Below are 57,671 nucleotides of genomic sequence, written 5' to 3' on the forward strand. Positions count from 1 at the left end.
GAGTAGGGAACTGCCAGGCATCAGATAAAGCGAAAGGCCATCCGTAAGGATGGCCTTTTTGCGCTGGTGCAGAAAAATGCCGGATGCGACGCTGGTGCGTCTGATCCGTCCTACTCAGGGTTACGGTAGGGGGCAACAGTGCATTATTCCCCCACATACGCCAGATTCAGCAACGGATACGGTTTCCCCAGATCGTCGACTTCCGAACGTCCTGTAACCTTAAACCCCATCTTCTTATAGAACCCAACCGCCTGCGTATTTTGCTCATTAACGTTGGTTGTCAGTTCTGGTGCCCTTGAGAGCGCATGTTTCACCAGCATTCGACCCACGCCAGCGCCACGCACATCAGGATCGATAAACAGCGCATCCATATGCTGTCCGCTTAGCAACATAAACCCAACCGGCCGATCCCGCTCATTAACCGCGACCCACAATGGCGCTTCCGGCAGAAACGAACGTACCAGCTCTTCCAGTTCAGCCCGATACTCTGCTGATAAAAAATCATGGGTGGCATCGACAGAACGACACCAAATTGCAACCAGCTCTTCCCCTTCCTCATGCCGTGAGCGGCGAATACTAATAACCATTTTCTCTCCTTTTATTGGTGCTTATATCCTAACGCAATCTTTTCCTTGAAACTTTCTCACCTTCGACATGCAGGCTCGACATTGGCAAATTTTCTGGTTATCTTTAGCTATCTGGATGTCTAAACGTATAAGCGTATGTAAAGAGGTAATCAGGTTATGCCGATTCGTGTGCCGGACGAGCTGCCCGCCGTCAATTTCTTGCGTGAAGAAAATGTCTTTGTGATGACAACTTCTCGCGCGTCTGGTCAGGAAATTCGTCCGCTAAAGGTGCTTATCCTTAACCTGATGCCGAAGAAGATCGAAACTGAAAATCAGTTTTTACGCCTGCTTTCAAACTCACCTTTGCAGGTCGATATTCAGCTGTTGCGCATCGATTCCCGTGAATCGCGCAACACGCCCGCAGAGCATCTGAATAATTTTTACTGCAACTTTGAAGATATTCAGGAACAGAACTTTGATGGTCTGATTGTAACTGGCGCGCCACTGGGTCTGGTGGAGTTTAATGACGTCGCTTACTGGCCGCAGATCAAACAGGTGCTGGAGTGGTCGAAAGATCACGTCACCTCGACGCTGTTCGTCTGCTGGGCGGTACAGGCCGCGCTCAATATCCTCTACGGCATTCCTAAGCAAACCCGCACCGACAAACTCTCTGGCGTTTACGAGCATCATATTCTCCATCCCCATGCGCTTCTGACGCGTGGCTTTGATGATTCATTTCTGGCGCCACATTCGCGTTATGCAGACTTTCCGGCAGCGTTGATTCGTGATTACACCGATCTGGAAATTCTGGCGGAGACAGAAGAAGGGGACGCATATCTGTTTGCCAGCAAAGATAAGCGCATTGCCTTTGTAACGGGGCATCCGGAATACGATGCGCAAACGCTGGCACAGGAATATTTCCGCGATGTGGAAGCCGGGCTAAATCCGGATGTTCCGTATAACTATTTCCCGCACAACGACCCGCAAAACAAACCGCGAGCGAGCTGGCGTAGCCACGGCAATTTGCTGTTTACCAACTGGCTCAACTATTACGTTTACCAGATCACGCCATACGATCTACGCCATATGAATCCTACGCTGGATTAATCTTCTGCTGAGCTCGATCGTTAAGCGATTCAGCACCTTACCTCAGGCACCTTCGGGTGCCTTTTTTATTTCCGAAACACACCGCAACAGGTGAATAAATTTTATTCTTATTGTTATCAGTAAGTTAAATACAATTTAAATTAAAAATGGAAATTGTTTTTGATTTTGCATTTTAAATGAGTAGTCTTAGTTGTGCTGAACGAAAAGCGCACAACGATCCTTCGTTCACAGTGGGGAAGTTTTCGGATCCATGACGAGGAGCTGCACGATGACTGAACAGGCAACAACAACCGATGAACTGGCTTTCACAAGGCCGTATGGCGAGCAGGAGAAGCAAATTCTTACTGCCGAAGCGGTAGAATTTCTGACTGAGCTGGTGACGCATTTTACGCCACAACGCAATAAACTTCTGGCAGCGCGCATTCAGCAGCAGCAAGATATTGATAACGGAACGTTGCCTGATTTTATTTCGGAAACAGCTTCCATTCGTGATGCTGGCTGGAAAATTCGCGGGATTCCTGCGGACTTAGAAGATCGTCGGGTAGAGATAACTGGCCCGGTAGAGCGCAAGATGGTGATCAACGCGCTCAACGCCAATGTGAAAGTCTTTATGGCCGATTTCGAAGATTCACTGGCACCAGACTGGAACAAAGTGATCGACGGGCAAATTAACCTGCGTGATGCGGTTAACGGCACCATCAGTTACACCAACGAATCCGGCAAAATTTATCAACTCAAACCCAATCCGGCTGTTTTAATTTGTCGGGTACGCGGTCTGCACTTGCCGGAAAAACATGTCACCTGGCGCGGCGAAGCGATCCCAGGCAGCCTGTTTGATTTTGCCCTCTATTTCTTCCACAACTACCAGGCGCTATTAGCAAAAGGCAGCGGTCCCTATTTCTATCTGCCGAAAACCCAGTCCTGGCAGGAAGCGGCCTGGTGGAGCGAAGTCTTTAGCTATGCCGAAGATCGCTTTAATCTGCCGCGCGGCACTATCAAGGCGACGTTGCTGATCGAAACGCTGCCTGCCGTGTTCCAGATGGATGAAATTCTCTATGCGTTGCGCGACCATATTGTTGGTCTGAATTGCGGTCGCTGGGATTACATCTTCAGCTATATCAAAACGTTGAAAAACTATTCCGATCGTGTCCTGCCAGACAGACAGGCTGTGACGATGGATAAACCGTTCCTTAATGCCTACTCACGCCTGTTAATCAAAACCTGCCATAAACGCGGCGCATTTGCGATGGGCGGCATGGCGGCGTTTATTCCGAGCAAAGATGAAGAGCGCAATAACCAGGTGCTCAACAAAGTGAAAGCGGATAAATCGCTGGAAGCGAATAACGGTCACGATGGCACATGGATCGCCCATCCAGGCCTTGCTGATACCGCAATGGAGGTTTTCAACGACATCCTCGGCTCCCGCAAAAATCAGCTTGAGGTGATGCGCGAACAAGACGCGCCGATTACCGCCGATCAACTGCTGGCACCTTGTGACGGTGAACGCACCGAAGAAGGTATGCGCGCCAATATTCGCGTAGCCGTCCAGTACATCGAGGCATGGATCTCCGGCAACGGTTGTGTGCCGATTTATGGCCTGATGGAAGATGCGGCGACGGCTGAAATCTCCCGTACTTCCATCTGGCAGTGGATCCATCATCAAAAAACCTTGAGTAATGGCAAACCGGTGACCAAAGCCCTGTTCCGCCAGATGCTGGGGGAAGAGATGAAGGTCATTGCCAGCGAACTGGGCGAAGAGCGTTTCTCCCAGGGGCGTTTTGACGACGCCGCACGCCTGATGGAACAGATCACCACTTCTGATGAGTTAATTGATTTCCTGACCCTGCCAGGCTACCGCCTGTTAGCGTAAACCACCACATAACTATGGAGCATCTGCACATGAAAACCCGTACACAACAAATTGAAGAATTACAGAAAGAGTGGACTCAACCGCGTTGGGAAGGCATTACCCGTCCGTACAGCGCGGAAGATGTGGTGAAATTACGCGGTTCGGTCAATCCGGAATGTACGCTGGCGCAACTGGGTGCGGCGAAAATGTGGCGTCTGCTGCACGGCGAGTCGAAAAAAGGCTACATCAACAGCCTCGGTGCACTGACTGGCGGTCAGGCGCTGCAACAGGCGAAAGCGGGTATCGAAGCGGTTTACCTGTCTGGCTGGCAGGTAGCGGCGGACGCTAACCTGGCGGCCAGCATGTATCCGGACCAGTCGCTCTACCCGGCAAACTCGGTGCCTGCAGTGGTGGAGCGGATCAACAACACCTTCCGTCGTGCGGATCAGATCCAGTGGTCTGCTGGCATTGAGCCGGGCGATCCGCGCTATGTCGATTACTTCCTGCCGATCGTTGCCGATGCGGAAGCCGGTTTTGGCGGTGTACTTAATGCCTTTGAACTGATGAAAGCGATGATTGAAGCCGGTGCAGCGGCAGTTCACTTCGAAGATCAGCTCGCTTCAGTGAAAAAATGTGGTCATATGGGCGGCAAAGTGCTGGTGCCGACTCAGGAAGCGATCCAGAAACTGGTCGCTGCGCGCCTGGCTGCCGATGTTACGGGAGTACCAACCCTGCTGGTTGCTCGTACCGATGCCGATGCGGCGGATCTGATCACCTCCGATTGCGACCCGTATGACAGCGAATTTATTACCGGCGAGCGTACCAGTGAAGGCTTCTTCCGTACTCATGCTGGCATTGAGCAAGCGATCAGCCGTGGTCTGGCGTATGCGCCGTATGCCGACCTGGTTTGGTGTGAAACTTCCACGCCAGACCTGGAACTGGCGCGTCGCTTTGCGGAAGCTATCCACGCGAAATATCCGGGCAAGCTGCTGGCTTATAACTGTTCGCCGTCGTTCAACTGGCAGAAAAACCTCGACGACAAAACTATTGCCAGCTTCCAGCAGCAGTTGTCGGATATGGGCTACAAATTCCAGTTCATCACCCTGGCCGGTATCCACAGCATGTGGTTCAACATGTTCGACCTGGCAAACACCTATGCGCAGGGTGAAGGTATGAAGCACTATGTTGAGAAAGTGCAGCAGCCGGAATTTGCTGCCGCGAAAGATGGCTATACCTTCGTTTCTCACCAGCAAGAAGTGGGTACGGGTTACTTCGATAAAGTGACGACCATTATTCAGGGCGGCACGTCGTCAGTTACCGCGCTGACCGGCTCCACCGAAGAATCGCAGTTCTAAGCAACCTACAAACGTTGCTGACTGTAGGCCGGATAAGGCGTTTACGCCGCATCCGGCAATCAGCGCCTGATGCGACGCTTGCGCGTCTTATCATGCCTACAAATGTTGCAGACGCGTAGGCCGGATAAGGCGTTTACGCCGCATCCGGCAATCAGCGCCTGATGCGACGCTGACGCGTCTTATCATGCCTACAAATGTTGCAGACGCGTAGGCCGGATAAGGCGTTCACGCCGCATCCGGCAATCAACGCCTGATGCGACGCTTGCGCGTCTTATCAGGCCTACAAATGTTGCTGACTGTAGGCCGGATAAGGCGTTCACGCCGCATCCGGCAATCGGCGCATGATGCCTGATGTGACGCTTGCGCGTCTTTTCCGGCAATTCTCTGCTCCCTGATGAGGGCGACAAATGCCGCGTGGCCTGGAATTACTGATTGCACAAACGATTTTGCAAGGTTTTGACGCCCAGTATGGTCGATTCCTCGAAGTGACTTCCGGGGCGCAGCAGCGTTTCGAACAAGCCGACTGGCACGCTGTCCAGCAGGCGATGAAAAACCGTATCCATCTTTATGATCATCACGTTGGTCTGGTGGTGGAGCAATTGCGCTGTATCACCAACGGGCAAAGCACGGACGCGGCATTTTTACTACACGTCAAAGAGCATTACACCCGGCTGTTGCCGGATTACCCGCGCTTCGAGATTGCGGAGAGCTTTTTTAACTCCGTGTACTGTCGGTTATTTGACCACCGCTCGCTTACTCCCGAGCGGCTTTTTATCTTTAGCTCCCAGCCAGAGCGCCGCTTTCGTACCATTCCACGCCCACTGGCGAAAGATTTCTACCCCGATCACGGCTGGGAATCTTTGCTGATGCGCGTTATCAGCGACCTGCCGTTGCGTCTGCGCTGGCAAAATAAAAGCCGTGACATTCATTACATCATTCGCCATCTGACGGAAACGCTGGGGACAGACAACCTCGCCGAAAGCCATCTACAGGTGGCGAACGAACTGTTTTATCGCAATAAAGCCGCCTGGCTGGTGGGCAAACTGATCACGCCTTCCGGCACGTTGCCATTTTTGCTGCCGATCCACCAGACGGACGACGGCGAGTTGTTTATTGATACCTGCCTGACGACGACCGCCGAAGCGAGCATCGTCTTTGGCTTCGCGCGTTCTTATTTTATGGTTTACGCGCCGCTGCCCGCTGCGCTGGTCGAGTGGTTACGGGAAATTCTACCGGGCAAAACGACCGCAGAATTGTATATGGCCATTGGCTGCCAAAAGCACGCTAAAACCGAAAGCTACCGCGAATATCTCGTTTATCTACAGGGCTGTAATGAGCAGTTCATTGAAGCGCCGGGTATTCGCGGAATGGTGATGTTGGTGTTTACGCTGCCGGGCTTTGACCGGGTATTCAAAGTCATCAAAGACAAGTTCGCGCCGCAGAAAGAGATGTCTGCTGCTCACGTCCGCGCCTGCTATCAACTGGTTAAGGAACACGATCGTGTTGGCCGAATGGCGGATACCCAGGAATTTGAAAACTTTGTACTAGAGAAGCGGCATATTTCCCCGGCATTAATGGAATTACTGCTCCAGGAAGCGCCGGAAAAAATCACCGATCTTGGAGAACAAATTGTGATTCGCCATCTCTATATCGAACGGCGGATGGTGCCGCTCAATATCTGGCTTGAGCAAGTTGAAGGGCAGCAACTGCGCGACGCTATTGAAGAGTATGGCAACGCCATTCGCCAGCTTGCCGCCGCCAATATCTTCCCAGGCGACATGCTATTTAAAAACTTTGGCGTCACTCGTCACGGTCGCGTGGTGTTTTATGATTACGACGAAATTTGCTACATGACGGAAGTTAATTTCCGTGACATCCCGCCGCCGCGCTACCCGGAAGACGAACTCGCCAGCGAACCGTGGTACAGCGTCTCGCCAGGCGATGTTTTCCCGGAAGAGTTCCGTCACTGGTTATGTGCCGATCCGCGCATTGGCTCGCTGTTTGAAGATATGCACGCTGACTTGTTCCGCGCCGATTATTGGCGCGCCTTACAAAAACGTATCCGTGAGGGGCATGTAGAAGATGTCTATGCTTATCGGCGCAGGCAGCGGTTTAGCGTGCGGTTTGTATAAATCGGAGGCGAAAAGTTACCGCATTCCACCATATGCCAGCGTCACTTCCTTCGCCGCTTTAATCACCATCGCGCCGAACTCGGTTACGCGGTCATCGGTAATACGTGAAATCGGCCCGGAAATCGAAATTGCGGCAAACGGTTCGCGGTGCTCATCGAAAATACACGCCGCGAGACAACGCAGTCCCAGCGCATGTTCCTCATCATCAAACGAATAACCTCGTTTGCGCGTTTGCGCGAGATCTTCTTTTAAATGCACAGGAGAAACCAGCGTTGCGTGGGTATAGGCATGTAAACCTTTGCGATGCAGCAGCTTCGTCACCTGGTCTTCGCTCAGTTGGGCTAAAAAGGCTTTACCGGCACCGGAAGCGTGCATCGGTAATTTACCGCCGATAGGGGCGGACATACGCATCAGATGCGTACACTGTACCTGGTCGATAATAATCGCTTCGTGATCGCTTTGATCGAGCACCGCCATATTGACCGTTTCGCCAGACTCTTCCATCAGATTACGCAGAATAGGATGGACAATAGCTAACAAATTACGGCTCTGGAGAAAGCTGCTGCCGACCATAAAAGCATGTGCGCCTATCGCCCAGTGACCCAGTTCGCCAACCTGACGGACAAAGCCTTGTTGCTGCATGGTTGTGAGCAATCGATGGGTAGTAGAGTTGGGTAATCCGGCTTGTTGCGCCAGTTCGGTTAACGCCACGCTGCCATTGGATTCGGCAATCCACTCCAGTAATTTCAGCCCACGCGTTAAAGACTGAACCTGTCCAGTCGCAGGTGTGGTGGCAACGGCGGGTTTTCTGCCGCGTTTTGCGGGAATGGGTGCGACCATGACAGCCTCCTTTTTCTGTATCGTGGAAATCATTTTCATTTTTATTGTTAGCTAATGCAATAGTTACTGAACTGATCCGATGAGTTAATGTTGAACAAATCTCATGTTGTGTGGTGGTCGCTTTTACCGCAGATGCGTTTATGCCAGTATGGTTTGTTGAATTTTTATTAAATCTGGGTTGAGCGTGTCGGGAGCAAGTGTGAGCAGCAAAGTGGAACAACTGCGTGCGCAGTTAAATGAACGTATTCTGGTGCTGGACGGCGGTATGGGCACCATGATCCAGAGCTATCGACTGAACGAAGCCGATTTTCGTGGTGAACGCTTTGCCGACTGGCCATGCGATCTCAAAGGCAACAACGACCTGCTGGTGCTCAGTAAACCGGACGTGATCGCCGCTATCCACAACGCTTACTTTGAAGCAGGCGCGGATATCATCGAAACCAACACCTTCAACTCCACGACCATTGCGATGGCGGATTACCAGATGGAATCCCTGTCGGCAGAGATCAACTTTGCTGCGGCGAAACTGGCGCGTGCCTGTGCCGACGAGTGGAGCGCCCGCACGCCGGATAAACCGCGCTATGTTGCCGGCGTTCTCGGCCCAACCAACCGCACAGCATCTATTTCTCCGGACGTAAACGATCCGGCATTCCGTAACATCACCTTTGATCAGCTGGTGGCAGCCTATCGCGAATCCACCAAAGCACTGGTGGAAGGCGGTGTAGACCTGATTCTGATTGAAACCGTCTTCGACACCCTCAACGCCAAAGCGGCGGTATTTGCGGTGAAAACGGAGTTTGAAGCCCTGGGCGTTGAACTGCCGATTATGATCTCCGGCACCATTACCGACGCCTCCGGGCGCACGCTCTCCGGGCAAACCACTGAAGCGTTTTACAACTCTCTGCGCCATGCCGAAGCCCTGACTTTCGGCCTCAACTGTGCACTGGGGCCAGACGAACTGCGCCAGTACGTTCAGGAGCTGTCGCGTATAGCAGAATGTTACGTCACTGCGCACCCGAACGCCGGGCTGCCTAACGCCTTTGGTGAATACGATCTCGACGCTGACACGATGGCAAAGCAGATTCGCGAATGGGCGGAAGCGGGCTTCCTGAATATCGTCGGCGGTTGCTGCGGCACTACTCCTCAACATATTGCGGCGATGAGCCGTGCAGTAGAAGGATTAGCGCCGCGCAAATTGCCGGAGATCCCCGTAGCCTGCCGTTTATCAGGCCTGGAGCCGCTGAACATTGGCGACGATAGCCTGTTTGTGAACGTGGGTGAACGCACCAACGTCACCGGTTCCGCTAAGTTCAAACGCCTGATCAAAGAAGAGAAATACAGCGAGGCGCTGGACGTGGCGCGTCAGCAGGTGGAAAACGGCGCACAGATTATCGATATCAATATGGATGAAGGGATGCTCGACGCCGAAGCGGCGATGGTGCGTTTCCTCAGCCTGATTGCGGGTGAACCAGATATTGCCCGCGTGCCGATTATGATCGACTCCTCAAAATGGGAGGTCATTGAAAAAGGTCTGAAGTGTATTCAGGGCAAAGGCATTGTTAACTCCATCTCAATGAAAGAGGGCGTTGATGCCTTTATCCATCACGCGAAACTGTTGCGTCGTTACGGTGCAGCAGTGGTGGTGATGGCCTTTGACGAACAGGGACAGGCCGATACCCGCGCGCGGAAAATAGAGATTTGCCGTCGGGCGTACAAAATCCTCACCGAAGAGGTTGGCTTTCCGCCGGAAGATATCATCTTTGACCCGAACATCTTCGCGGTCGCAACTGGCATTGAAGAGCATAACAACTACGCGCAGGATTTTATCGGCGCGTGTGAAGACATCAAACGCGAACTGCCGCACGCGCTGATTTCCGGCGGCGTTTCCAACGTTTCCTTCTCGTTCCGTGGTAACGATCCGGTACGCGAAGCTATTCACGCAGTGTTTCTCTACTACGCCATCCGTAACGGTATGGATATGGGGATCGTCAACGCCGGGCAACTGGCAATTTACGACGATCTACCCGCCGAGCTGCGCGACGCGGTGGAGGATGTGATCCTCAACCGACGCGACGATGGCACTGAGCGTTTACTGGAGCTTGCCGAGAAATATCGCGGCAGCAAAACCGACGACACCGCTAACGCCCAGCAGGCGGAGTGGCGCTCGTGGGAAGTGAATAAACGTCTGGAATACTCGCTGGTAAAAGGCATTACCGAGTTTATCGAGCAGGATACCGAAGAAGCCCGCCAGCAGGCTACGCGCCCGATTGAAGTGATTGAGGGCCCGTTGATGGACGGCATGAACGTGGTCGGCGATCTGTTCGGCGAAGGAAAAATGTTCCTGCCGCAGGTGGTCAAATCGGCGCGCGTAATGAAGCAAGCGGTGGCGTATCTCGAACCGTTTATCGAAGCCAGCAAAGAGCAGGGCAAAACCAACGGCAAGATGGTGATCGCCACCGTGAAGGGCGACGTCCACGATATCGGTAAAAATATCGTTGGCGTGGTGCTGCAATGTAATAACTACGAAATTGTCGATCTCGGCGTGATGGTGCCTGCGGAAAAAATTCTCCGCACTGCCAAAGAAGTGAATGCCGATTTGATTGGCCTTTCGGGGCTGATCACGCCGTCGCTGGACGAAATGGTTAACGTGGCGAAAGAGATGGAGCGTCAGGGCTTTACTATTCCACTATTGATTGGCGGTGCGACGACCTCAAAAGCGCACACGGCGGTGAAAATCGAGCAGAACTACAGCGGCCCGACGGTGTATGTGCAGAACGCTTCACGCACCGTTGGCGTCGTGGCGGCGCTGCTTTCCGATACTCAGCGTGATGACTTTGTCGCTCGTACCCGCAAAGAGTACGAAACCGTGCGTATTCAGCACGGGCGCAAGAAACCGCGCACGCCACCAGTCACGCTGGAAGCGGCGCGTGATAACGATTTCGCTTTTGACTGGCAGGCTTACACGCCGCCGGTGGCACACCGTCTCGGCGTGCAGGAAGTCGAAGCCAGCATCGAAACGCTGCGTAATTACATCGACTGGACGCCGTTCTTTATGACCTGGTCGCTGGCCGGGAAGTATCCGCGCATTCTGGAAGATGAAGTGGTAGGCGTTGAGGCGAAACGCCTGTTTAAAGACGCCAATGACATGCTGGATAAATTAAGCGCCGAAAAAACGCTGAATCCACGCGGCGTGGTTGGTCTGTTCCCGGCAAACCGTGTGGGCGACGACATTGAAATCTACCGCGACGAAACACGCACCCATGTGATCAACGTCAGCCACCATCTACGCCAACAGACGGAAAAAACCGGCTTCGCCAACTACTGCCTTGCGGATTTCGTGGCACCAAAGATTTCTGGTAAAGCGGATTACATTGGCGCATTTGCCGTGACTGGCGGGCTGGAAGAGGACGCGTTGGCAGAAGCGTTTGAAGCGCAGCACGATGATTACAACAAAATCATGGTGAAAGCCCTTGCCGACCGTCTGGCTGAAGCCTTTGCGGAGTATCTCCATGAGCGGGTACGTAAAGTTTACTGGGGTTATGCGCCGAACGAGAACCTCAGCAATGAAGAGCTGATCCGCGAAAACTATCAGGGAATCCGCCCGGCACCAGGCTACCCAGCCTGCCCGGAACACACGGAAAAAGCCACCATCTGGGAGCTGCTGGAAGTGGAAAAACACACCGGCATGAAACTCACGGAATCTTTCGCGATGTGGCCTGGTGCTTCGGTTTCGGGTTGGTATTTCAGCCACCCGGACAGCAAGTATTACGCCGTGGCGCAAATTCAGCGCGACCAGGTGGAAGACTATGCCCGCCGTAAAGGCATGAGCGTTGCTGATGTTGAACGCTGGCTGGCGCCGAATCTGGGGTATGACGCGGACTGATTCACAAATCTGTCACTTTTCCTTACAACAAACAGGGCGCTCAATGAGTGCCCTGTCTCTTTATTAATATGAAACACTTATACTGGTCTTATATCGAACCGGAAAAGCGCAGCTCGCCCCCTTCGGTATCTGTTTCAGGAGCATATAACGATAAGGAGAACCTGAACTCGTGTTAACACTGCTTCACCTGCTTTCTGCCGTCGCCCTGCTGGTCTGGGGGACACATATTGTTCGTACCGGCGTAATGCGCGTCTTCGGTGCGCGCCTGCGTACCGTCCTCAGCCGGAGCGTCGAAAAGAAGCCGCTCGCCTTTTGCGCGGGGATAGGCGTTACCGCACTGGTACAGAGCAGTAATGCCACCACCATGCTGGTGACGTCGTTTGTCGCTCAGGATCTGGTTGCCCTTGCACCCGCGTTGGTCATTGTGCTGGGGGCAGATGTCGGGACGGCGCTAATGGCGCGTATTCTTACCTTCGATTTATCCTGGCTGTCACCGTTACTTATTTTTATCGGCGTGATTTTTTTCCTCGGACGCAAACAGTCGCGCGCCGGGCAACTGGGGCGCGTCGGTATCGGTCTTGGGCTGATTTTGCTGGCACTGGAGTTGATTGTGCAGGCAGTAACACCGATCACCCAGGCTAACGGCGTTCAGGTGATCTTTGCCTCGCTGACTGGCGATATTTTACTGGATGCGCTGATTGGCGCGATGTTCGCCATTATCAGTTACTCCAGTCTTGCCGCCGTACTGCTGACCGCCACCCTGACCGCCGCAGGCATTATCTCCTTCCCGGTGGCGCTCTGCCTGGTCATCGGCGCTAACCTCGGCTCCGGCCTGCTGGCGATGCTCAACAACAGTGCCGCCAATGCCGCTGCACGTCGCGTGGCGCTGGGTAGCCTGCTGTTTAAGCTGGTGGGAAGCCTGATTATCCTGCCGTTTGTCCATGTTCTGGCTGAATCCATGGATAAACTGCCTTTGCCAAAAGCGGAACTGGTTATCTATTTCCACGTCTTCTACAACCTTGTGCGCTGTCTGGTAATGCTGCCATTTGTTGACCCGATGGCGCGGTTTTGCAAAACGATTATTCGCGATGAACCCGAACTGGACGCCCATCTGAAACCGAAACATCTGGACGTTAGCGCGCTGGATACGCCAACGCTCGCCCTGGCCAATGCGGCGCGCGAAACATTGCGCATCGGTGACGCAATGGAACAGATGATGGAAGGGCTGAATAAAGTGATGCACGGCGCACCTCGTGAAGAGAAAGAGCTGCGCAAGCTGGCGGATGATATCAACGTGTTGTATACCGCGATTAAACTTTACCTGGCACGGATGCCAAAAGAGGAACTGGCGGAGGAAGAGTCTCGTCGCTGGGCGGAAATCATAGAAATGGCGCTCAATCTGGAACAGGCTTCCGATATTGTCGAGCGTATGGGCAGCGAAATTGCTGACAAATCGCTGGCAGCGCGGCGGGCATTTTCGATTGATGGGTTGAAGGAACTGGATGCGCTCTATGAGCAATTGCTCAGCAATTTAAAGCTGGCTATGTCGGTTTTCTTCTCTGGCGATGTCACCAGCGCCCGTCGTTTACGCCGCAGTAAGCATCGTTTTCGCATTCTTAATCGCCGTTATTCCCACGCTCACGTCGATCGCTTGCATCAGCAAAACGTGCAGAGTATTGAAACCAGTTCGTTACATTTAGGCTTGCTGGGAGATATGCAGCGTCTGAACTCGCTGTTTTGTTCGGTGGCTTACAGCGTGCTGGAACAGCCAGATGAAGATGAGGGGCGGGACGAGTATTAATACAGGAACCCTGTAGGCCTGATAAGACGCGTCAAGCGTCGCATCAGGCATTGTGTACAAGATGCCGGATAATGCATCCGGCAATTTACTTAAAAACGGTGCCCGGCTTCCAGCGGTACTGCTTCCTCACCCGCTTTAAACACATAGGTGGTATTCGGGTCGCCCAGCGTAGCGTGACCTTTACTCACCGTGATCCAGTTACCTTCCGGCAGACCAATAATCGTCAACTCTGGCGCAACCACCAGCAGTTCGCGAATACGCTGCTCGCGTGTTTCACCTTTGTGGCCTTCCGGCAGCGCGTTGGTGAAGTGCGGGTTGATTTGCAGCGGGAACAGATTTAGCGCATCGAAACCTTGCGGATCGACAATCGGCATATCGTTGGTGGTGCGGATAGTTGGGCAAGCGAGGTTAGCGCCTGCGCTCCAGCCAATATACAGCGCGCCGCGTTTCACCACGTCAACAATTGGTGCCAGCAGACCGCGCACACGACATTCCTTCAGTAACTGGAAAGTGTTGCCACCGCCGACAATCACGATTTCCGCATTTTCAATCGCGGCAACAGGATCGGCAACACTATGAATACCGGTGACAGAAACACCCAGCGGAGCGAGAACCGCAGCCGTTTTGGTGGTGTAATCATCCCAGGTTTGCGTTACGCCAGCGAAAGGAATAAACACCGCTGAACGGCGACCCTGCAACTGTTCAGCAATCAGCGGCAGCGCATGTTCCAGCCAGGCTTTTCCCGGCAGCGTCGAGTTACTCAATAAAAGCAGTTCCATTACTTCTCCGGTTAGTAAGAAATCACGGGAGCCATGCTACCACCGCGAATTTCACCACTTACTGACATGGCTCACGATGTCGTGTATTGCTTCTGGAAAGCGCCTCGCAAGTTTGAATGATCAGGCGTGACAGGTATTCGCGACAGAGGTATTTTTCGACAAATTTCTAAGGGAACTGGAGGAAAAATGCTCGCTAATTACGCTACTTTTAGACAGAGTATGCGCATCATGATGGAGGGAATTATGCGCACAATGTCGAAGGTTAAAAAATCTGTCAATGTTTCGCTGCCACCAGAGATTTTGGAAGAGGCACGTAAACTCAAACTCAATCTCTCGGCGGTATTAACCGAAGCGTTACTGGAAAAAATACGTCAGAATCACAGAGAAACCTGGTTGCGAGAAAACAAAGAATCCGTCGACGCAGTTAATCAGTGGGTGGATGAGAACGGTTCATTTAGCGATTACCAAAGGTCATTCTAATGGAGCAATATTGTGCTTATGAAAACCTGGGGAGTGGGCGGCATGTTTATCCTTATCTCATCAATCTCCAACATCCTGTCGCCAATGTATTAAAGCATGCCATTGTTGCTCCGGCGATCCGACTTGATCAGCTACCTGGCGGTAAACCGCCGGTAAAAGTTTGTCCGGTGGTTTCAATTGCTGGCCTGGACCACATGGTGATGACTCATATGATGACAGGAATACCGCTAAAAGAGTTGGGAGAACGTATAGCTGATCTTAGTCAACAGCGAATCGTACTGCGTGATGCTATCGATTTTCTATTAAACGGCTATTAATGCTGGCACGTAACTTATCGTATCCCGCATAAATCCTGTTTTTCAGGAGGAGGAGGTACGGTATATTCCGCGTTTTACAGGAGAATTTATGCTGCCCGACTCATCAGTCCGTTTAAATAAATACATCAGCGAAAGCGGAATTTGCTCACGCCGCGAAGCGGATCGCTATATCGAGCAAGGCAATGTGTTCCTTAATGGCAAGCGTGCCACCATTGGCGATCAGGTGAAACCCGGTGACGTTGTAAAAGTAAACGGTCAACTGATTGAGCCACGGGAAGCCGAAGATTTAGTGCTTATCGCCCTGAATAAACCTGTTGGCATTGTCAGCACCACCGAAGATGGCGAGCGAGATAACATTGTCGATTTCGTTAATCACAGTAAACGCGTCTTCCCGATTGGTCGCCTGGATAAAGACTCTCAGGGACTGATTTTCCTCACCAATCACGGCGATCTGGTGAATAAGATCCTCCGTGCGGGTAATGACCATGAGAAAGAGTATCTGGTGACGGTGGATAAACCGATTACCGATGAATTTATTCGTGGCATGGGCGCAGGCGTGCCGATCCTCGGGACGGTGACCAAAAAATGCAAAGTCAAAAAAGAAGCGCCATTTGTCTTTCGCATTACCCTGGTGCAGGGGCTGAACCGACAGATTCGTCGCATGTGTGAGCACTTTGGCTACGAAGTGAAGAAGTTGGAACGCACACGCATCATGAACGTCAGCTTAAGCGGCATTCCACTGGGCGAGTGGCGCGATTTAACTGACGATGAACTCATCGATCTTTTTAAGCTCATCGAAAATTCCTCTTCCGAGGCAAAACCCAAAGCGAAGGCCAAACCGAAAACGGCGGGTATCAAGCGCCCGGTGGTGAAGATGGAAAAAACGGCGGAAAAAGGGAGTCGCCCGGCATCAAACGGTAAGCGTTTCACCTCGCCGGGGCGGAAGAAAAAAGGGCGTTAATCAGCGTCTGCCGCGCGTCGATGTATTTGCCGACCAACTGAATGACGCTTCAGGGTCCGGTTTGTAAGCCTGCATTTTCTTCAACTGGCGGGCTTTTTTCGCCTCAGCCTCACGCTCAACCATCAGCTTATCAATGTACTCTTTTTTAATGCTGTTGGTTTCGGCATTGGTCAACACACGACCATGCGCAATACGCGCCCGATCCAGTAGCGTCTTTAATTCGCGCTGTTCACGCTCGGTCATCTCTTTTTGTGTAATACGGGGGAGTGCCATGATGGTGCCCTCAGTGAGCCAGAATGTTCAGTGTACGGGAATTTACCCCAGAGCAGAATAGGAGAATGAGTCAGGATGTTTTTTTTGAAAAAATTATCCATTTGACTGTTTCTTTTAATTCGTGGCTTCAGATCTGGTTGTGATTTTAGGATAAACAGTAATATACCGGGCATACAGCCCGGTATTGTTTTTATCCATATCAGTAATATTTTTTTCAAAATAAAATTCGTCACTAAAGTTCTAATTAGAACAGTCAAACCAATTGCTAATTACAGTTTCAAACTTGTGAGTAACTTGCCACCATAAATAATTTTCTAGGACAAATTGTTTTCCGTGATGGGCAATACTAAGTAAATCAGGATTGTTAAGTGTTTTTTCTATATCCACAGCAATCGTTTCTGGTGTCATCGGCTCTTGCAGGTGATAGCCAGTATCTTTATCTTTTACAAATTCTATCATTCCACCTCGAGTACTCACCAGTACAGGTTTACCTGCGCTCATAGCTTCTATTGCCACCATACAAAATGGCTCCTGAAATTGAGATGGAATAACAACTAAATCAGCCAAAGAATAATAGCGATGCATTTCCTCAGGAGCGACACCTCCTAACATATGGCAGTGTGAACCTAGTTGTTTTGCTAATTCTCGAATTTTCTGTTGGTAAATTCCTTTTTCCCCCTTACTTTTGCTCGCATAATCCCCTATAACAACCAGTTCTATATCATCACGGGTTCTGATGAGTAGTTCAAACGCCTGTAAAAGTAACATCAATCCTTTTTCAGGAGATATTCTTCCCGCATAAAATACAATCTTCTTTTCAGGGGGTATGTTCAGTTCAGAACTGTTGATTTTTACATGGTGCTTATCCGTATTATATGGATCTGTTCCATTTGGGACTATAGCGATATCTGCATCAGGAAGAAACCCCTGATAATAGTCTTTTAAATAGTTACTGGGGACGAGCATTTTGACATTATCATCCATTCCTTTTGGCTCATAAGCGTTATGCATATGCATCACTATTTTTGCATGAGGTGAACGCTCACGAATCTGGCGATATAATTTCATGCTATTATGTACAACGATTACACTGTTATCCGTAATATTGAAATCGTTAGCGATATTCAAAATTCGTTGAGAATAAGGCAGGGGATCTATACGCGTCAATTTCTGAAATATGCGTTTATAAATTCGACTGAACCCGATGCGATGAATTGAGCATCGTTCACTGACAGTGGTGATATCAGAATAACCTTCTTCTTTTATACAAACAATTCTATTCGGTATTCTTGTCATCTTAGCAACCTGATAAATCCAGGTTTCTACAGCAGCTGCGCAACGTGGAGGAATGGAAAAAATTGGCGTAACAGTGAAAATTATTTTATCAACCATGACGTATTATCCTTTCTATTGTTATTTTGCGTTATTGAATTTTTATAAGCAAATGAGGAATCAGTGTATATGCATAGTATGTGAATGTTATCCTACTTAAGCCTCTATCTTTATGGTGTGCCAGCGGCAACGTGTTATCTGACTCATTTTTATTAGTGATAACCTTACTTTTCCAGAGGAGTGAGATAGTAAACACGCTGTTTCCTCGCATCGTCTATGAGGGTATCAAAAGGACAAACTATATTTGAAGTGATTTATAACGCAATATATTTATGTTTAAAAATCACTTTTTATTCTTCGCGTGAATGTTTTGTTTGGGACAATATTTTTTATAAATATGTTATAGTCTAATTCTATATAGCCAAGCGGAATAATTCTCCATTTTCGGTCAGACCTTTCGGGGTAAGGCGCAGAAGCCATTTTCTCTGTCTGACTGTGCTTGCACCGGGGAGGTGTCCGTATAGGCTATTTAGCGTATATAAGGAACCGGGCATTGTGCCCGGTGTGATTTAAGGATGGGATTGCCAGCTACTTACTAAGGCATACAAGTGATTTGGTGAGTATCGCCAGCTATCTTTTAATTGCAGGAATTCAGCACAAAATTCACTGCAAAACAGGCGATCGCACTGTTCTTTATTGCCGGTGATAATTCCTAAGGCTCCGCGCCAGTCGTATTTTTTGCCATCATGTTTATGGAAAAACGTTTCCACGTCCTGAAGGCAGGCCTGGAGCGGCAGCATATCCCACTTATCTGGCGGTAAAGGCATTATCTTTCCCCGAACGCCGCGATCGCGTAGTGATGCAGAGTAACAAAGGTAACTCTTTTCACCATGCTTAACGGCTAATTCACAGTGGGAATAACTACCACGTGTCACTTTACGGGTAAACCAGTCAGCCAGTCGGGCAATACCACGGTGCTCTGTTCGGCCCTTATAACAAGCGAGCCAGACAGTGGTTTTACTCATGGTTGCCAGCCTGTGGAGTAATCGTAGTCGAGCACCGCCTGAATATCGTCCAGTGCTTCCACCGCCGCGATATGGTGCTGAGCGTTGGCGAATAAGCGCATATCGTGATCCATTGTTACCGATTCAAACTGGGCGGCGATTTCGTTGGTTAACTCGATCAGACCGTTATTTTTAGTTTTCCACATTAAACCTGGTGGAATTTTTTTCTCCGCTCCCATTTTTGTGAGTGAGATCTGTTGAATTCGGCTGTTTGTATCACTGTGGAAGTGATGGTCGTTGATGATGATGTAGTTGGTTGTGATGGTATCGCGTTGATTTTTGATTGCAGAGTATTTCGCCTCTTTAGCATCGGTTATAGATGGTTGCCATTTTTCACCATCCCAACGTTCAAAAGAACCTGATGGGGCAATGATGGTGACAGTTTCAGGTAATTGACCCAATTCTTGAATAATAAGCTGGCTACCATCAACTTTGTTATAAACAGTTTGCCCGCGATGATCTTCAATGTGCTCCCATTTTTCATTCACCCAAACAGGAGTAAAACCTGAAACCTTTTCGGGTGGTGAATTTAATGTGCAATGATTTGGCAAACCTGTATTAGGTGCAATGTATGCATCAGACTCACCGATATATTCTTGGGTGTCTTGTGAAAAATTATAAACAGTCAGTATTTGAGCTTCATCGGAAAATGTAAAAGTATTCATGCTAGCCTCACAATATAATTGAATGCGATATTTTTAACGGTGTTTTCGGTATTGCCGGTATTATTAATGGTTATAGAGTGATTATGGGCCCCAAGTGGAATTGAATGTGAATGGGTACCAATTGAAAGTTCATGTGTATGGCTACCCAATGCGATAGTATGTGCATGGGTACCAATGGCTGTAGTATGAGAGTGATCACCTACTGCATCGGTATTAACAAAATCATAACGAGAGTCACCGATAGAATCAGCGGTTAGTGCATTGCCACCGTAATCAGCATCACCTTTACATGTTATTTGATGTGAATGGCCACCTGTGCTGGTCGACGATTTACTTCCGTGATTGAACGACGATGTTGTCTTAGAGCCAAGATCAGAGGCAGATACCGTTTTGTTTCCAAAATCAAAAGATGATGTTGCTTTTGTCCCTAAATCCGTACTAGAAATACTGCCCGTATGGTTGTGCGATTTAACCCCATCCAGTTCAGTAGATAATATATTACGCCCACTGCTGGTTTTCCCTTTAATTATCCATCCACGCATATCAGGGATGACGCCAGACGGATATGCAATTGCCAGTTTGGGATATGAGGCTTTATTAAATGTCTGACCTGTCATCAGGGCGTAGCCAGAAGGTACAGAATCAGACGGCCAAGGAATAGGCATCCCTACAGGGCAGCTTTCCGCAGCACTAGCCTTATCATACGCCGCCTTCACCGCACTCGGCGTAGCCGCCTCCGTCGTACTGTTGCTATCCGTCGCATTACTAAGCTTCACAATCCCTTTTTGTGTCAGGGTGCCGTCCGGAATACCCGTAATCTGCCCCCAGGGGTGTGTATGACTACCCGCAGCCTTACCGTTCGCCAGGTCATACGCCGCCTTCACCGCGCTCGGTGTCGCCGCCTCTGTCGTGCTGGTGCTATTGGTCGCATTATTAAGCTTCACAATCCCTTTTTGCGTCAGCGTACCATCCGGTATATCAGTAATCTGACTCCAGGTATGACGATGATTTCGAGCCTCAATCATTGCCGCTTTCACCGCTTTTGGCGTAGCCGCTTTGGTTTCGTCATCACTGTCAGTGGCGTTACTTAACTGCGTAAAGCCTTTTTGCGATAACGTAGCATCAGGGTGATTAGTCGAACGTTCATGTTCATCCAGTTGCGAATCAACATAATCCCGTGTTGCCAGCACAATACTGGGATCAACGGTGAGCGTTACCGCTGCCGTATTGGAAACTTCCATAATGAGACGAATGCAAACTTGCTTACCGCTGCCGCCGGGTAATAGCGGTTTATACGACTCCGGGAATTTACCGATAGCAATGAGTTCACCATCGGTATCAAAAACACCGACTTCACGTACATACCAGCCGCCGATATTTTCTGGCAGTACAAGTTCCGCAATTAACCAGTTAGGATTATTAGGCGCAACTGTTAATGTATTTAAATCACCGCGCCATACTTCATGGCGTAATTTAGTTTGGCTGACGGTGGGTTCATAATATTGCCCTCCGCTGTCGCCAACAGCCATTTTTTGTAGATGAAGCTGTTTTTTATCCGCCAGGGCATTGGCAATTTTTGCCATCCCTCTGTCAGTGAGTAGAGTATAAAACTCATTATCCATAATTACTCCGGGTAAATATATGTAATTTCAAGGCTCCATTGCCCTGCTCCGTAATAGATTGATGTGTTTTGCTGTACTTCCCGTATCTGGAAAGGTAAAACCGTCGTCAGTTCACCACCATAAAGCGCACAGCCAATAACAGGAATAGCACTTTGGTTAATGATCCAGACGATTAATGCTTCCAGTTTTGAACGTGTATTTTTATATTCATGAATGAGTTCTACCAGATTATTGAAAAGGTTTTCATCCATGCCTTTATCCACCAGCTCTATATCAACCTTAAAAAAATAAGCCTTTCCCTCATATTCAAACCATTCTGAAATAGTTCCTGGTAGAGAAAGTATTTCCAGTACCCGCCGTACCGCCCAAATCGTTCCTTTATATTTATGCAGCTCAATGGCTTGCTTAATTAACTCTCGCTTCTCCCGTTCATCAGTGGTAAATAACCAACCTTCCAGCCCCTGAACGTGAAATTGTTCTGCAAGGGCAGGTAATGCCGAAGCATCAACTAGGTCTACCAGATAAACCATCAACGCCGTCAGATCGAGTTGGGCAAAACGCTCGGCGGCGATATTTGCCAGAGTTGAAAAACGCTCATCGCTGGCAAGCGGCGGTGGCGGCAGCAATTTATCCATCGCTGACTCCGGCAATCGTGACGTCTATCGCGGTGCATTCCGCCCACTCATGCGCCTGCAAAATACGTTTTGTGGGCATGTTCAGCACAACGTCATAGACGCCATCGACCTGCAATACTTTGATTATCTGGTTTGGCACAATGTCCTGTCCCAGATGTGTCTGCCGCTGTTGCGTCCAGAGGCTAATCGCTTTACGCGCCGCAGCCAGCGTTGTCTCCTGATCGGCAGTGGTAAACAGTGTGAGCTGCGCACGGATCTCATACGGCACCCTAACGGCGCATTTCGCACTTACTTTGTCGGTCAGCGGACGTTTTTTCTCCTTACTAACCTCCAGTTCAATTTGCGCGAGCAGTTCCACGCCCGGCAGACCATTCAGCGTTAGCGGGTAGATCTCCACGCAGCCTTCTGGTAATCCTTCGTCCGGCCCCAGGACCGCAACGTCAATAATCGACTGGCTTACGGAAAGCGTATGAAAGCGGTAGGCACCATAGCTACCCGCATTACTGAAACTTTCCGGCGCCAGTTGGATCCGTTGGCGCAGTGCGTCATCACTCTCTTCACCGCAGCCGCCCGTTGAAGCAGTCAGGTTGGTTACGTTGATATCGTAATAACCAATCCTGTCAACAAGGGCGCTAATTTGTGCAGGCTGCCAGCCATTGCCCGCTTCGCCTGTTGTCAGACTGGTGGCGGGAACGGCGATATGCAAACTTCCCGCCGGAATCAGAACATCTTCATCGGTAGCAAACATCACGCTGTCAGAGGCGCTGGCTCGTGTTCCTTGGGGGATCAGGATGTTGCTTGTATACGCATTGACTACCGAAAACTGCAACGTCGTTTTTGCTGGCTGCGCAGGTAAGCGGTGAACGCCCACCAGTTCCCCTAAATAATCCAGCATTGGCGCGCGGGAATACGCGACCAGGTTCTGTTTCGCCGCTTCCTGAATGGCGATGCGTACAAGGTTTTCACGATAGGCAAAAAGGTCAATCAGCAACCGCTCGGCCTGTGCCGGGTAGAGCTTTTTGCCGCTGGCATCTTCGTACTGCGCAATCATCTCGCTGGTAATTTGCGCAGGATCGCGGTCAATAAAATTGGGTTCGGCTATCGCCATAACACCTCCGTTGAGTTGATTACGCCGTCAGCGGTGCGCCATTGCACACGTAACGTCAGATGTTCCCCGTCGATTACCGGTGTCACCTTCAGCAACCGGCAGCGCGCTTCCCACTGGCGAATGGCCTCTACCGACTCCCGTACCACATGCGGGATCGCCCGCTCGATGGGATAATCGATGTAGTGCCACAAGTTGCTACCAAACAGCGGTCTGTGGGGATCACTGCCGCGCGGTGTGCGCAGAATGATGTGTATTGCCTGGTGAATATCATCCAGTCCGCAGACGTATTCTTCAGGCCGCTGCAAGGCGGGTTGCCAGTGCAGCGTAGAGGGGCGTGTTTTCGTGTTCATGAGGGCATTTTCGCCCTGAACAGGCGGAGGAGATATTAAAGCGGTTTAGAAAACTGGTTGATTAAAAAGAGAAAACCCGCCATCAGGCGGGTTAAAAGTCAGTGTGAATGGTGGTTGGAGTTGCCACCGCTGTCCTGCAATGTGCCGCTGGCCTGCACGTTACCAATCACGTTGACATTGCCGGTTATCGTGGCGGCATTACCGATGCCTCCACTTCCTGCCATGCCACCCAGCCAGGTCAGTTTTTTCATCACCGTTACGTTGCCGGTAAAGGTACTGAGCGGTGCGTCTACCGTTACAGTCATCGCTTTAACATCCACCTTACTGGCTTCAATGCTGACATCGGTGGCTTTCACATCAACAGTGTCGGAAGTCACGGTGACGTGTTGGGCTTTAACCTCAACGTTGGGCGATGTCAGGCGGGTACGGTCGATAACCTCAATCACGATTTTTTCAATGCCGCCATTAATCGTAAGCTGGTGGGTGCTGCGGTCATATTCAAACGCTGCGCCATCGGAAAACTGGACATACCTTTTATCGCGCGATGCTACTGGCGCGGTATCTACCGTTGAATATACTGCGCCCAGCACTACTCCATCTTCACCGTTATCATCCAGCAGAACTTCCACCTGCTCTCCCATATCCGGTAGCCAGTAGTCTTTATTGTCCTGAGAATTGCGCTGCAGCACCGCAAGCCAGTTACTCTTCAGATTGTCACACTCTGGTAGCGTGACCCGCACCCGAACGCTGGTTTCGTCAATATCACTGATAATCCCCGTTTGCCGGGTTACTCCTTTCATATTGCCTCCTTACTGGCTGGTCGCTGGCCCGCGTGAAACGTCGATCTCAGTGGTATAGCCGCTGCGCACAAAACTGTGAGTAGATTTATCAATCAGCCACTGACCGGAAAGCACACCAAAATCGGTTAGCTCGATTTTATTGCCTGCCGTCAGTTCCGGGCAGCCCATCATCCTGAGCGTTCCGGTTTGTTGGTATTCGTTGTGGCTGTCGAGCGCGGCGTTGGCCTTTGCTTGTGCCGCGCCAACGTCCGGCGCCCGACTGTTCAGTTTTAGCGTGTCGGCACTGGTGCCGACTCCACGGGCAGACGGCTTTTGCTGGCTGTCGTGAGTGTAGATAACCAGTTCTTTTTTCTTACTATTTTGATGCTGTACGGTGGCGTTTTTGTAGATACGGTTAATGGTATCTTTGAAGGTGAAATGCGAAACGTCTTTGCGGTCGATCTTTTTCACCGGCGCCAGGCAGCGCAGCGTGGGTAAATGCGAAAAAATCAGCTCTTTGGTGGTCACCTTTAGCGCATAGCCATATTCGCTGGCCAGGCGCTTGATAAATCCAACATCGGTTTCGCCGTACTGTGTTACCCGGTCAATTGTCAGAGGCTCGATTTTGCCCACCAGCGTCAGGCCGTGAGTTTGCGCGATACGGCTGGCGATGGCTGAAAGCGTTGTCTCTTCAAAGCCCTGACTATTACGGGTGCGCAGCGCCTGATTGACGGAAGTGGCGATGCCATCAATATTTACCGTGGAAGGTGGTGCTGAAATATCAATTTTATCAATGATATATTGACCACAATCGAGCAGTTTTTCCCCCTGATAACCCATGTGCAGCGCCAGCGTATCGCCTTTGCCGGGATACCACTCTTTTATCCAGCGTCCATCGGTGTCATCCAGTGTAATCGCGATGGTATCCGACTCGTTTTTAATACTGTCGTGATAACTGATACTGGTGACATAGGGCGTGATGTCATAAGTGATATCTTTATGCCCATACCAGAGGGTAAAAATGGGCGCGAGCGTGGCAAAGACGCCGCCAGTTACGCTTATCTCAGCCATGGTGGGATCTCCGATACGGTTTTGTTGACGGAAATGACTGGAATAATGAGCTGAATACCGGAAGGCAGTACCGGATAAATGGCGACATGTGGATTGGCGGCGATAATGCGTTCGTAAGCCAGTGCATCACCGTAGTAATGCCATGCCAGATTATCCCAGCGTTCGCCGTCGGTGGTGATATGTTCAAGGTATCGCATTACCAGCTCCTCGTAATGGTCGCGGCAGCAAGCCGAGTCACTGCGGGAATGGTTTGCTGTACCGTTGTACGTGCCTGCTCAACCAACGTTGTGGCTTTATCGAAAGTTGCTTCGGCGATGTCGCTGGTAATGTCGTCAAAAAGCGCCTGTGCATGGTCAACCAGTGTCCCGGCGTCTTCGGCACAGTCGCGGATGCCCGGCATGTTACCTAGCAATGCTTTAATCTGCGCCGACAACGCTTTTGGTAATCCTGCCAGCGTTTGCAGATCCATCGGCTGTTTAAACAGGGTTTCGATGGCATCGATAGTCTTTTTCAACGACGTAATTATCTTTTCACACTTTTCTTTTAACGCTTTGGCCTCTTTAATCAGTGCTTTGATCTTTGCCACTGTTTTTTTAATATCTTCAATGGATTGCGCCAGTTCATCGAGCATCTCTTTGGCTTTGCGCATACCTTCTTCAATGGTGTTCAATATCTGATCCAACCAAGACTCCACCTTGTCCGGAAAATCGCTCGCCTTTTCGTCAATATTAGGCTCCTGGGTGGTAATCGCCGGGGGCAGGAGTGGGTTTTTCGGATCGCCGGTATACTCCTGGAGCGACATTGTTCCGCTTTGGGCAATGATATTGCCCCAGGGATCGGTGTGCTGGTGAGTGGCGGTTAACTCTGTAATTACAAACCAGCCGCGATAATCACCGTTGCCAAACACCAGCGCCATTGCTTTGTGGGCGAGCATGGCTTCACGCAGTCGATTCAGCTCTGTTGTGGGTTGGCAAAACTGGCTGTGCAGGGAAAATTCCAGCGCCAGCATGTCCAGCTTATCGCCAATAAACTGCACGCCAGGTTTGCCTTCAATACGGGCATGTGTGGCGTAATCCACGCCCATTGTGCTTTTAAAGCCATCCCAGAATGTGACAACTTTAAATTCAATCTCACCTAAAACGGCATACATCAGGCATACCCCCGGCGCTGTTGCTGCGCCATTACGTCGTTAATCATTCTTTCCAGTTCGCGTTTACTCATCGTCAACACGTTCTGAATGTCTTTAGTGGTGTTTTGTCCGTTACTCTGCACGGTAATTTGTGGCGAAAAATTCACCTGGACTTTTCCCAGGGAACGGGAGGGTAGCGTCGCCGGTTTGGTTACGGATTTACCAGGTAAAGAGGCCGACGCGGGTTTTGCCGCTGGCGCCGATGACGGCGTAGCCGTTTTGCTGGATGGCGCGAGTTGTTTGCCCACAGGCGGCGTTAAAAGCGCACCGGCAACGCCTGGAACAACGGTCGCGGGGGAGACTGATGCGGTATTAGTCGTGCCTGTAACAGCCGCAGCCGATGCTTCTGTGCTGATCCCCATTGTGGCTTTTAGCCAGTCTGGCATGGCGTTTTTGACCTGATCAATAATGCTTTTCAGAGCGGGGAAAGCATTCATTATGCCGTCGGCCAGACTACCCAGTATATTGCTGCCGAACTCGCTAAAACTCGCAGGCATCTCAACACCAAACCAATTCATCACATCGGAAAAGGCGCTGTAAAACAGCCCCAGTGGCGACCAGTCGAGAATCAACCGGCTAATACCAGCAATGCCGCCATCAAAGGCCGTGGTGATACGTTGCCAGATGGCGGAAAATAACCTGGATATAGGTGCCCAGTTGCGATAAATCAGATAAGCCGCGCCCGCAATCGCAGTGATGACCAGACCAATGGGATTCATCAGTAGCACCCGACCTAGCGAGAGAACGGTTCGACCAACCAGTTTCAATGCTCCGATCAGGCCACGACCAAGCAGTTGCGTTAGCCATTTTGCGCCGCCACCCAATGACTTAACCGCCGATAGCACCTTACTTGCCGTGCCTCCGAGCGCCAGACTTGCCCTCACTTTCAGGAAGATATCGACCAGACGAATAAACGGCGAGGCGATGAAGTTCGCGCCCAGCTTTAAAACATTCAGCGCACCGTTAAACAGCCAAATCGCCCCGACGATTTTCGCAATGTTTTGCACCAGCGCCGGATGTTCGCGTAGCCAGGCGCTGAACTGGCGAATAACCGGCGCAAGGCTTTGCGCCAGCTCGCCAATCGCCGGCATAAGTTGTAAGCCAATGCTGAGCCATAAATCATTTAACGCCAGTTGTAACGCTTTAGTCTGTTCAATGGGCGAGGCCATTTGCGCAGAAAAGTCAGCGTTAATCAGATTCTTGCTGGTGGCTTGCATGGCAGAGGCTTTTAGCTGGCGATATTCCTCCATATTCGCCAACATAGGAGCCAGAAATTCCACCGTTTGCGCATCGCCGAACATTTCGCCCAGATTAAATTGCGTCACCATCGATTGCAGCGCAGTGCTGCGGGCAGATAAATCTTCAATCTGCATGGTGCGTTTGAAGGTATCGAGGATCGCCGGATTCATCTTCTCAAGCTGCATTTGCACGATATGAGTCATAGCTTCGCTAACACCCATACCGTTTTGCTGATGCTCAAGCAGAGAACCTTGCAGATCGACCCCCTGGCTGGCGAACCAGCTATCGGTTTTTTTCGAAAAGGTGGTTTGCAGAAAATGAGCGAAATTTTCCGTCGCCGCACTGGCGCTGGCACCGTTTTTCATGGCGATCTGCATGGTGGCGGCCAGTTCAGCCATACCTTCCAGACCCTGAGCGCCGGTTTTACCTGCAAATTTCTCTATCCACTGCGTTTGTTCGGTAATGGCAGGCCCACCGCTTTTGGTAACGCTGTACATCATGTTTTGCGCAGCGTGGAAATTTTCTGGGGCAATATTCAGTCGATCATGAGTCGCGAGCGCGGCTTTCGCCCATGTTTCGGCGCTGTCGCGCGTGGCGGTGGCGGCTTTGGCGATCTCCGGCATATAGCGGTTGAGATCCTGCAAGGACGATATGTTGCCTTCAACTAAGGTCAGAGCGGCGGACTGTAACGTGGTCTGCTGCTGGTTAAAATCCATACTCCAGTCGCGCAGATTAAGGCTGAGCGTCTCGCGGGTGGCATCACTCATCCCGCCTTTGGTCGCCATATTGACCATATTGACCATATTGTCCTGAAACTCATACGGCAACTTCCAGTCGGGGGCTTCAACATTAAATACTTTGCTAAATTGCCCGGCAAATGTTTGGGTTTTCTCCATCAGATTAGCGCGGCTGCGGCTATTTTCCTCCAGGCGGAGAGCGGAATTGGCAAGCCGCTGCGTTAGTTTGATAACTGTCGCTTGCTGAGTAGAGAGAGTTAACAATGTTCTGGCGTTGAGTGAGCCGTAACGGGCTATTGCCTGCGTCAACGTCTCATTACGCGCCTGAAGCTGGGTAATAATATCGTTGGCCAAAATTGTTTCTCTTTAAATATTGATAATGGCCCGCTGGTTATTTTTCTAAAAAAAGGGGCAGGGAAGAAATAAACCTGACGGGCTTGGGAAACTCGCAGACATCAGGTCTGCGAGCCATATTCGATTTTTATTTGGGCGTTGGCTTCATCCAGCCAGTTGCTAAAGTCATCGACGGTAAGGGCGTCTATCTCACTGGGCGGAAAGCGAAACCATCTCGCCAGTAGCGCCATTGCCTGCCATAGCAGGGGAGGATTCTGTAACCACGCTAAGCATAGATTGAAATCGTTTCTGCAATGCCTGGTAATCCAGCAAATCCATTTCAGCTAAATCTTCTGGCACCAGTCCGGTCATTGCAGCCATTAGCGGTTCATCCCACTCTTCTGGTTTTTCGCTGATCCGGCGGGCGTTGCGCATATCTTTTACTTTCAGGCGACGTAATTGCAGAGTGTTAATTACGTCTCCCGCCGCTGAAGTAAACGGGAACTGTAAGATATAATGTTCTTTCATTTTGTATCCTTATTTATCATGCGGAAATCGGGGCCGTAGCCCCGAATAACTTAGCCACCGATGTTATTGCGATAGGTACTTAATTGATCCACGCCGTTAACGCGGAAAATATTCGCCAGGTAATCCAGCTCCAGCAGTGTTTCACCATCGACCACCTGTTTAATATAGGTACAACCAAAGGCGCTGCTGAATTCCGGGTTTTCATTTTGTTTAAATGTTCCCAGTGGATTCTTTTTAAACATAACAGTCAAATGAGTGACTAACGCTAATTGATTCGCTTTCCCCTGGGAGTTATAGCAATCAATACTGGAGCGGCACTGTAATGCTACCGCCTGCCACGGGTTTGCCGTTTTACGCATGACGTCCTGATAAAAGGAGTTCCATTTAATTTCCCCTTCCAGTTTATCGAAACCTGCCGGGAGCTCGATTTTACCGACCATGCCCAGTGCTTTATGCTCCTGCATAATTAAACTGACATCCGGTAATTTAATTTCGGTTGCACGACCTAACAGGTTATTACCATCGAGATAAATATTGGCATTGGTAATACGGTTAATTTGAATTTTTCCAGCCATTAGCTATTGCTCTCCAGAGAGACTAAATATTCAGAAGTAATTTCAGTTTCAAACGTCAGACGTTCCAGCGGCGGTGGCGGGGTGAATTTATAGCTCAGCAATAAATGCCCGGCGCTGAGTTCGGTCGGTGAATTTCGCGCCGGATCGTACCAGCACTCAAAGCCAAGCAGTGCGCCGTCGGCAATCAGCTTACGGCCCCAGGTATTTACCGACTCGGTCAGGGCATCAATTAGCGCCTGATTAATCGGCATATCGATATACTGCTGGCTGAAATAGCGGATCGACTCGTTAATCACATCGCCCGTGCGGCGAACGTTTTCAAAGTTACGCATATGGGTCACGGTAGGCCATGCCGCAGTGCGGTTGCCCCATAAACGCAGACCAGAGCCGTAACTATTGAAAACTGTGGTAATGCCGTTTTCGTTGAGCTGATTCACTTCACTTTGCGGGTCATCAACCATTGCGGAAAGTGAACGTTCGATACCGATAATGCCCTGAATTTCCTGGTTTGAGTTACTCCACCAGAAACCTTTCTCCAGGTCTACTTTGGCACGCAGTCCGGCAGCGCGTGAAGAGAGCGGTTCGAGAACTTCCTGGTTGGTTGAGCCGTCATAAACTTTGACGTGCGGATAGCATAAACGCGCACGGTCAGAACTGGTGTTGAAGTTGATTGCGCCTTTCGAGCCGCGACCAGCCAGCACCTGCTGGAATGTAGTACCGATTGGGGCGTCAATGTAGGCGATAGCACCGAGTTTGTCCGCCTGAGCAATCAGCTCTGTGGTGACCGATTTTTGCGTACAGAAAACCGGAGCAAGCAGGATTTTGGCGTAGAAACCATACAGATTATAGGTGTCCTGTAGCAGTTTCATCCCCGTGCGATCGCCTGCGGTATTAACGGCGCCAATAATATCGGCTGCGGTAACTTTTGTTGGATCGGCCCATGAGTAATAGGCGCAAACTTTCGCTCCGGCAGGGATCTCAGTTTCTGCACGAGTGATTATTCCTGTTTGTTCATCAACATGAAACGCTGTGCTGCTATACGTGGTGGCTGATGTTGAAGAGGGTTTCAGGACAACATTACGCACCGCACTATGAGCCAGTTTCGCCTGGTTGTTGGAATCAAAAGTGATACTCTCATTGCTGATGCTGGAGCCATGTTTTACCGGGTCCAGTACGTTAATCACCACCACCGTACCAGCGCCGTGGTCGTAAATCGCCTTCAGCGCCTGCGGGATCGTAAAGTTAGCCTGAGTCGAGCCAAACTGCGCGGCATCGCTTTCAGAAAGGCACAATGTTGGTTTGTTTACCGGACCGCATGGTGCACTACCGATTAAAGCGATTACAGCGGATTTTACCGCTTTAACCGGGCGCGGACCGGTTTCAATTTCAATGGTTTCGACACCGTGCAGGTAATTAGCTGCCATGTACAATTTCCTCTCCGGTATTTTGTTCTTCCTGAGTGATGACGGGAGTCAGATGATTGCGGGCAATCATGGTCATGACCCACTCGTTGTCTTCTGGCAGATCAATTTCACTGTTCGGCCACAATAAGATTTCTTGTCCGTCGGCAAGGGTGACGCCGCTTGCCGGGCCGTTGTAGATATATTTCATTCAGTTTCCTCGTAATTAACTTCAGTAAGCAGGGTAAGGTCCGCGCTTTCCCGTTTCGCGATAAACAGCGAGCTGGTCGCCATTTCCAGGATGTAGCGGCAGAAACCACCGCTCTCGCCTGCATTGATTTCTTTTTCAAGCCAAAGAAGACGCTCGCAATCAGGAAGCTGGATCCCTCCCAGTGCGCTGCGTATGCGATCCAGTGCGTTTAACGCGTCACAATTTTTGCCAACAATAACGGTGGCAGTTAAGCGGAGCGTTTGCTGTTGCACGAGAGCATCACTGCTTTCAGGCATGGCAAATAGAGAACCGCTATAATTAATAATTACTGTAACTTGCTGTGTCTGTGGAATATATTTCTGGGCATCGACCGATGAAATAAATACGTCCATTTCGGGATTCTGTTCACGTAATCTGGTCACAACAGAATTCATTACAGATAAAATTTCCATATAGGGTGTTCCTTAATTATTGCTGATTCGTTAACGCTTACTCCGTTATCGTTGAAATGTATTCTGACGTAGTGAAGGTGAAGGATCTTTTAATCTGCTTTAGAGAAAAAATTGAATTTAATAGCTGCCACGTTGTAATAGCTCTATTTTGCTATATAAGGCATCCAGCTTTGCTTCTAATACTGCCTGGCCACGAAGATAATCTTCTCTGCGGACATAATGCAGCGGAAGCTCGGCACGAAATTCGAGAAATTCTCTTTCCAGTTTCGACCAATTTGTTTCTGATTCCCGGCGTGCGTTTTCCAGAGATTCAAAACGCTCATTAAGTCTTTTTTCAATTTGTGCTAACAGCAATTTTCCGGCAGCAAACATTAATCCAACGAAGGAAAGCATAAGGGAGATCACTTCCCAAAAATCGATACTGAGTTTCATCGGCTCCTCTGTTTAGTGAAGACAGCTTGCCTGTCCCCAGAGTAAGTAGCGGGCGGCATGTTGATAGAGGATCATCTTCGGGTAGTGACGATTTTCTCGCCAGTTCGCGGCGCTACGCCCGGCGTTGACGTGTTCAACATGACCAAACCAGATAGTGGCATCTAACCCTTTGGATGCGGCCAGTTTTTTATCCCGGTTAACCCATCCCTGACCGCCGTTATAGGCGCTTAGGGTAAATGCCATACGCTGACAGTCATTTTTCGCAGAGATGTTTTTCCACAAATGCTGGTCATATTGCACCAGCGCGCGAATCGCCCAGGTTGGGTTATAGGGCTTATTTTCACGTAGCTGTGGATACAACTGGCTTATCCATGTCGCTGTGGCAGGCATAAATTGCGCCATACCTTGTGCGCCGACGGGGGAACGCGCCATTGGCTGCCAGGCGGATTCCTGGTGTAACTGCCCGGCGAAGTCCGCCACCGGGGCGTTCAGCCCCCAGACTTCTCGTGCAGTTCGAATCAGTTCGTTTCGCCATGCCAGAGATGCTCGCGGCGGTTCAGATGCGTTAAGCGGGAAGAACGCGAACAGAGTAATTAGCGCGAGAAATTTTACCTGCATCATTAAAGTCCTAACGCGACGGAAAGGCAGACGGCTGCAACGATGATAGCCCGACGAATCATTGCCGCCGCGCAGCATCGCGCCTCTTCCCAAGGGCAAAATGAGTCAGGCCGCGCCCAGGGAAACAGACTGCGATCGAGCCAGTATCCCAGCACAGCGGAGAGCGAAACCAGGCTTAGTTTATAAATGACTACCGGGATCTGTGCGGAAGATGTCCAGCCGATCACGACAAACAGCGCGACGGAAGCGACCAGCCAGCCGGAAAGCCGGGGAAAAGTGACTTTTTTCATACGATATCTCCTGATAAGTGAGCGTTTAGTGTCGCCAGATCCCTCCAGTGAAGAATGAAAAAAGCTTTAATAAATAACTTTAAAAAATAGATCCTCTATAAATGAACATGCTCGCTAATAAATCCACCCATTAATAAAAGAGCAAAAGGTGACCTGGCGAATAAGCGCGTCATTATGCAGGGAAAAGAGGATGGTGGATCGTAGGAGTAGTCAGTAGTTATTTGATTTTTAAAGTTTGTTTAAGAAAGTTAGCGACTGTGAGGGAAACGATCTTTTTATACTACAGGTAAAATAATACTGTATGTGTATACAGTATCGTGTAAAATGATACTCCAGTTGACAAGAAACGTAACGCAAACAATATATTTATTTTGTGAATTTATGGTGTTCATTAATATTAAAAATTTATATTTTTGGTGATTGTTTATTTGTTTGTTGAATGTATTGAGTAGCAGTAATGACAACTGCTTAGCGTATATCCGTGGTTTTACACGCATCGGGTCTTATACAGGATGCAAGATATATGGAGATGAAAAATGATACGAAAATCAAAAGAGATGGCCCGGACACCGGAGATCATTAACGACCTGGCGTTTCATGCATCGCAAGTTCTGATTGAGAGCATCAATCTCGACAGCTCATCGGCGGAAAATGTGGGCTTTGCCATTGCTGACCGAATGATGCGTAACTGGGGGGGGCAAAGCATTTATTTCCCGAAAGGGATCTCTGGACGGGCGTCGGAGCGTGACTACCAAATCTATAGCGAGTGCGATGGTCGCAACTACGCCGAATTAGCGAAGAAATATAATCTGACGCTGCAATGGATTTATAAGATAGTGAAACGCGTACATGCGGAAAAGCAACAGCGCCGTAGTAATTCGTAATTGATCCGGCATGGTGAATAGCGACGTGGGTCGCTATTCACCTGTACTGGTCGTTTACTCAAACAAATTTCTATGCAATGTCTGCACCACCTGTTCCGCATCAGCACCCGGCACCAGGAAGCACAGGTTATTGCTGGAAGCGCCGTAGCAAATCATGCGGATGTTGAACGGTTCCAGCACGCCAAATACTTCTTTGCCGACGCCGCAGGCTTTTGACAGGTCATTACCAATCAGCGCCACCAGTGCCAGGCCTTCTTCCACTTCCACGCGGCACAGCGCCGAAAGCTCCATCAGCAGTGATTGCGTCAACAATGTATCGCCAGTGGAAGTTGAACCAGTCGTATCAAGAGTTAATGCCACGCTCACTTCGGACGTAGTAATTAAATCCACCGAAATATTATGCCGCGCGAGGATACCGAAAACTTCCGCGAGGAAGCCACGGGAATGCAGCATATTCAGGCTGTGCAGGGTTAATAGCGTTTGTTTACGGCGCAGAGCCAGTGCACGGAACAGCGGTGGATTTTCGGTTTTATTACACACCAATGTACCGCCAGCACGTGGGTCTTTGCTGGAACCGACAAACACCGGAATATCGCTGCGCACTGCGGGCAGCAACGTCGCTGGATGCAGCACTTTCGCGCCAAAGGTCGCCATTTCAGCGGCCTCTTCAAAAGCGATTTTATCAATGCGTTTTGCTGCTGGCACCACGCGCGGATCGGTCGTGTAGATGCCAGGGACGTCAGTCCAGATATCAACGCGAGATGCGTGTAAGGCTTCCGCCAACAAGGCTGCCGTATAATCGCTGCCGCCACGTCCAAGTGTTGTAGTACGCCCTTTACTTTCGCTACCAATAAAGCCCTGGGTGATGACTAAACCTTCACTGAGCCGTGGAGTCAGATGCAACGCAGACAGTTCCGCCAGTGCAACAACATCTGGCTCCGCGCGACCAAACCGGTCGTTGGTGCGCATCACTTTACGCACATCAAACCACTGCGCCTGGACATCGCGTTCGCGCAGGATTTCAACAAATAGTAGAGTAGACATCAGTTCGCCGTGGCTAACCAGTTCATCCGTCAGAGCCGGAGATGTTGCCAGCGCCGCCGCTTCGGCCAGAACGGTAATGTTCTCCAACAAACGTTCAATCTCTTCACGGATGACGTTCGGGTAACGCAGGCGCTCCAGAATGGCGAACTGAATATTGCGAATAGCATCGAGTTTTTCGAAACGCTCAACCGGTTCCAGACCTTCAGCCAGTGCAACAAGTAGGTTAGTAATCCCCGCAGAAGCAGAAAGCACAACTAAACGAACATTCTCATCAGAAAGCACAATGTCGGCGCTGCGGTTCATGGCGTCGAAATCAGCCACGCTAGTACCACCAAATTTGGAGACAACAATATCGGGCATAACAACCTCGTGTCAGGGAATGAAAGAAGCGACCTTGGCACAAAGGCAAAATAGAAACCGGTGCAGGCGCAGACCGTATTTATAAATAAAAGGTGTAGGGGAGTGTGTCAACGCCGGGATTATGCGGATTATTCATGCAGCGGGCGTGGTCAGAAATTGTGCTTATAACGTCTATACTTTTTATCCTCTTCAGTAGTTAGCTGAGCTAACGGCACTAAAACCATCACATTTTTCTGTGACTGGCGCTACAATCTTCCACAGTCACAATTCTCAATATCAGAAGAGTATTGCTAATGAAAAACATCAATCCAACGCAGACCGCTGCCTGGCAGGCACTACAGAAACACTTCGATGAAATGAAAGACGTTACGATCGCCGATCTTTTTGCTAAAGATGGCGATCGTTTTTCTAAGTTCTCCGCAACCTTCGACGATCAGATGCTGGTGGATTACTCCAAAAACCGCATCACCGAAGAAACTCTGGCGAAATTGCAGGATCTGGCGAAAGAGTGCGATCTGGCTGGCGCGATTAAGTCGATGTTCTCTGGCGAGAAGATTAACCGCACCGAAAACCGTGCCGTGCTGCACGTGGCGCTGCGTAATCGTAGCAATACGCCGATTCTGGTTGATGGCAAAGACGTAATGCCGGAAGTCAACGCGGTGCTGGAGAAGATGAAAACCTTCTCGCAAGCGATTATTTCCGGTGAGTGGAAGGGTTATACCGGCAAAGCAATCACCGACGTGGTGAACATCGGTATCGGCGGTTCTGACCTCGGCCCGTACATGGTGACCGAAGCACTGCGTCCGTACAAAAATCACCTGAATATGCACTTCGTTTCTAACGTTGACGGAACTCACATCGCAGAAGTGCTGAAAAAAGTGAACCCTGAAACCACGCTGTTCCTGGTGGCGTCTAAAACCTTCACCACTCAGGAAACCATGACCAACGCCCATAGCGCGCGTGACTGGTTCCTGAAAGCGGCCGGTGATGAGAAGCACGTTGCGAAACACTTTGCGGCGCTCTCCACCAATGCGAAAGCCGTTGGCGAGTTTGGTATTGATACCGCCAACATGTTCGAGTTCTGGGACTGGGTCGGCGGCCGTTACTCTTTGTGGTCAGCGATTGGTCTGTCGATTGTTCTCTCCATCGGCTTTGATAACTTCGTTGAACTGCTTTCCGGCGCACACGCGATGGACAAGCATTTCTCCACCACGCCAGCCGAGAAAAACCTGCCTGTATTGCTGGCGCTGATCGGCATCTGGTACAACAATTTCTTTGGCGCGGAAACTGAAGCGATTCTGCCGTATGACCAGTATATGCACCGTTTCGCGGCGTACTTCCAGCAGGGCAATATGGAATCCAACGGTAAATACGTTGACCGTGACGGTAACGTAGTGGATTACCAGACTGGCCCGATTATCTGGGGTGAGCCGGGTACAAACGGGCAACATGCGTTTTACCAGCTGATCCACCAGGGAACCAAAATGGTGCCGTGCGATTTCATCGCGCCGGCTATCACCCATAACCCGCTCTCTGATCACCACCAGAAACTGCTGTCTAACTTCTTCGCTCAGACCGAAGCTCTGGCCTTTGGTAAATCCCGCGAAGTGGTAGAGCAGGAATATCGCGATCAGGGTAAAGATCCGGCGACGCTCGACTATGTAGTGCCGTTTAAAGTGTTCGAAGGTAACCGTCCGACCAATTCCATCCTGCTGCGCGAAATCACCCCGTTCAGCCTGGGGGCGTTGATTGCGCTGTATGAGCACAAAATCTTTACTCAGGGCGTGATCCTGAACATCTTCACCTTCGACCAGTGGGGCGTTGAGCTGGGTAAACAGCTGGCGAACCGTATTCTGCCGGAACTGAAAGATGACAAAGAAATCAGCAGCCACGATAGCTCGACCAATGGTCTGATTAACCGCTATAAGGCGTGGCGCGGTTAATCATCGTGCATGTCTGATGCCGCTACGTAGGCCGGATAAGGCGTTTATGCCGCATCCGGCAACCGGTGCCTGATGCGACGCGGTCGCGTCTTATCAGGCCTACAGGTCGATGCCGATATGTACATCGTATTCGGCAATTAATACATAGCACGATTGATTAAATAACCTTAATAACAATGCCGACTATAAGTCGGCATTGTTCTATCAGATAAATCCTCTTGTCTGTGATTTAACGAAAATCATACCGTGAGGTTAATCCTAAAATAGATTTTTAGTCTGTAATTATTTCGGAAAATACGCAGGTCAATCGCTTTTGTGTTTATTTTAACCTCATGATTAACATAATTATTTATATATAATAAAAAATATATAATTGATATTTATTCCAATTATCCTAAAACCCCACCACTAATTCCTCGCGCCGTAATTCACATGCTTTAGTTGTGTATACTCGATCCCGCCCGAAATGTTTTTGGGTAAATCTCCATTCATTCAATGAAGGGAAATTGTTATGAGAAAAGTTCTGTATGGCATTTTAGCCATATCTGCGCTTGCGGCGACTTCTGCGTGGGCTGCACCTGTACAGGTGGGCGAAGCGGCAGGGTCGGCAGCAACGTCGGTTTCGGCGGGCAGTTCCTCCGCGACCAGCGTCAGCACCGTAAGCTCGGCGGTGGGTGTCGCACTCGCGGCAACCGGTGGCGGTGATGGTTCTAATACCGGAACCACCACAACCACGACCACCAGTACCCAGTAATAACGTATGTATCCCCAAAATAATTCGAGTTGCAGGAAGGCGACAAGCGAGTGAGTCCCCGGGAGCATAGATAACTATGTGACCGGGGTGAACGAGTGCGGTCACCGCATCTGCAGCTTGAAGTATGACGGGGATTAACCATAACCACACTCCGGTGTGGTTATTCTGCCCCTCTGGAGAAGAGTCGTGAAGCGACCTGCACTCATTCTTATCTGCCTGCTATTACAGGCCTGTTCAGCCACGACTAAAGAGCTGGGCAATTCACTGTGGGACAGTCTGTTCGGCACGCCAGGCGTACAGCTGACGGACGATGATATTCAAAATATGCCCTACGCCAGCCAGTACATGCAGCTTAATGGCGGGCCGCAGTTATTTGTGGTGCTGGCCTTCGCTGAAGACGGACAACAAAAATGGGTCACTCAGGATCAGGCCACTCTCGTCACACAACATGGTCGTCTGGTGAAGACTTTGCTTGGCGGCGACAACCTGATTGAAGTAAATAACCTTGCCGCCGACCCGCTGATTAAACCCGCACAAATTGTTGATGGCGCAACCTGGACGCGCACGATGGGCTGGACCGAGTACCAGCAGGTACGCTACGCCACCGCACGCTCAGTCTTCAAATGGGATGGCACCGATACCGTCAACGTCGGCAGCGATGAAACTCCGGTTCGCGTGCTGGACGAAGAAGTCTCCACCGACCAGGCGCGCTGGCATAACCGCTATTGGATCGACAGCGAAGGACAAATTCGCCAGTCGGAACAGTATCTTGGCGCGGATTATTTCCCGGTGAAAACCACTCTCATCAAGGCAGCAAAACAATGATTAAACAAACTATTGTCGCGTTGATTTTGAGCGTGGGAGCGTCATCGGTCTTTGCGGCGGGCACCGTCAAGGTGTTCAGCAATGGCAGCAGTGAGGCCAAAACGCTGACGGGCGCAGAGCATTTAATCGATCTGGTGGGGCAACCGCGACTGGCGAATAGCTGGTGGCCCGGTGCGGTGATCAGCGAAGAGCTGGCAACGGCAGCAGCATTGCGGCAGCAGCAGGCGTTGCTGACACGGCTGGCAGAACTGGCCACAGATTCCAGCGCCGAGGATGCCGCTGCGATTAACGCCTTACGTCAGCAAATTCAGGCGTTGAAAGTGACGGGCAGGCAAAAAATCAAACTTGATCCCGATATCGTCCGCGTTGCGGAACGCGGCAACCCGCCGTTGCAGGGCAACTACACGCTGTGGGTGGGTTCCGCTCCGTCAACGGTCACGCTGTTCGGGCTTATCAGTCGTCCTGGCAAGCAGCCATTCACTCCAGGTCGCGACGTAGCGAGCTATCTCTCAGGGAAGAGCCTGCTTAGCGGTGCAGATCGCAGCTATGCGTGGGTGGTTTACCCGGACGGGCGAACGCAAAAAGCGCCGGTGGCTTACTGGAACAAGCGTCACGTAGAGCCGATGCCCGGCAGCATTATTTATGTTGGCCTGGCGGACTCCGTCTGGAGTAAGACGCCTGATGCCCTGAACGCCGACATTCTTCAGACTCTGACGCAGCGGATACCGCAATAATGAAAAAAAGACATCTGCTTAGCTTACTGGCACTGGGCATTAGCACGGCCTGCTATGGCGAAACGTATCCAGCGCCCATCGGGCCGTCGCAATCGGATTTCGGCGGCGTCGGTCTGTTACAAACGCCCACCGCGCGCATGGCGCGGGAAGGGGAATTAAGTTTGAACTATCGCGATAACGATCAGTACCGTTATTACTCTGCTTCAGTGCAACTCTTCCCGTGGCTGGAAACAACGCTGCGCTACACCGACGTGCGCACCCGGCAGTACAGCAGCGTCGAAGCGTTCTCTGGCGATCAAACGTATAAAGATAAAGCCTTCGATCTCAAACTGCGTTTGTGGGAAGAGAGTTATTGGCTGCCGCAAGTGGCGGTTGGTGCGCGGGATATCGGCGGTACGGGGCTGTTTGATGCGGAATATCTTGTTGCCAGCAAAGCCTGGGGGCCGTTCGATTTTACACTCGGCCTGGGCTGGGGATATCTGGGCACCAGCGGTAACGTGAAAAATCCGCTCTGTTCAGCCAGTGATAAATATTGCTATCGCGATAACAGCTACAAACAGGCGGGATCTATCGACGGTAGCCAGATGTTTCACGGTCCTGCCTCACTGTTTGGCGGTGTGGAATACCAGACATCCTGGCAGCCGCTGCGCCTGAAACTGGAGTATGAAGGCAATAATTATCAGCAGGATTTTGCCGGGAAGCTGGAGCAAAAAAGTAAGTTTAACGTCGGGGCGATTTATCGCGTTACCGATTGGGCCGACGTTAACCTTAGCTATGAACGTGGCAACACCTTTATGTTTGGCGTCACGCTGCGCACCAACTTTAACGATCTGCGCCCGTCTTACAACGATAACGCCCGCCCGCAATATCAACCGCAGCCGCAGGATGCCATTTTGCAGCATTCGGTGGTGGCGAATCAGTTAACGCTGTTGAAATACAATGCCGGACTTGCCGATCCGCAGATCCAGGCGAAAGGCGATACGCTGTATGTCACCGGCGAGCAGGTGAAATATCGTGATTCGCGCGAAGGGATCATCCGTGCTAATCGGATCGTGATGAACGATCTGCCGGATGGGATCAAAACGATCCGCATTACGGAAAATCGCCTTAACATGCCGCAGGTGACGACGGAAACCGATGTCGCCAGCCTGAAAAATCATCTCGCCGGAGAGCCGTTGGGCCACGAAACGACGCTGGCGCAAAAACGCGTCGAGCCAGTGGTTCCGCAGTCCACCGAGCAGGGCTGGTATATCGACAAATCACGCTTTGATTTCCATATCGATCCGGTGCTGAACCAGTCGGTCGGTGGCCCGGAAAACTTTTACATGTATCAGCTGGGCGTGATGGGAACGGCAGATTTGTGGCTGACGGACCATCTGCTGACCACCGGCAGCCTGTTTGCAAATCTTGCCAACAACTACGACAAGTTTAACTACACCAATCCGCCGCAGGACTCGCACTTACCGCGCGTTCGTACCCATGTGCGCGAGTATGTGCAGAACGATGTCTATGTGAATAACCTGCAAGCCAACTACTTCCAGCATCTGGGCAACGGCTTCTACGGTCAGGTCTATGGAGGTTATCTCGAAACCATGTTTGGCGGTGCGGGGGCAGAAGTGTTGTATCGCCCGCTGGACAGCAACTGGGCGTTTGGTCTGGATGCCAACTACGTTAAACAGCGCGACTGGCGTAGTGCAAAAGATATGATGAAATTCACCGACTACAGCGTGAAAACCGGACATCTGACCGCCTACTGGACGCCATCTTTCGCCCAGGACGTGTTGGTGAAAGCGAGCGTCGGGCAGTATCTGGCAGGGGATAAAGGCGGCACGCTGGAAATAGCCAAACGCTTTGATAGCGGCGTGGTGGTGGGTGGCTATGCCACGATCACGAATGTTTCGAAAGAAGAGTACGGAGAAGGGGACTTCACCAAAGGCGTGTATGTCTCTGTGCCGTTGGATCTCTTCTCGTCTGGCCCGACACGCAGCCGTGCGGCAATTGGCTGGACGCCGCTGACGCGTGACGGTGGTCAGCAACTTGGGCGTAAGTTCCAGTTGTATGACATGACCAGCGACCGAAGCGTGAATTTCCGCTAAGCCGTGGGAAAGGTGCCAGTTTTCGCAATCACTGGCACCCTCATTCTTAATGGCCTGTCGAGCCATCAGGGACGCAGTTCACCCCCGGTTTGCGATCTGGTGTGTAAAGGCGAAAACATTCTGTCTTCCTGTCCGTCGATATCGGTTGCAGGTCTGATTGCCTGAGCGACTGAGCCATCATTGGGCTGGAGACATTGCTTTGCGGAAGGTCGGCTTTATCAGCAGTACCGAGCGGACCGGCAAAAGCAGGAAGAACAGAGACTGATAACAACAAAGCAGCAAAATAAGGCTTCATTTTTACCACCTTTATCAGGTTACGTTTCATTTGTTCCAGAGGAACATTGTCGATTTTTCGCGCTTTGCTGGTGGCCGGGAATCACCTGAATGGGTGATTTTTTGAGGCTGTGTGTCTTGCCGGATGCGCCGCCAGACGCGGCTTATCCGGCCTACGGGTAGGACGGATAAGGCGTTCACGCCGCATCCGGCGCTGGCGGGAGGCACCATCTAACACCAGGTTGAACAAAACATACACAAAAAATATAGATCCCCGTCACATTTTTGCGTTATACAGGAAGCTCGCCACTGAGTTGGAGGGCTGTTATGACGTCGTTATCTCGTCCGCGCGTGGAGTTTATCTCCACCATTTTGCAGACCGTTCTCAATCTTGGCCTGCTGTGCCTCGGCCTGATTCTGGTCGTATTCCTCGGCAAAGAAACGGTGCATCTGGCTGATGTGCTGTTCGCGCCAGAACAAACCAGCAAATATGAGCTGGTGGAAGGGCTGGTGGTTTACTTTCTCTATTTCGAATTTATTGCCCTGATTGTGAAGTATTTTCAATCCGGCTTTCACTTTCCCTTACGTTACTTTGTCTATATCGGGATCACCGCCATTGTGCGCTTGATCATCGTCGATCATAAATCGCCACTGGATGTGTTGATCTACTCGGCAGCGATCCTGCTACTGGTGATCACCCTATGGCTATGTAATTCGAAACGGCTGAAGCGGGAGTAAAAAAAGGCGCTCCAGGGAGCGCCGAATAACAGTCACAAGTTGGGATAACGTAAGTTGAGGGTGCAGCGGCATAACATTGGCAGAACAACATCTTTAACCTTTCACACCACCTGCCGTCAGGCCGTTGACCAGCCAGCGTTGAGCCAGCAAGAAGACGATGGTGATCGGTAATGCAGACATCACGGCAGCGGCGGCAAAATCGCCCCACAGGTAGTTTTGCGGGTTGAGGTATTGCTGCATCCCCACGGCCAGGGTGTAGCTGTTCACGTCACGCAGTAACAACGACGCGACCGGAACTTCAGTAATGGCAGCGATAAACGACAGGATGAACACTACCGCCAGAATCGGTACTGACAGCGGCAGCAGTACGAGGCGGAAGGCTTGCCACGGTGTCGCACCGTCCAGCGCCGCCGCTTCTTCCAGCGAACTGTCGATGGTTTCGAAATAACCTTTAATCGTCCAGACGTGCAGCGCAATCCCGCCCAGGTAAGCAAAGATAACGCCGCCGTGGGTATTCAGTCCGATAAACGGAATGTACTCACCCAGACGGTCAAACAACGCATACAACGCCACCAGTGAGAGTACCGCCGGGAACATCTGGAAAATCAGCATTCCTTTCAGCAGCGTCGCTTTGCCTGGAAAGCGCATACGGGCAAAAGCGTAGGCGCAGGTGGTGGAGAGCGCCACAATGCCAATCGCGGAAATCCCGGCGATCTTTACTGAGTTCCACAGCCACAGCAATACCGGGAACGGCGGTGGCGTAATGCGACCATCGGCCTGTTCAACGCTAAAGCCTAACGCCAGTTTCCAGTGATCCCACGAGATTTGCTCCGGGATCAGGCTGCCGGTCGCGAAGTTCCCCTGGCGCAGCGAGATTGCGACGACCATCAGCAGCGGGAACATAATCGCCGCGATAAAAAGTAGCAGTAGCAGGTGAGTAATAAACAAACGTGCTTTTTGCGATTTCGGTTGGACCATTGCCATTTTTGTTATCTCCCTTAATCAAACTTCATTCGCGTGGCTTTCAGGTTCACTATCGCCAGCGCACCCACCAGCAGGAAAATCAGCGTGGCAATCGCTGCTGCCAGACCGAAGTCCTGACCTCCGCCACCTTCAAAGGCGATACGGTAGGTGTAGTTAACGAGCAGGTCGGTATAACCGGCTGGCGTGGTGGTGCCAAGACGATCCGGGCCACCGTTGGTCAACAGTTGAATCAGCACGAAGTTGTTAAAGTTAAAGGCGAAGCTGGCGATCATCAGCGGTGTCAGCGGCTTGATCAGCAGCGGCAGCGTGATTTTAAAGAAGTTCTGGAATGGACTTGCGCCATCCATCGCTGAGGCTTCATACAGGTCGTCAGGAATCGCTTTCAGCAAGCCCATGCAGAGGATCATCATGTACGGATAACCCAGCCACGTGTTGACGATAATCAGCATCGTCCGTGCGGTGGTTGGATCGCTAAACCAGGCGGGCTTCACGCCAAACAGCGCGCTCAACATCATGTTGATTTCACCGAAGCTCTGGTTAAACAACCCTTTGAAAATCAAGATTGAAATAAACGATGGCACCGCGTAGGGCAGAATCAGCAGTACGCGGTAGATAGCTTTGCCGCGCAACGCTTCCCATTGCACCAGACAGGCCAGCACCATGCCGACTGCAACCGTTAAAAAGACAGTGATCAGTGAGAACATCACGGTCCAGACGAAAATCGCGAGGAACGGTTTCTGAATGCCTTCGTCGGTGAAGACGCGGCTAAAGTTTTTCCAGCCGGTAGTCACGGTGTAACCGGGGCTGAGTTTGTCGTCGCCCCAGTTGCCATCGGCGGTGATGGACTGGTAAAAGCCGGTCTGGTCATTCGGGCGATATTTGACGCCACTCTGGTTATTGGTCAGCGTACCGTCATCGCCCAGTGTGTAGAGCGGTTGTGTCCCAGAGAACTGGCGCAGGGAGCTCATCATCACTTTGTTGTCATCCGGGAGGATGGCGGTAATGTTGCTCAGCGCCTGACGATTTTGGGTAATCACGCGCAGATTTGCGCGCTCGCCCTCAGGCTGTGTGGCACTTTCTTTCAGTTGCAGCTTTTGCTCGCCGCCAAATTTAAAGGCATCGGAGAGATAATGCTTACCAGTTTCGCCATCGGTGAGCGCCAGTTGCCACTCATCACCTGCCGGATAAAGCCCGAAGTTATAGGTTTTGCCCGCTTGCCAGGAACGATCTAACAGAACTTCCTGGGCGCGTTCAAAAGTTAGCTGGTTAGTGCTGCTGTAGTTGGTAAAAGCAATGGCGATGGTGCAGACCAGAGGGAAGAGCACGAACAGCCCCATTCCTGCCATTCCCGGATAAACATAGCGCCAGGCGTAGGCTTTCCGGTTGGCGAAAATATACAGCCCCGCAGAACTTAAAATCAGCGTGGTAATGGCGAACAGGTACTCCCCTTGTGCGTACATTAAAACAACAAGGTAACCCACCAGCAGGCCAAGCAGACCTAACACTGACCATTTCAGCGCGTCGCTTTGCCACCAATGTTTCTTTTTAATGACATCCATGGGGTTCTTCCTCATTCCTGGACGGATAAATGATTACACCGCATCCGGCAACAACCGCCTGATGCGGCGCTGGCGCGCCTTATCAGGCTTACGTACAGTTCGTTTTTCCTGGTCGGATGAAGCATTTACGTCGTATCCGACAACAACCGCCTGATGCGACGCTGACGCGTCTTATCAGGCCTACATATGCTTCGGTTTCGTAGGCCGGATAAGGCGTTCACGCCGCATCCGGCATTTCACAGCATTACTTGGTGATACGACCCTGCGCATCTTTCAGCGCGGCATCAACAGTTTGACGACCGCTGGCGGCGTTGATCACTGCGGTACGCACGGCATACCAGAAGGCCGACATCTGCGGGATATTCGGCATGATTTCACCGTTCTTGGCGTTATCCATGGTGGCGGCAATGCGTTGATCTTTCGCCAGCTGATCCTGGTAAGACTTCAGTGCCACGGCGCCCAGCGGTTTATCTTTATTTACCGCTTCCAGCCCTTCGTCAGTCAGCAGGTAGTTTTCGAGGAACTCTTTTGCCAGTTCTTTGTTCGGGCTGGCAGCGTTGATGCCTGCACTCAGAACGCCAACGAACGGTTTGGAAGGTTGTCCCTTGAAGGTCGGCAGCAGCGTCACACCGTAGTTCACTTTGCTGGTATCGATGTTGGACCATGCCCACGGACCGTTGATGGTCATCGCCGTTTCACCTTTGTTAAAGGCCGCCTCTGCGATGGAGTAATCAGTATCCGCATTCATGTGTTTGTTTTTAACCAGATCAACCAGGAAGGTCAGACCCGCTTTCGCGCCGGCGTTATCCACACCAACGTCTTTCACATTGTATTTGTCATTTTCATACTTGAACGCATAACCACCGTCGGCAGCAATCAGCGGCCAGGTGAAGTACGGTTCTTGCAGGTTGAACATCAGCGCGCTCTTACCTTTCGCTTTCAGTTCTTTATCCAGTGCCGGGATTTCTTCCCAGGTTTTTGGCGGATTCGGCAGCAGGTCTTTGTTATAAATCAGCGATAACGCTTCAACGGCAATCGGATAAGCAATCAGTTTGCCGTTATAACGTACAGCATCCCAGGTAAACGGATACAGCTTGTCCTGTAACGCTTTGTCTGGGGAGATTTCAGCCAACAGGCCAGATTGGGCATAGCCGCCAAAGCGGTCGTGCGCCCAGAAAATAATGTCCGGACCATCGCCAGTGGCCGCAACCTGGGGGAATTTCTCTTCCAGCTTATCTGGATGCTCAACGGTGACTTTAATTCCGGTATCTTTCTCGAATTTCTTACCCACTTCTGCGAGGCCGTTGTAGCCTTTATCGCCGTTGATCCAGATTACCAGTTTACCTTCTTCGATTTTGGCGAGAGCCGAGGCGGAAAACATCATCGTCGTCAAAACAGATAATGCGAGGATGCGTGCACCTGTTTTTATTTTCATAATCTCTGGTCCTTGTTGGTGAAGTGCTTGTGAAAACGCCTGAACGGACTCTAGTTTCTTTATACGGCAACCTCTTTCCATCCTCCTTGCCCCTACGCCCCACCTTCGTTTTATGTGATCTGCATCGCAGAAACGGCAGTATTGCGGTAAGGCGCACACAAAATTGCCATGTTTTTTGCAAGCAATATCACGAATTTCCTTACTTTCCCTCGGATTAGTATGCAGACCCCACCTTCTCATCCTCCCGCCTCCTCCCCCATAAAAAAGCCAGGGGGTGGAGGATTTAAGCCATCTTCCGATGACGCATAGTCACTGCATCATGAATGTTGCTGTCGATGACAGGTTGTAACGAAGGGAGAAGGGCATGGCGAGCGTACAGCTGCAAAATGTAACGAAGGCCTGGGGGGATGTGGTGGTATCGAAAGATATCAATCTCGACATCCACGAAGGTGAGTTCGTGGTGTTTGTCGGACCATCTGGCTGCGGTAAATCCACTTTACTGCGCATGATTGCCGGTCTTGAGACGATCACCAGCGGCGACCTGTTCATCGGTGATAAACGAATGAACGATACCCCGCCAGCAGAACGCGGCGTCGGCATGGTGTTCCAGTCCTATGCGCTCTATCCCCACTTGTCTGTGGCAGAAAATATGTCTTTTGGCCTGAAATTAGCAGGCGCAAAGAAAGAGGTCATCAACCAGCGTGTTAACCAGGTGGCGGAAGTGCTGCAACTGGCGCACTTGCTGGATCGCAAACCGAAGGCGCTCTCCGGCGGACAACGTCAACGTGTGGCGATTGGTCGTACGCTGGTGGCCGAGCCAAGCGTGTTTTTACTCGATGAACCTCTTTCCAACCTTGATGCCGCGCTACGTGTACAGATGCGTATCGAAATTTCCCGTCTGCATAAACGCCTGGGGCGCACGATGATTTACGTCACCCACGACCAGGTCGAAGCGATGACGTTGGCCGACAAAATCGTGGTGCTGGACGCCGGTCGCGTGGCGCAGGTCGGGAAGCCGCTTGAGTTGTATCACTATCCGGCCGACCGCTTTGTCGCCGGTTTTATCGGTTCACCGAAAATGAATTTCCTGCCGGTAAAAGTGACCGCCGTTGCAATCGATCAAGTCCAGGTTGAGCTGCCGATGCCAAACCTCCAGCAGGTCTGGCTGCCGGTTGAAAGCCACAACGTTCAGGTCGGCGCCAACATGTCGCTGGGCATTCGCCCGGAACATTTACTGCCAAGCGATATCGCCGACGTCATCCTTGAGGGGGAAGTTCAGGTGGTCGAGCAGCTCGGCAACGAAACGCAAATTCATATCCAGATCCCTTCCATTCGTCAAAACCTGGTGTACCGCCAGTCTGACGTGGTGTTGGTAGAAGAAGGTGCCACATTCGCTATCGGCCTGCCGCCAGAGCGTTGCCATCTGTTCCGTGAGGATGGCACTGCATGTCGTCGACTGCATCAGGAGCCGGGCGTTTAAGCACCCCTAAAAAAGACACAAAGCCTGTGACAGGCGATGTGAAAAAAGAAAAGCAATGACTCAGGAGATAGAATGATGATTACTCTGCGCAAACTTCCTCTGGCGGTTGCCGTCGCAGCAGGCGTAATGTCTGCTCAGGCAATGGCTGTGGATTTCCACGGTTACGCTCGTTCCGGGATCGGCTGGACAGGGAGCGGCGGTGAACAACAGTGTTTCCAGACCACTGGCGCTCAAAGTAAATACCGTCTTGGCAACGAATGTGAAACTTATGCTGAATTAAAATTGGGTCAGGAAGTGTGGAAAGAGGGCGATAAGAGCTTCTATTTCGACACTAACGTGGCCTATTCCGTAGCACAACAGAATGACTGGGAAGCCACCGATCCGGCCTTCCGTGAAGCGAACGTGCAGGGGAAAAACCTGATTGAATGGCTGCCAGGCGCCACTATTTGGGCCGGTAAGCGTTTCTATCAGCGTCATGACGTTCATATGATCGACTTCTACTACTGGGATATTTCTGGTCCTGGTGCCGGTCTGGAAAACATCGACGTTGGCTTCGGTAAACTTTCTCTGGCAGCAACGCGTTCTTCTGAAGCGGGCGGTTCTTCTTCTTTCGCCAGCAACAATATCTATGACTATACCAACGAGACTGCGAACGACGTCTTCGACGTGCGTTTAGCGCAGATGGAAATCAACCCGGGCGGCACCCTGGAACTGGGTGTTGACTACGGTCGCGCTAACCTGCGTGATAACTATCGTCTGGTTGATGGCGCATCGAAAGATGGCTGGATGTTCACTGCCGAGCATACCCAGAGCATCCTGAAAGGCTTCAACAAGTTTGTTGTTCAGTACGCAACAGACTCGATGACCTCGCAGGGTAAAGGTCTGTCGCAGGGTTCTGGCGTTGCGTTTGATAACGAAAAATTTGCCTACAATATCAACAATAACGGTCACCTGCTGCGTATCCTCGATCACGGTGCGATCTCCATGGGCGACAACTGGGACATGATGTACGTGGGTATGTACCAGGATATCAACTGGGATAACGATAACGGCACCAAGTGGTGGACCGTCGGTATTCGTCCAATGTACAAGTGGACGCCTATCATGAGTACCTTGCTGGAAGTGGGCTACGACAACGTCGAATCCCAGCGCACTGGCGACAAGAACAATCAGTACAAAATCACCCTCGCACAACAATGGCAGGCTGGCGACAGCATCTGGTCACGCCCGGCTATTCGTGTCTTCGCAACCTACGCCAAGTGGGATGAGAAATGGGGTTATGACTACAACGGTAGCTCCTCTTCCAACCCGAACTACGGCAAAGCTGTTCCGGCGAATTTCGAAGGCGGTAGCTTCGGTCGCGGTGATAGCGATGAGTGGACATTCGGTGCCCAGATGGAAATCTGGTGGTAATAGCAATATGTAGGCCGGATAAGGTGCTTGTACCGCATCCGGCAATCAACGCCTGATGCGACGCTGCCGCGTCTTATCAGGGCTACAACTGCTGCCGAATGTAGGTCGGATAAGGCGTTCACGCCGCATCCGGCAATCAACGCCTGATGCGACGCTGCCGCGTCTTATCAGGTCTACAACTGCTGCCGAATGTAGGTCGGATAAGGCGTTCACGCCGCATCCGGCAACCAGTGCCTGATGCGACGCTGCCGCGTCTTATCAGGTCTACAACTGCTGCCGAATGTAGGTCGGATAAGGCGTTCACGCCGCATCCGGCAACCAGTGCCTGATGCGACGCTGCCGCGTCTTATCAGGCCTACAACCGCTGCCGAATGTAGGTCGGATAAGGCGTTCACGCCGCATCCGGCATAAAACAGGTTGTCATTATCTATAAGGGGCATAAGCCCCTCTGATTATCGGGTTAAGCGCGCTATTGCCTGGCTACCGCTGAACTCCAGATTTTGAGGTGAAAACAATGAAAATGAATAAAAGTCTCATCGCCCTCTGTTTATCAGCAGGGTTGCTGGCAAGCGCGCCTGGAATCAGCCTTGCCGATGTTAACTACGTACCGCAAAACACCAGCGATGCGCCAGCCATTCCATCTGCCGCGCTGCAACAATTAACCTGGACACCAGTCGATCAATCTAAAACCCAGACCACCCGGTTAGCTACTGGCGGTCAACAACTGAACGTCCCTGGCATCAGCGGTTCGGTTGCCGCATACAGCGTCCCGGCAAACATTGGCGAGCTGACACTGACGCTGACCAGTGAAGTGAACAAACAAACCAGCGTATTTGCGCCGAACGTGCTGATTCTTGATCAGAACATGACACCATCGGCCTTCTTCCCCAGCAGTTATTTCACCTACCAGGAACCTGGCGTGATGAGTGCAGATCGTCTGGAAGGCGTTATGCGACTGACACCTGCATTAGGGCAGCAGAAACTTTATGTGCTGGTCTTTACCACTGAAAAAGATCTCCAGCAGACGACACAACTGCTCGATCCGGCAAAAGCCTATGCTAAAGGTGTTGGTAACTCGGTGCCGGATATTCCAGACCCGGTTGCCCGTCATACCACCGATGGTCTGCTGAAACTGAAAGTGAAAACCAACTCCAGCTCCAGCGTGTTGGTGGGGCCGTTGTTTGGTTCTTCTGCTCCAGCTCCGGTTACGGTAGGCAACACTGCGGCACCGGCGACCTACACGGCACCAGCCGCCGCCGCACCTGCTCCGGCACCGGCGAAGAAAAGTGAACCTATGCTCAACGACACGGAAAGTTATTTTAATACCGCGATTAAAAACGCTGTCGCGAAAGGTGATGTTGATAAGGCGTTAAAACTGCTTGATGAAGCTGAACGCCTGGGCTCGACATCTGCCCGTTCCACCTTTATCAGCAGTGTAAAAGGCAAGGGGTAATTACGCCCCACAGTGCTGATTTTGCAACAACTGGTGCGTCTTCGGGCGCACCTTTTTTTCTCTCTCTCCTGTGATTGTTGCGTTATTGTTGCGTATTAGATCACTTAATATGCTTTACATCTCCCGTTAACGCTTTTCTGCGATACAATGCCTTTACGTTATGTAACGGAGAGTTCGGCATGTCACACCCTGCGTTAACGCAACTGCGTGCGCTGCGCTATTTTGCAGAGATCCCTGCGCTGGAACCGCAACTGCTCGACTGGTTGTTGCTGGAAGATTCCATGACCAAACGTTTTGAACAGCAGGGAAAAACGGTGAGCGTGACGATGATCCGCGAAGGGTTTGTCGAACAGAATGAAATCCCCGAAGAATTACCGCTGCTGCCGAAAGAATCCCGTTACTGGTTACGTGAGATTTTGTTATGTGCAGATGGAGAACCGTGGCTTGCCGGTCGCACTGTCGTTCCTGTGTCAACGCTAAGCGGCCCCGAGCTGGCGTTACAAAATTTGGGTAAAACGCCGTTAGGACGCTATCTGTTTACATCATCGACATTAACTCGTGACTTTATTGAGATAGGCAGTGATGCCGGACTTTGGGGGCGACGTTCCCGCCTGCGATTAAGTGGTAAGCCGCTGCTGCTGACCGAACTGTTTTTACCGGCATCACCGTTGTACTAAGAGGAAAAAAATATGGAGTGGAGTCTGACGCAAAATAAGCTGCTGGCGTTTCACCGCTTAATGCGTACGGATAAGCCAATTGGTGCGTTACTGCTGCTCTGGCCAACTTTATGGGCGCTATGGGTGGCGACACCTGGTGTTCCCCAACTCTGGATCCTGGCGGTGTTTGTCGCTGGCGTCTGGCTGATGCGTGCCGCCGGTTGTGTAGTGAATGACTATGCTGATCGTAAGTTTGATGGTCATGTTAAGCGCACGGCAAACCGACCGCTTCCCAGTGGCGCGGTGACGGAGAAAGAGGCGCGAACGCTATTTGTGGTGCTGGTGCTAATTTCGTTCTTACTGGTATTGACGCTGAACACGATGACCATTCTGTTGTCGATTGCCGGACTGGCGTTGGCGTGGGTGTACCCGTTTATGAAGCGGTATACCCATTTACCGCAAGTAGTGCTGGGTGCGGCGTTTGGTTGGTCGATTCCAATGGCTTTTGCCGCTGTGAGTGAATCGGTGCCGTTAAGCTGCTGGTTAATGTTCCTCGCCAATATTCTGTGGGCGGTGGCTTACGACACGCAGTATGCGATGGTTGACCGTGATGACGACGTGAAGATTGGCATTAAGTCCACCGCGATCCTGTTTGGACAATACGATAAGTTGATTATCGGCATTTTGCAGATTGGCGTGCTGGTGCTGATGGCGATTATCGGCGAGTTAAATGACTTAGGCTGGGGATATTACTGGTCAATACTGATCGCGGGCGCACTGTTTGTTTATCAACAAAAACTGATTGCCAACCGCGAGCGTGAAGCCTGTTTTAAAGCGTTTATGAATAATAACTATGTTGGCCTGGTACTGTTTTTAGGGCTGGCAATGAGTTACTGGCATTTCTGATGATGTAAAAAAGCCGGATGATCATGGTCATCCGGCTTTTTTTCTGTGAAATGCTGCCTGATGCGCTGCGCTTATCAGGCCTACATAACACATCGCAATTTATTGAATTTGCAGGTCATAGTAGGCCGGGTAAGGCGTTTTCGCCGCATCCGGCAACGCTCATCAGTTACCCTTCGCCCTGCGTCGCACTCTCAATCGTTAAGCGTACATCGGACGTAATCAACTCCGCCAGCAACTGATAAACCTTCATCGTTTCTGCCGGTTCGGCGTCGCCGCTGTCGCTGATATATCCTTCATCACGCAGCGTCAGCACCAGAGAACTGAACACCGCTTTGTCGAAGAACTCCGGTGCGTTGATGCCGTGCAGCACGGAAAGACGTTGTGCCACAGTGCGGCTCTCTTTCTCCAGCGTACCGCGATTGATCGACGGGTTGGCGCTCAACAGCCAGAAGGTAATCGCATAACGTTGCAGCGTTTCACGCGCGCCTGCGGCAAGCAACTGAAGCGTGCGGGAGTGCGCCGGATTGATATGTAACTCATCATCTTGCAGCGTAATCAGCCCCTGGCGTTGCATCTCATTCGCCAGCGCATCAATAACACCCGGCAACTCGTCACGCTCCCAGCGCAGGAACAGCTCCGCTTTTAGCATTGGGTAAAGCACATTGACGTGCTCCATCAACACTTCGCGGGAGATGTGCCGATGCTGCGTCACAATCGCTGCCATCAGCGAAGGCAGAACCAACATATGCGCAATGTTGTTGCGATAGTAGGTCATCAGCACCGCTTGCTCACGCGGCAGGATAATAATGTCGCCGATGGTGTCTTTCTCAACTTCAAACTTGTTCATTTGCAGCGCGTGATCAATCAGCTCACCGGCGCTGGCTGAAGGAACGGTAGAGTCCGTGGAGTAAGGCACGTTGCGCATCAAATCGAGATAACAATTCAGCTGCTCAGTCAATTGCTCGCGAGTGAGTGAACGCTGACGTGACGCCAGCAGCGCAGTACAGCACAGGTTCATGGCGTTAGCCGCGCCTGCGTTGTTAATGCGCACCATCAGATCGGCAGCAATGTTATTGACTGTCGGCGTTAACCAGGCCGGGCGTACAGCTTCGATAGGATCAATAGATTCACGCCAGTCTGGCACGTGCTGGTTGAGATAGGTCATCAACGGCATCGGTTCACCGAAGTTGACATACCCCTGACCGAGATTACGCAGCTTGCTTAAACCGCGCAGCATCTGCGGCAGGCTCTCTTTCTCTTTCGTCGCGCCGCGCAGTTCTTTGGCGTAAGTACCCACTTCCATGACGTGCTCATAACCGATGTAGATCGGAATCAACGTAATAGGACGCGTACCGCCACGCAGCATCGCCTGAATGGTCATCGACAGTGTGCCGGTTTTCGGATCAAGCAAACGTCCTGTACGCGAACGACCGCCTTCCACAAAGTACTCAACGGAATAACCACGGCTGAACAGTTCGCCGAGATATTCACGGAAAACGGTGGAGTAGAGTTTATTGCCTTTAAAAGTACGGCGAATAAAGAACGCCCCCAGACGGCGGAAAATCGGCCCGGCAGGCCAGAAGTTCAGGTTGATCCCGGCGGCGATATGCGGCGGCACCAGCCCCTGGTGATACAGCACGTAAGAGAGCAGCAGGTAGTCCATGTGGCTACGGTGGCATGGCACATACACCAGCTCATGACCGTCGTGAGCCAGCTGGCGAACGCGTTCGGCATTATGGACGTTGATTCCCTGATAGAGCCGGTTCCAGGTGAAGCCCAGAATACGGTCAGTCAGGCGGATCATCTCGTAAGAGAAGTTCGCCGCAATCTCTTCCATCAGCGCAATAGCGTTCTGCTGCGCTTTTTCATGGGAGATTTTTTTGCTGCGCGCTTCATCTTCTACCGCTTTGGCAATTGCACGCGAGGCGAGCAGCTTATTGAACAAATCCTGACGAGCAGGCAAGCGTGGACCCACGGCAGCCAGACGTTGACGGGCAAAGTGCATACGCGCCACGCGCGCCAGTTTTTGGGCGATAGTTTTATCTGTGCCGTGTTCATCAGCCATGCGGCGTAGCGAAACTGACGGCGAGAAACGCACAAAGCTATCGCGACCAAGCCACAGTACGGCGAAAAATTTCTGCACGCCGTTGAGCATACGTAGTGGCGGGTTTACTTCGCCTTTTTCACGTCCTGGCGCACGACCAAACATCACCGATACCGGCACCATCTGCACATCCAGATTTGGGTTGCTACGGTGCAGATCGAGATAGTCGTGGAACAGCTTAATAGACTCTTCTTTCGGCGTGTAATAGGTGAAAACACGCGGCCCGCCATGAATAAACACATAGCGCGGCAGTAGCGTGCCGTCTACCTCCAGCGGCTCTAATGGATCAGGCAGATCATGCGCCAGGCACTGGGCGCGCAACGTCAGCAAATCCGCTTTTGAGTTGTACGGTAAAACGTACATAATTGGACGAGAGGTATCGAGCCCCAATTCCGGGGCAGGATCTGCCGGAATAGACTTGCTTTTTACCAGGATGCTTAATGGTAAATTCAGTAATTTGTAGTAAATTCGTGGCCAGCCGGACATAAACGATGTAAAGCCTCTGGTTAATAATGCAAATGCGCGGGAAGGATAGCAGAAAGTCATGGGAAATTCTGTGGTATCCGCTCATGTTTCGCGCGGCGCTACGCTACCGGAATCATCGGATTCAACGGTACACTGATATTGACGCTCATAATGTAAAAAGGTTCTTTCAATGGCCAATAATACCACTGGATTCACTCGAATTATCAAAGCCGCTGGCTATTCCTGGAAAGGTTTACGCGCTGCATGGATCAACGAAGCGGCATTCCGTCAGGAAGGCGTGGCGGTATTGTTGGCGGTGGTCATTGCTTGCTGGCTGGATGTGGACGCGATAACCCGCGTACTGCTTATTAGCTCCGTCATGTTGGTGATGATTGTGGAAATTCTCAATAGCGCCATCGAAGCGGTGGTTGATCGTATTGGCTCTGAATACCACGAACTTTCCGGGCGGGCGAAAGATATGGGGTCCGCAGCGGTGCTGATCGCGATTATCGTCGCTGTGGCAACCTGGGTCATTCTGTTATGGTCGCATTTTGGATAACCCTTCCAGAATTCGATAAATCTCTGGTTTATTGTGTAGTTTATGGTTCCAAAATCGCCTTTTGCTGTATATACTCACAGCATAACTGTATATACACCCAGGGGGCGGAATGAAAGCGTTAACGGCCAGGCAACAAGAGGTGTTTGATCTCATTCGTGATCACATCAGCCAGACAGGTATGCCGCCGACGCGTGCGGAAATCGCGCAGCGTTTGGGGTTCCGTTCCCCAAACGCGGCAGAAGAACATCTGAAAGCGTTGGCACGCAAAGGCGTAATTGAAATTGTTTCCGGCGCATCGCGTGGGATTCGTTTGTTGCAGGAAGAGGAAGAAGGGTTGCCATTGGTAGGTCGTGTGGCTGCCGGTGAACCGCTTCTGGCGCAGCAGCATATTGAAGGTCATTATCAGGTCGATCCTTCCTTGTTCAAGCCGAATGCCGATTTCCTGCTGCGCGTCAGCGGAATGTCGATGAAAGATATCGGTATTATGGATGGCGACTTGCTGGCAGTGCATAAAACTCAGGATGTACGTAATGGTCAGGTCGTTGTCGCACGTATTGATGACGAAGTTACCGTTAAGCGTCTGAAAAAACAGGGCAATAAAGTCGAATTATTGCCAGAAAACAGCGAGTTTAAACCGATTGTCGTTGACCTTCGTCAGCAGAGCTTCACCATTGAAGGGCTGGCCGTTGGGGTTATTCGCAACGGCGACTGGCTGTAACAGATCTCTGATACCGCGATGCCGCCTGGCGTCGCGGTTTGTTTTTCATCTCTCTTCATCAGGCTTGTCTGCATGGCATTCCTCACTTCATCTGATAAAGCTCTCTGGCATCTCGCCTTACCTATGATTTTCTCCAATATCACCGTTCCGTTGCTGGGGCTGGTTGATACGGCGGTAATTGGTCATCTTGATAGTCCGGTTTATCTGGGCGGCGTGGCGGTTGGCGCAACGGCGACCAGCTTTCTCTTTATGCTGTTGCTGTTTTTGCGCATGAGCACTACCGGGCTTACTGCGCAGGCGTATGGTGCCAAAAATCCTCAGGCATTAGCGCGTGCGCTGGTGCAGCCGTTGCTACTGGCGCTGGGGGCTGGCGCGTTGATTGCTCTGTTGCGTACACCGATTATCGATCTGGCGCTGCATATTGTTGGTGGCAGTGAAGCCGTGCTGGAACAGGCGCGGCGCTTTCTTGAAATTCGGTGGCTAAGTGCACCGGCGTCGCTGGCAAACCTGGTATTACTTGGCTGGTTGCTCGGCGTGCAATATGCCCGTGCGCCGGTTGTCCTGTTAGTGGTGGGTAATATTCTCAACATTGTGCTGGATGTCTGGCTGGTGATGGGGCTGCATATGAACGTGCAGGGCGCGGCGCTGGCAACGGTCATCGCAGAATATGCGACGTTGCTGATTGGTCTGCTAATGGTGCGTAAAATCCTTAAACTACGCGGTATTTCCGGCGAAATGCTGAAAACAGCCTGGCGAGGAAACGTCCGTCGCTTGCTGGCGCTTAACCGCGACATTATGCTGCGCTCACTGCTGCTGCAACTCTGTTTTGGTGCAATAACGGTACTTGGCGCGCGACTGGGAAGTGACATTATCGCCGTTAACGCGGTTCTGATGACGCTACTCACCTTTACCGCCTATGCGCTGGATGGTTTTGCCTACGCGGTTGAAGCGCATTCAGGTCAGGCATACGGTGCGCGCGACGGGAGCCAGTTACTGGATGTCTGGCGCGCAGCGTGCCGCCAGTCGGGGATCGTAGCGTTGCTGTTTTCTGTGATTTATTTGCTGGCAGGGGAACACATCATTGCGTTGCTGACGTCGTTAACCCAGATTCAGCAACTGGCTGACCGCTATCTTATCTGGCAGGTGATTTTGCCGTTGGTTGGCGTCTGGTGTTATCTGCTGGACGGCATGTTTATAGGCGCAACGCGCGCAGCCGAAATGCGTAACAGTATGGCGGTGGCCGCCGCAGGTTTTGCGCTGACGCTCCTTACGCTGCCGTGGCTGGGTAATCATGGTTTGTGGCTGGCGTTAACCG

The 57,671-nt window shown here is 51.1% G+C and carries 55 protein-coding genes (1 of these 55 running past the window's edge); 24 read left to right on the forward strand and 31 right to left on the reverse strand.

Annotation, left to right across the window (positions count from 1 at the left end):
* Positions 1-143: 143 nt before the first annotated feature.
* Complete coding sequence (locus A7098_RS09525; protein ID WP_000236982.1) at positions 144-587, reverse strand: acetyltransferase; 444 nt, start codon at positions 585-587, stop codon at positions 144-146.
* A 156-nt stretch (positions 588-743) separates the two neighbouring features.
* Here A7098_RS09525 and metA point away from each other — a divergent pair, with 156 nt between their 5' ends.
* The 4 genes from metA to aceK all read left to right on the forward strand — a co-directional run bounded on the left by metA (position 744) and on the right by aceK (position 7,009).
* Complete coding sequence (gene metA, locus A7098_RS09530; RefSeq protein WP_001122790.1) at positions 744-1,673, forward strand: homoserine O-succinyltransferase; 930 nt, start codon at positions 744-746, stop codon at positions 1,671-1,673.
* A gap of 268 nt (positions 1,674-1,941) precedes the next feature.
* Entirely contained in the window at positions 1,942-3,543 is a 1,602-nt protein-coding gene (aceB, locus tag A7098_RS09535; RefSeq protein ID WP_105280713.1) for a malate synthase A, read from the forward strand.
* Positions 3,544-3,572: 29 nt separating this feature from the next.
* A complete protein-coding gene (aceA, locus tag A7098_RS09540) occupies positions 3,573-4,877 on the forward strand; it encodes an isocitrate lyase (protein WP_105280714.1) in 1,305 nt (434 codons plus the stop codon).
* A gap of 407 nt (positions 4,878-5,284) precedes the next feature.
* On the forward strand, positions 5,285-7,009 hold the full coding sequence (aceK, locus tag A7098_RS09545) for a bifunctional isocitrate dehydrogenase kinase/phosphatase (RefSeq protein ID WP_001137207.1): 1,725 nt from the start codon (positions 5,285-5,287) through the stop codon (positions 7,007-7,009).
* 15 nt (positions 7,010-7,024) lie between these two features.
* Here aceK and iclR read toward each other — a convergent pair whose 3' ends face one another.
* Positions 7,025-7,849: a glyoxylate bypass operon transcriptional repressor IclR gene (gene iclR, locus A7098_RS09550; RefSeq protein WP_000226416.1), complete on the reverse strand. Its 825-nt coding sequence runs from the start codon at positions 7,847-7,849 to the stop codon at positions 7,025-7,027.
* 199 nt (positions 7,850-8,048) lie between these two features.
* Here iclR and metH point away from each other — a divergent pair, with 199 nt between their 5' ends.
* Positions 8,049-11,732 carry a methionine synthase gene (gene metH / locus A7098_RS09555; RefSeq protein WP_105280715.1) on the forward strand — a complete coding sequence of 1,228 codons (3,684 nt, stop codon included), beginning with the start codon at positions 8,049-8,051 and terminating at the stop codon, positions 11,730-11,732.
* A gap of 169 nt (positions 11,733-11,901) precedes the next feature.
* Positions 11,902-13,533, forward strand: a complete 1,632-nt coding sequence (locus tag A7098_RS09560; RefSeq protein ID WP_000956836.1) for a Na/Pi cotransporter family protein — start codon at positions 11,902-11,904, stop codon at positions 13,531-13,533.
* Positions 13,534-13,622: 89 nt separating this feature from the next.
* Here the strand turns inward: A7098_RS09560 and pepE are convergent, their stop codons facing one another.
* Positions 13,623-14,312, reverse strand: a complete 690-nt coding sequence (gene pepE / locus A7098_RS09565; protein ID WP_105280716.1) for a dipeptidase PepE — start codon at positions 14,310-14,312, stop codon at positions 13,623-13,625.
* Positions 14,313-14,498: 186 nt separating this feature from the next.
* Between pepE and A7098_RS09570 the strand changes: the two genes are divergently transcribed.
* The 3 genes from A7098_RS09570 to rluF all read left to right on the forward strand — a co-directional run bounded on the left by A7098_RS09570 (position 14,499) and on the right by rluF (position 16,070).
* Positions 14,499-14,792 carry a type II toxin-antitoxin system CcdA family antitoxin gene (locus tag A7098_RS09570; protein WP_032226504.1) on the forward strand — a complete coding sequence of 98 codons (294 nt, stop codon included), beginning with the start codon at positions 14,499-14,501 and terminating at the stop codon, positions 14,790-14,792.
* Positions 14,792-15,109: a CcdB family protein gene (locus A7098_RS09575; RefSeq protein WP_000438801.1), complete on the forward strand. Its 318-nt coding sequence runs from the start codon at positions 14,792-14,794 to the stop codon at positions 15,107-15,109. Before A7098_RS09570 ends, A7098_RS09575 begins: the two co-directional genes overlap by 1 nt.
* Before the next feature lie 88 nt (positions 15,110-15,197).
* A complete protein-coding gene (gene rluF / locus A7098_RS09580; RefSeq protein WP_000936363.1) occupies positions 15,198-16,070 on the forward strand; it encodes a 23S rRNA pseudouridine(2604) synthase RluF in 873 nt (290 codons plus the stop codon).
* Here the strand turns inward: rluF and A7098_RS09585 are convergent, their stop codons facing one another.
* From A7098_RS09585 to A7098_RS09690, 22 genes are all read right to left on the reverse strand, one after another.
* Entirely contained in the window at positions 16,071-16,343 is a 273-nt protein-coding gene (locus A7098_RS09585; protein ID WP_105280717.1) for a DUF3811 domain-containing protein, read from the reverse strand.
* A gap of 240 nt (positions 16,344-16,583) precedes the next feature.
* A complete protein-coding gene (locus A7098_RS09590; protein WP_105280718.1) occupies positions 16,584-17,735 on the reverse strand; it encodes a lipopolysaccharide N-acetylglucosaminyltransferase in 1,152 nt (383 codons plus the stop codon).
* 509 nt (positions 17,736-18,244) lie between these two features.
* Positions 18,245-18,700 (reverse strand): hypothetical protein, encoded by a 456-nt coding sequence (locus A7098_RS09595; RefSeq protein WP_105280719.1) that lies wholly within the window; start codon positions 18,698-18,700, stop codon positions 18,245-18,247.
* A complete protein-coding gene (locus tag A7098_RS09600) occupies positions 18,697-19,404 on the reverse strand; it encodes a DUF4376 domain-containing protein (protein ID WP_105280720.1) in 708 nt (235 codons plus the stop codon). Before A7098_RS09600 ends, A7098_RS09595 begins: the two co-directional genes overlap by 4 nt.
* Positions 19,401-21,026, reverse strand: coding sequence for a phage tail protein (locus tag A7098_RS09605; protein WP_105280721.1), 1,626 nt, complete (start codon positions 21,024-21,026; stop codon positions 19,401-19,403). The genes A7098_RS09600 and A7098_RS09605 overlap by 4 nt, the downstream gene beginning before the upstream one ends.
* 2 nt (positions 21,027-21,028) lie before the next feature.
* Entirely contained in the window at positions 21,029-21,661 is a 633-nt protein-coding gene (locus tag A7098_RS09610) for a phage tail protein I (RefSeq protein ID WP_105280722.1), read from the reverse strand.
* Entirely contained in the window at positions 21,654-22,769 is a 1,116-nt protein-coding gene (locus A7098_RS09615; RefSeq protein WP_105280723.1) for a baseplate J/gp47 family protein, read from the reverse strand. The genes A7098_RS09610 and A7098_RS09615 overlap by 8 nt, the downstream gene beginning before the upstream one ends.
* On the reverse strand, positions 22,760-23,119 hold the full coding sequence (locus A7098_RS09620; protein ID WP_105280724.1) for a GPW/gp25 family protein: 360 nt from the start codon (positions 23,117-23,119) through the stop codon (positions 22,760-22,762). The genes A7098_RS09615 and A7098_RS09620 overlap by 10 nt, the downstream gene beginning before the upstream one ends.
* A 98-nt stretch (positions 23,120-23,217) precedes the next feature.
* Positions 23,218-23,919, reverse strand: a complete 702-nt coding sequence (locus tag A7098_RS09625; RefSeq protein WP_105280725.1) for a phage baseplate assembly protein V — start codon at positions 23,917-23,919, stop codon at positions 23,218-23,220.
* A 9-nt stretch (positions 23,920-23,928) separates the two neighbouring features.
* Positions 23,929-24,969 carry a contractile injection system protein, VgrG/Pvc8 family gene (locus tag A7098_RS09630; RefSeq protein WP_105280726.1) on the reverse strand — a complete coding sequence of 347 codons (1,041 nt, stop codon included), beginning with the start codon at positions 24,967-24,969 and terminating at the stop codon, positions 23,929-23,931.
* Positions 24,957-25,166, reverse strand: coding sequence for a tail protein X (locus tag A7098_RS09635; RefSeq protein ID WP_001269712.1), 210 nt, complete (start codon positions 25,164-25,166; stop codon positions 24,957-24,959). The genes A7098_RS09630 and A7098_RS09635 overlap by 13 nt, the downstream gene beginning before the upstream one ends.
* On the reverse strand, positions 25,166-26,119 hold the full coding sequence (locus tag A7098_RS09640; protein ID WP_105280727.1) for a phage tail protein: 954 nt from the start codon (positions 26,117-26,119) through the stop codon (positions 25,166-25,168). The genes A7098_RS09635 and A7098_RS09640 overlap by 1 nt, the downstream gene beginning before the upstream one ends.
* Positions 26,119-28,488 carry a phage tail tape measure protein gene (locus A7098_RS09645; RefSeq protein ID WP_105280728.1) on the reverse strand — a complete coding sequence of 790 codons (2,370 nt, stop codon included), beginning with the start codon at positions 28,486-28,488 and terminating at the stop codon, positions 26,119-26,121. Before A7098_RS09645 ends, A7098_RS09640 begins: the two co-directional genes overlap by 1 nt.
* A 101-nt stretch (positions 28,489-28,589) precedes the next feature.
* Positions 28,590-28,718 carry a GpE family phage tail protein gene (locus A7098_RS24395; protein WP_105280729.1) on the reverse strand — a complete coding sequence of 43 codons (129 nt, stop codon included), beginning with the start codon at positions 28,716-28,718 and terminating at the stop codon, positions 28,590-28,592.
* On the reverse strand, positions 28,678-28,995 hold the full coding sequence (locus A7098_RS09655; protein ID WP_032226490.1) for a phage tail assembly protein: 318 nt from the start codon (positions 28,993-28,995) through the stop codon (positions 28,678-28,680). Before A7098_RS09655 ends, A7098_RS24395 begins: the two co-directional genes overlap by 41 nt.
* 50 nt (positions 28,996-29,045) lie before the next feature.
* Complete coding sequence (locus A7098_RS09660) at positions 29,046-29,570, reverse strand: phage major tail tube protein (RefSeq protein WP_000907501.1); 525 nt, start codon at positions 29,568-29,570, stop codon at positions 29,046-29,048.
* Positions 29,570-30,994, reverse strand: coding sequence for a phage tail sheath family protein (locus A7098_RS09665; protein ID WP_105280730.1), 1,425 nt, complete (start codon positions 30,992-30,994; stop codon positions 29,570-29,572). Before A7098_RS09665 ends, A7098_RS09660 begins: the two co-directional genes overlap by 1 nt.
* Entirely contained in the window at positions 30,984-31,181 is a 198-nt protein-coding gene (locus tag A7098_RS09670; protein ID WP_032226489.1) for a hypothetical protein, read from the reverse strand. Before A7098_RS09670 ends, A7098_RS09665 begins: the two co-directional genes overlap by 11 nt.
* On the reverse strand, positions 31,178-31,633 hold the full coding sequence (locus A7098_RS09675; RefSeq protein ID WP_105280731.1) for a Gp37 family protein: 456 nt from the start codon (positions 31,631-31,633) through the stop codon (positions 31,178-31,180). The genes A7098_RS09670 and A7098_RS09675 overlap by 4 nt, the downstream gene beginning before the upstream one ends.
* Positions 31,634-31,750: 117 nt before the next feature.
* Positions 31,751-32,065 carry a hypothetical protein gene (locus A7098_RS09680; protein ID WP_000777271.1) on the reverse strand — a complete coding sequence of 105 codons (315 nt, stop codon included), beginning with the start codon at positions 32,063-32,065 and terminating at the stop codon, positions 31,751-31,753.
* A gap of 12 nt (positions 32,066-32,077) precedes the next feature.
* Complete coding sequence (locus A7098_RS09685) at positions 32,078-32,683, reverse strand: transglycosylase SLT domain-containing protein (RefSeq protein ID WP_105280732.1); 606 nt, start codon at positions 32,681-32,683, stop codon at positions 32,078-32,080.
* A gap of 2 nt (positions 32,684-32,685) precedes the next feature.
* Complete coding sequence (locus A7098_RS09690) at positions 32,686-32,973, reverse strand: putative holin (RefSeq protein WP_032226484.1); 288 nt, start codon at positions 32,971-32,973, stop codon at positions 32,686-32,688.
* A 536-nt stretch (positions 32,974-33,509) separates the two neighbouring features.
* Between A7098_RS09690 and A7098_RS09695 the strand changes: the two genes are divergently transcribed.
* Entirely contained in the window at positions 33,510-33,857 is a 348-nt protein-coding gene (locus A7098_RS09695) for a Mor transcription activator family protein (protein ID WP_000619864.1), read from the forward strand.
* A 54-nt stretch (positions 33,858-33,911) separates the two neighbouring features.
* On the opposite strand, the gene lysC is transcribed toward A7098_RS09695, so the two are convergent.
* Complete coding sequence (lysC, locus tag A7098_RS09700) at positions 33,912-35,261, reverse strand: lysine-sensitive aspartokinase 3 (protein ID WP_105280733.1); 1,350 nt, start codon at positions 35,259-35,261, stop codon at positions 33,912-33,914.
* A gap of 293 nt (positions 35,262-35,554) precedes the next feature.
* Between lysC and pgi the strand changes: the two genes are divergently transcribed.
* The 5 genes from pgi to A7098_RS09725 all read left to right on the forward strand — a co-directional run bounded on the left by pgi (position 35,555) and on the right by A7098_RS09725 (position 41,613).
* Positions 35,555-37,204: a glucose-6-phosphate isomerase gene (gene pgi, locus A7098_RS09705; RefSeq protein WP_105280734.1), complete on the forward strand. Its 1,650-nt coding sequence runs from the start codon at positions 35,555-35,557 to the stop codon at positions 37,202-37,204.
* A 511-nt stretch (positions 37,205-37,715) separates the two neighbouring features.
* Positions 37,716-37,958 carry an exopolysaccharide production protein YjbE gene (gene yjbE / locus A7098_RS09710; RefSeq protein ID WP_001233407.1) on the forward strand — a complete coding sequence of 81 codons (243 nt, stop codon included), beginning with the start codon at positions 37,716-37,718 and terminating at the stop codon, positions 37,956-37,958.
* Between the two features lie 186 nt (positions 37,959-38,144).
* Positions 38,145-38,783, forward strand: a complete 639-nt coding sequence (locus A7098_RS09715; RefSeq protein ID WP_032226482.1) for a YjbF family lipoprotein — start codon at positions 38,145-38,147, stop codon at positions 38,781-38,783.
* Positions 38,780-39,517, forward strand: coding sequence for a capsule biosynthesis GfcC family protein (locus A7098_RS09720; RefSeq protein WP_032226481.1), 738 nt, complete (start codon positions 38,780-38,782; stop codon positions 39,515-39,517). Before A7098_RS09715 ends, A7098_RS09720 begins: the two co-directional genes overlap by 4 nt.
* Positions 39,517-41,613, forward strand: a complete 2,097-nt coding sequence (locus tag A7098_RS09725) for a YjbH domain-containing protein (protein ID WP_105280735.1) — start codon at positions 39,517-39,519, stop codon at positions 41,611-41,613. The genes A7098_RS09720 and A7098_RS09725 overlap by 1 nt, the downstream gene beginning before the upstream one ends.
* 46 nt (positions 41,614-41,659) lie before the next feature.
* On the opposite strand, the gene A7098_RS09730 is transcribed toward A7098_RS09725, so the two are convergent.
* The gene (locus A7098_RS09730) at positions 41,660-41,938 is read right to left on the reverse strand and encodes a hypothetical protein (RefSeq protein ID WP_010344805.1); all 279 of its coding nucleotides are present in this window, start codon (positions 41,936-41,938) and stop codon (positions 41,660-41,662) included.
* 275 nt (positions 41,939-42,213) lie between these two features.
* On the opposite strand from A7098_RS09730, the gene psiE reads away from it, so the two are divergent.
* Positions 42,214-42,624 carry a phosphate-starvation-inducible protein PsiE gene (gene psiE, locus A7098_RS09740; RefSeq protein ID WP_000202902.1) on the forward strand — a complete coding sequence of 137 codons (411 nt, stop codon included), beginning with the start codon at positions 42,214-42,216 and terminating at the stop codon, positions 42,622-42,624.
* Between the two features lie 93 nt (positions 42,625-42,717).
* Here the strand turns inward: psiE and malG are convergent, their stop codons facing one another.
* The 3 genes from malG to malE all read right to left on the reverse strand — a co-directional run bounded on the left by malG (position 42,718) and on the right by malE (position 46,602).
* The gene (gene malG / locus A7098_RS09745) at positions 42,718-43,608 is read right to left on the reverse strand and encodes a maltose ABC transporter permease MalG (protein WP_096132630.1); all 891 of its coding nucleotides are present in this window, start codon (positions 43,606-43,608) and stop codon (positions 42,718-42,720) included.
* 14 nt (positions 43,609-43,622) lie between these two features.
* Complete coding sequence (gene malF, locus A7098_RS09750; protein WP_105280736.1) at positions 43,623-45,167, reverse strand: maltose ABC transporter permease MalF; 1,545 nt, start codon at positions 45,165-45,167, stop codon at positions 43,623-43,625.
* Between the two features lie 244 nt (positions 45,168-45,411).
* Entirely contained in the window at positions 45,412-46,602 is a 1,191-nt protein-coding gene (gene malE, locus A7098_RS09755) for a maltose/maltodextrin ABC transporter substrate-binding protein MalE (protein ID WP_000695404.1), read from the reverse strand.
* Positions 46,603-46,966: 364 nt separating this feature from the next.
* On the opposite strand from malE, the gene malK reads away from it, so the two are divergent.
* From malK to ubiA, 5 genes are all read left to right on the forward strand, one after another.
* Positions 46,967-48,082, forward strand: coding sequence for a maltose/maltodextrin ABC transporter ATP-binding protein MalK (gene malK, locus A7098_RS09760; RefSeq protein WP_000179160.1), 1,116 nt, complete (start codon positions 46,967-46,969; stop codon positions 48,080-48,082).
* Positions 48,083-48,154: 72 nt separating this feature from the next.
* A complete protein-coding gene (gene lamB, locus A7098_RS09765; RefSeq protein ID WP_000973648.1) occupies positions 48,155-49,495 on the forward strand; it encodes a maltoporin LamB in 1,341 nt (446 codons plus the stop codon).
* A gap of 514 nt (positions 49,496-50,009) precedes the next feature.
* On the forward strand, positions 50,010-50,948 hold the full coding sequence (gene malM, locus A7098_RS09770; RefSeq protein ID WP_010344810.1) for a maltose operon protein MalM: 939 nt from the start codon (positions 50,010-50,012) through the stop codon (positions 50,946-50,948).
* Positions 50,949-51,127: 179 nt separating this feature from the next.
* On the forward strand, positions 51,128-51,625 hold the full coding sequence (ubiC, locus tag A7098_RS09775) for a chorismate lyase (RefSeq protein WP_000019215.1): 498 nt from the start codon (positions 51,128-51,130) through the stop codon (positions 51,623-51,625).
* A 12-nt stretch (positions 51,626-51,637) separates the two neighbouring features.
* A complete protein-coding gene (gene ubiA, locus A7098_RS09780) occupies positions 51,638-52,510 on the forward strand; it encodes a 4-hydroxybenzoate octaprenyltransferase (RefSeq protein WP_032226477.1) in 873 nt (290 codons plus the stop codon).
* A gap of 166 nt (positions 52,511-52,676) precedes the next feature.
* On the opposite strand, the gene plsB is transcribed toward ubiA, so the two are convergent.
* On the reverse strand, positions 52,677-55,100 hold the full coding sequence (plsB, locus tag A7098_RS09785; RefSeq protein WP_016159874.1) for a glycerol-3-phosphate 1-O-acyltransferase PlsB: 2,424 nt from the start codon (positions 55,098-55,100) through the stop codon (positions 52,677-52,679).
* Between the two features lie 169 nt (positions 55,101-55,269).
* On the opposite strand from plsB, the gene dgkA reads away from it, so the two are divergent.
* The 3 genes from dgkA to dinF form a co-directional block, all read left to right on the forward strand.
* Complete coding sequence (gene dgkA, locus A7098_RS09790; RefSeq protein ID WP_000002906.1) at positions 55,270-55,638, forward strand: diacylglycerol kinase; 369 nt, start codon at positions 55,270-55,272, stop codon at positions 55,636-55,638.
* 109 nt (positions 55,639-55,747) lie between these two features.
* A complete protein-coding gene (gene lexA, locus A7098_RS09795; protein ID WP_000646078.1) occupies positions 55,748-56,356 on the forward strand; it encodes a transcriptional repressor LexA in 609 nt (202 codons plus the stop codon).
* A gap of 72 nt (positions 56,357-56,428) precedes the next feature.
* Positions 56,429-57,671, forward strand: partial view of an MATE family efflux transporter DinF gene (gene dinF, locus A7098_RS09800; RefSeq protein WP_032226476.1) — the 5' portion only. It continues 83 nt past the right edge of the window; only the first 1,243 of its 1,326 coding nucleotides appear in the window; it begins with the start codon at positions 56,429-56,431; its stop codon lies beyond the right edge, outside the window.

It is taken from the genome of Escherichia sp. MOD1-EC7011 (genome assembly GCF_002965005.1).
Lineage (GTDB): Bacteria > Pseudomonadota > Gammaproteobacteria > Enterobacterales > Enterobacteriaceae > Escherichia > Escherichia ruysiae.

What these genes read in the sequence shown, in the direction of transcription:
- A7098_RS09605 (WP_105280721.1), bottom strand. Translation starts at nt 21,026, where the DNA reads ATGGATAATGAGTTTTATACTCTACTCACTGACAGAGGGATGGCAAAA.
- rluF (WP_000936363.1), top strand. Translation starts at nt 15,198, where the DNA reads ATGCTGCCCGACTCATCAGTCCGTTTAAATAAATACATCAGCGAAAGC.
- A7098_RS09585 (WP_105280717.1), bottom strand. Translation starts at nt 16,343, where the DNA reads ATGGCACTCCCCCGTATTACACAAAAAGAGATGACCGAGCGTGAACAG.
- pepE (WP_105280716.1), bottom strand. Translation starts at nt 14,312, where the DNA reads ATGGAACTGCTTTTATTGAGTAACTCGACGCTGCCGGGAAAAGCCTGG.
- A7098_RS09730 (WP_010344805.1), bottom strand. Translation starts at nt 41,938, where the DNA reads ATGAAACGTAACCTGATAAAGGTGGTAAAAATGAAGCCTTATTTTGCT.
- A7098_RS09640 (WP_105280727.1), bottom strand. Translation starts at nt 26,119, where the DNA reads ATGTATGCCGTTTTAGGTGAGATTGAATTTAAAGTTGTCACATTCTGG.
- aceK (WP_001137207.1), top strand. Translation starts at nt 5,285, where the DNA reads ATGCCGCGTGGCCTGGAATTACTGATTGCACAAACGATTTTGCAAGGT.
- malG (WP_096132630.1), bottom strand. Translation starts at nt 43,608, where the DNA reads ATGGCAATGGTCCAACCGAAATCGCAAAAAGCACGTTTGTTTATTACT.
- A7098_RS09595 (WP_105280719.1), bottom strand. Translation starts at nt 18,700, where the DNA reads ATGAGTAAAACCACTGTCTGGCTCGCTTGTTATAAGGGCCGAACAGAG.
- A7098_RS09635 (WP_001269712.1), bottom strand. Translation starts at nt 25,166, where the DNA reads ATGCGATACCTTGAACATATCACCACCGACGGCGAACGCTGGGATAAT.
- A7098_RS09680 (WP_000777271.1), bottom strand. Translation starts at nt 32,065, where the DNA reads ATGAAACTCAGTATCGATTTTTGGGAAGTGATCTCCCTTATGCTTTCC.
- A7098_RS09610 (WP_105280722.1), bottom strand. Translation starts at nt 21,661, where the DNA reads ATGGATAAATTGCTGCCGCCACCGCCGCTTGCCAGCGATGAGCGTTTT.
- A7098_RS09570 (WP_032226504.1), top strand. Translation starts at nt 14,499, where the DNA reads ATGCTCGCTAATTACGCTACTTTTAGACAGAGTATGCGCATCATGATG.
- lexA (WP_000646078.1), top strand. Translation starts at nt 55,748, where the DNA reads ATGAAAGCGTTAACGGCCAGGCAACAAGAGGTGTTTGATCTCATTCGT.
- ubiC (WP_000019215.1), top strand. Translation starts at nt 51,128, where the DNA reads ATGTCACACCCTGCGTTAACGCAACTGCGTGCGCTGCGCTATTTTGCA.
- malE (WP_000695404.1), bottom strand. Translation starts at nt 46,602, where the DNA reads ATGAAAATAAAAACAGGTGCACGCATCCTCGCATTATCTGTTTTGACG.
- A7098_RS09725 (WP_105280735.1), top strand. Translation starts at nt 39,517, where the DNA reads ATGAAAAAAAGACATCTGCTTAGCTTACTGGCACTGGGCATTAGCACG.
- A7098_RS09660 (WP_000907501.1), bottom strand. Translation starts at nt 29,570, where the DNA reads ATGGCTGGAAAAATTCAAATTAACCGTATTACCAATGCCAATATTTAT.
- A7098_RS09720 (WP_032226481.1), top strand. Translation starts at nt 38,780, where the DNA reads ATGATTAAACAAACTATTGTCGCGTTGATTTTGAGCGTGGGAGCGTCA.
- aceA (WP_105280714.1), top strand. Translation starts at nt 3,573, where the DNA reads ATGAAAACCCGTACACAACAAATTGAAGAATTACAGAAAGAGTGGACT.
- A7098_RS09655 (WP_032226490.1), bottom strand. Translation starts at nt 28,995, where the DNA reads ATGAAAGAACATTATATCTTACAGTTCCCGTTTACTTCAGCGGCGGGA.
- dgkA (WP_000002906.1), top strand. Translation starts at nt 55,270, where the DNA reads ATGGCCAATAATACCACTGGATTCACTCGAATTATCAAAGCCGCTGGC.
- pgi (WP_105280734.1), top strand. Translation starts at nt 35,555, where the DNA reads ATGAAAAACATCAATCCAACGCAGACCGCTGCCTGGCAGGCACTACAG.
- A7098_RS09695 (WP_000619864.1), top strand. Translation starts at nt 33,510, where the DNA reads ATGATACGAAAATCAAAAGAGATGGCCCGGACACCGGAGATCATTAAC.
- A7098_RS09630 (WP_105280726.1), bottom strand. Translation starts at nt 24,969, where the DNA reads ATGGCTGAGATAAGCGTAACTGGCGGCGTCTTTGCCACGCTCGCGCCC.
- ubiA (WP_032226477.1), top strand. Translation starts at nt 51,638, where the DNA reads ATGGAGTGGAGTCTGACGCAAAATAAGCTGCTGGCGTTTCACCGCTTA.
- A7098_RS09670 (WP_032226489.1), bottom strand. Translation starts at nt 31,181, where the DNA reads ATGAAATATATCTACAACGGCCCGGCAAGCGGCGTCACCCTTGCCGAC.
- A7098_RS09625 (WP_105280725.1), bottom strand. Translation starts at nt 23,919, where the DNA reads ATGAAAGGAGTAACCCGGCAAACGGGGATTATCAGTGATATTGACGAA.
- iclR (WP_000226416.1), bottom strand. Translation starts at nt 7,849, where the DNA reads ATGGTCGCACCCATTCCCGCAAAACGCGGCAGAAAACCCGCCGTTGCC.
- malK (WP_000179160.1), top strand. Translation starts at nt 46,967, where the DNA reads ATGGCGAGCGTACAGCTGCAAAATGTAACGAAGGCCTGGGGGGATGTG.
- A7098_RS09575 (WP_000438801.1), top strand. Translation starts at nt 14,792, where the DNA reads ATGGAGCAATATTGTGCTTATGAAAACCTGGGGAGTGGGCGGCATGTT.
- A7098_RS09675 (WP_105280731.1), bottom strand. Translation starts at nt 31,633, where the DNA reads ATGGAAATTTTATCTGTAATGAATTCTGTTGTGACCAGATTACGTGAA.
- A7098_RS09690 (WP_032226484.1), bottom strand. Translation starts at nt 32,973, where the DNA reads ATGAAAAAAGTCACTTTTCCCCGGCTTTCCGGCTGGCTGGTCGCTTCC.
- lysC (WP_105280733.1), bottom strand. Translation starts at nt 35,261, where the DNA reads ATGCCCGATATTGTTGTCTCCAAATTTGGTGGTACTAGCGTGGCTGAT.
- metA (WP_001122790.1), top strand. Translation starts at nt 744, where the DNA reads ATGCCGATTCGTGTGCCGGACGAGCTGCCCGCCGTCAATTTCTTGCGT.
- malM (WP_010344810.1), top strand. Translation starts at nt 50,010, where the DNA reads ATGAAAATGAATAAAAGTCTCATCGCCCTCTGTTTATCAGCAGGGTTG.
- A7098_RS09590 (WP_105280718.1), bottom strand. Translation starts at nt 17,735, where the DNA reads ATGGTTGATAAAATAATTTTCACTGTTACGCCAATTTTTTCCATTCCT.
- A7098_RS09685 (WP_105280732.1), bottom strand. Translation starts at nt 32,683, where the DNA reads ATGCAGGTAAAATTTCTCGCGCTAATTACTCTGTTCGCGTTCTTCCCG.
- A7098_RS09620 (WP_105280724.1), bottom strand. Translation starts at nt 23,119, where the DNA reads ATGAACACGAAAACACGCCCCTCTACGCTGCACTGGCAACCCGCCTTG.
- malF (WP_105280736.1), bottom strand. Translation starts at nt 45,167, where the DNA reads ATGGATGTCATTAAAAAGAAACATTGGTGGCAAAGCGACGCGCTGAAA.
- plsB (WP_016159874.1), bottom strand. Translation starts at nt 55,100, where the DNA reads ATGTCCGGCTGGCCACGAATTTACTACAAATTACTGAATTTACCATTA.
- A7098_RS24395 (WP_105280729.1), bottom strand. Translation starts at nt 28,718, where the DNA reads ATGGCGCTACTGGCGAGATGGTTTCGCTTTCCGCCCAGTGAGATAGAC.
- psiE (WP_000202902.1), top strand. Translation starts at nt 42,214, where the DNA reads ATGACGTCGTTATCTCGTCCGCGCGTGGAGTTTATCTCCACCATTTTG.
- A7098_RS09600 (WP_105280720.1), bottom strand. Translation starts at nt 19,404, where the DNA reads ATGAATACTTTTACATTTTCCGATGAAGCTCAAATACTGACTGTTTAT.
- A7098_RS09665 (WP_105280730.1), bottom strand. Translation starts at nt 30,994, where the DNA reads ATGGCAGCTAATTACCTGCACGGTGTCGAAACCATTGAAATTGAAACC.
- lamB (WP_000973648.1), top strand. Translation starts at nt 48,155, where the DNA reads ATGATGATTACTCTGCGCAAACTTCCTCTGGCGGTTGCCGTCGCAGCA.
- aceB (WP_105280713.1), top strand. Translation starts at nt 1,942, where the DNA reads ATGACTGAACAGGCAACAACAACCGATGAACTGGCTTTCACAAGGCCG.
- A7098_RS09525 (WP_000236982.1), bottom strand. Translation starts at nt 587, where the DNA reads ATGGTTATTAGTATTCGCCGCTCACGGCATGAGGAAGGGGAAGAGCTG.
- A7098_RS09615 (WP_105280723.1), bottom strand. Translation starts at nt 22,769, where the DNA reads ATGGCGATAGCCGAACCCAATTTTATTGACCGCGATCCTGCGCAAATT.
- yjbE (WP_001233407.1), top strand. Translation starts at nt 37,716, where the DNA reads ATGAGAAAAGTTCTGTATGGCATTTTAGCCATATCTGCGCTTGCGGCG.